This window comes from Comamonas sp. SY3 (assembly GCF_041730275.1).
GTDB lineage: Bacteria > Pseudomonadota > Gammaproteobacteria > Burkholderiales > Burkholderiaceae_C > Comamonas > Comamonas sediminis.
The window spans coordinates 57672-101861 of sequence record NZ_JBGTYN010000019.1 but is presented as its reverse complement, the minus strand read 5'-3'; the positions used below and the strand labels follow the sequence as shown (position 1 = coordinate 101861).

The following is a 44190-nucleotide window of genomic DNA, read 5'->3' as shown; positions in this document are numbered from 1 at the left end:
CACGATGTTGCGAGACGGAGAGAGTCACTTCAAGATGGGTTCACCGCGCGCTTACGACCCGCAGCAATAGAACCCAGAGCCGGACAGAGGGATCGCCGAATCGACATGCAGCGGACTCACCGAGCACAGTAATTCTCGCCGCACCTGGCTACCGACACATGCCCGTCCGGATATCTCCTGGCCTCACGGCGTGCCCAATGAAAGCCAGCCATGACCCCCATAGCGACGGAACACGCCAAGCTCAAGAAGAAATGTTTCCGCAGCTCGGAGCCCACACACCGCCAGCGCACTAGTAGCTTGCATTGCAAATCCTGCAAATATCCCCAGCATGCCAGGGCATATCAATGGCAGCAGCAGGTGCCCCAACTCAGATCAAAGACCACAGCATAGGAGCCATCGACCCGTGATAGTGCCAAAGTGGCGGAGTGGCGGAGTGGCGGAGTGGCGGAGTGGCGGAGTGGCGGAGTGGCGGAGTGGTACAAAATGCTGCACGGAAAAACCAGCCGCTACCTCCATAGTCCAAACTCCAACGAAACTTCTCTCGGCCCAGCCTCGCACGCCGGGCCGGTAGTGACTGTGAGGGGTCAGACAATGAAACAGGTGCCGCGCGGAAACGTCGCTAAGGAGATACAGCGCGTTTCATCACAGCATTCTTGCGCTAATATCCTCGCATTAGTTTTGCCGACGTCGTGCCCTCCCACAACCTCCCTCATTGAAATTGCACGGCATCCCTGCCCCACCAGGGTCGGCCTTCTTATCGACAGCCTTTGCCACCCTCACGGGTGGCTTTTCTTTATCACTACCCGACGAGAACGCGCACTAGCAGTCTTGACTTGGAGTACCAACTCCGTAGGCATCGATATACTCCACGCCTATACACTAAGCCCTCCCCCGCTTTCCTGTAATCCGGTATGGCGGCGCTTTCTCATTTGTACCCATCCGACCGACTTGTGAACAAATAGGCATCCATGAGCTCCACACCCTCCAGCACCGCTGAGACTCGCGTTGCTGTTCTTGTTGATTGTGACAACGTCCCACCAGACATACTCGAACATGCTCTCAGGATGATGGCGCAATTCGGGCGCGTGGTTCTTCGACGTGGCTACGGCAACCATGGCACCCTGGCCAATAAATGGCAAGATGCAATGGTTCGACTAGCTTTTACGCCCTGCCTTCAGTACCAGTACACATCTGGGAAGAACACTGCAGACATTGCATTGGCACTGGACGCACTAGAAGCATTGTTTGATCACCGCGCAGATACGTTCTGTCTCGTGACCAGCGATTCAGACTTCGCGTATCTATGCCGCAAGCTACGAGAGCGTGGTGCTACAGTCTGCATTGTTGGGGAACCCAAGACGCCGGAAGCTTTGAGGAACGCAAGCGACCAATTCTTCGAATGGACTCGCCCGGACATTCAGCCCGAGGAAGTCACCGATCCCGCATCCAAAAATTTGGCAAAAGCCGAACAAGTTAAAGTCGATCCCTTGAAGCAGGATATGCTCAAGCCGCTACCTAAGCGGCGCCCTCGATTTCTCGTCGATGCGGTATCACTCCTTGCTGGAGACACGTCTGAAGGGAAGGTTGGATTGGGACCATTAGGGCAGTATCTCAAACGGATGGACCCTGGCTTCTCTCCACAAACTTACGGGCATTCAGGTCTACTCAGTATGGTTAAGACATATGACCTTCTAGCACCAAGCAAAGACGAAAGCGGTCATTGGTCTGTCAGCCTGGTGACGAAAATCGAAAGCTCGTCTGAAGCAAGATAGATCGCCTATAAATGAGATGGTCGGCATTCGCATAGATACAATTTCGGCCCAGGAGGCACCCTTAACACCTAGGCATGCCTATATATTCGCGGATTTCACAATTCTCGCCAATGCAACACCCTATCAGGTATTACCCTCCAACAATACTTCGATGAGAGGTTGCATATGATTGAGGACTGCCATCCATGATGTCAGACATGCCCAATACTCAGACGTCAATATCCGAAACACCTATAGGCGACCAACTACCGCTTCGAGTGAAGACGATTCTCGAACGGAATGGCATCCATACAATTGAGGGAGTTCGTAGTGCCTATCCGAACGAACTGCTGAAGATGCGCGGGATGGGTATGTTCCGATTCAAGCAGATTGAGGCAGCTCTGTTTCCAGGCAAGTCCTTCACCCCATCGCGGATCTATTCGCCCGTACGCTACATTAAAGGCTCATCTCTTAACGGCGTCCTCGCCCCAGAAACGGTTCAAGTGTTGGCTCGTGGTGGGATCACTACCATTGAGCAACTGCTTGTGACGGAGAGCAAGGAACTGCTAAAAATTAGGGGCCTCGGCATTCATAAGCTGCGGGAAATCGAAAATTTCCACCATGAGATGAAAGAGCGTGAACAGAACACATCTCAGCTGGCACACACAACATAAGTTCTGAAAGTCTGCAGACGACTGTGGATTCAACCCATAGCCGTCCTTCGACGCAATGCTTTACAGCGGTCAGTCGGAGCTTAGGGTATAGTGTTTGTAACAATTGTGTATGTGATCGATCTTCCTAGCATGTAATAGGTGCCAAGCACTCCTCAAAGCTGGACTACGAGCACCTTTCGCGCGTATCGAATCCATCGTTTTAGATCGCAGGCGATATGGCCAGAGAATTGCTGCGGCCTTCCTTAGTCCAGGTTTACCAAACAACGTTGAGAAAAATATGAGTACCCTGATGGAGCGACTAGTTGCAGGCCTAATTGCAGGTGCAACTCTGATAGGTGTAGGCATGGCTTGCGTCGCTTATGGTCACAGCAACGGTAAAGACACAAACGATGGACTCGTTAACTACCTACGAGAGAAGAACCAGGAGTTTGAAAAGACAGAGGTCCAGCTCCGCTCGGAAGTGTCGTCACTGAAGCTGGAGCTTCAGGGGGCCAAAGGAGCCGCTCTGTGGGGTCATATGAACATCGAGCGCGGAATGACCGCCTTGAGGCGACGGGCGTGGAGGCTGATGCAGCGTTAAGCGCCCTCGATTGGACAGTCGAGGGTCCGTTTATCTTGCCTTTTTATCAGCTATCACATTGGCTGTTTGAGTGTCAGACAAGTTCTACATCTCCTTCTTCCAGCAACGATCTGAACGATAATCATCCTTAACGATTTCTTTATAGTGAAACGTCCACGAGTGGAAGGAGATACTGAGATGGCAAAGCAAAAGAGCGTGTTGGCCGCCAAGCAGGTGACCAAGCTTTCCTCGGAACAAGTTAAGCTTTTTAAGGTGGCGTATCTGTCCGGCGCCCGAGATGCATTTGAAGTCGGCAGAGCCACGCAACAGCTGAGCGATAAGCACACCGTGGATTCGCTGTTTCAGGCATTAGATACTGCTGTAGACAAATTCGAAAGTGAAGGGGTAGACCTTCTACATTCGCACGCTTGGTAGCTGACCTACTTACCCACTTGGGCCCGTATCACGTGGGGCCTTGTCACTTGTGGCACCAATAAGCAAACACCTCTCCGTGCGTCCCCCATTCAAAATTTAGGCAAGGTAGGCGCCGACCGCCTTCCGCGTGGCACTTCATAGCGTTGACCTGGAAAGTACACGCTCTCGATCTCCCGCAGCATCCCCACGCCCAGCCGTTCGATCTTTAGTAGCTCTGCCGGCTCTGCAGCTCTCAGTTGATCAACAGTAGTGATCCCGCCGCGCGCCAAGGCTCGCACAACGGCTGGGGATAGGGAGCCATTGAGAGAGGAGCCCTCGATATGGCGAATCGGCACATTGACCCGTGCTGGGGTGAACGACTTGCCCAGCAATGACGCTCTCTCAATCTCCCAAAGCTTGGTCGGTCCCAAAGCTTTCATGGCGAGGAGATCCTTGCGGCTAGCTGCACGCAGTTGAGCGACGGTCGTGATACCGCCCCGAGCGAGGGCTTGTACGGTGCCAGGCGATAGCAGGCCGTTAAGTGACGATCCCTGCGCATATGGGATCGGAGGGGGCGCCCGACGTAGTGTGAGGGTCTCACCAGGAAACAGAATCCGCTCCAATTGCCTAAACTTGCTTATGCCCATCCCTGGCAGCTTGAGCAACTGGTCGGGGTAGGCCCTGAACGCTGCCTCTACTGTGGAGATACCGTTCCGTTGAAGAAGGTTCTTGAGGCGCAGTGGAAGTATCTTGTCCAGGGGCAACTCAGGTGGAAGTGAGGGTTCATCCAACATGCCAACCATCATAGATGCCGGCGGAGGAGAACTCAAATGTTCGTTAGCAGATTGCCAGTGCTATCTGGAAGCGTCGGCGCCGACCGCCTGCCGCGCTGCACCTAATTGTGTTGGCCCGGGAAGAAAACGCGCTCGATCTCCCGCAACTTCAGCGCGCCAAGGCCTTTGATATTCATCAGGTCCTTTCGCTCCGCAGCAAGCAGTTGATCCACAGTAGTGATCCCTCCGCGCGCCAAGGCTCGGACAGCGGCCGGGGAAATGGTGCCGTTAAGAGATGAGCCTTTGATGTGTCGAATGGGAGAGCAGACCCTTGTGGGTGTGAATGACTGACCCGGGAAGAAAACTGCTTCGATCTGCTTGAACCGCAGCATCCCCATGCCCCACATCAGCTGATGCGGGTAGGCCTTGCGCACATCCTCTACCGTGTGGACTCCATGCCTTTGAAGAAGGGCTTTTACTCGGAGGGGGAGTAGGTCGCCCAATGGAGTTTCGAGTGATAGCGGCGGAGTGTCGTCTAGCATTTGACACGCATCATACGTGCGCCAGACCAAGGCTTCCTAAGCCTAATCCCTAAGTTTGATCGATTTCACGTCGTGTCTCCTCCTTTTCATGAGACCTAACAAAAGAGCAGATTTATTGCTCTTCTGGTGACCACTCGATGACTATCAATCGGTCTTCGACCTGGAATGCATTGTGGGTAGCAGCTTTGGCGAGAGGCAGGCCAAGGACCCTTTGGTCCCAGAAGTCCGGAATACTGGGCGTCCAGGATGCACCTAACGTTCGGTCGTTGATGAGGGCGGTCAGGTCTTGCTCAGTGAGGTGTAGCCTTGCGGGAATCTGACCACCTTTAACCAACTGAAGAAACGTCATCTCAATTGCTTCGTACAGGCTCATAGATGACACCTTAAACAAGCGTTAGCTTTTCTTGAATCAATGTTAACAGCCTCTCCTCTTGTGGTACAAACAGAACTTACAATCGAAAATGAGTTATCGATTGACGGGTATCAGAATTGCCTGAGCCAGTGTCAGACAGGTCGAGGTCCAAGGCCGCGCTGCTAGCGGCCTCCCAAACTAGGGATCACATGAAACATCGGGCGATCACTTCTTCTTCATCCAGATATGCATTCATGAGTCGCATTGCCGCGACTGTTATAGGCTTGGCTTGGTCTGCGGCTTGGACGGGACTCACGCTATCAGTTCTCTGGACATGGTTCGTAGTTCCGAATTTCCAGCTTCCTCACTTGTCCATTGCCGACGGGTATGGAATCGCCCTCATCTTGCGCGCCGGATTGGGCCTGCGTGATGGCGAGATAAAAGGCAGTGACAATTTTGCTGATGCATTCCAGAAGCTGATGTTGACTGCCCCATGCTCTTGTGGATTGTTTCTTTTACTGGGTTGGGTTGCCCGCGCTTGGGTATAGCCAGTATTTTCCCATCCCTGCAGTATCTGAGCTCAATCATCAATTATTAGTTGTAGTCAAACTGTTCGGAAATTTCGCGGTCTTTATCCTAGCCTCCTCTCCTAATGAATCAAAATTCTGTTTGAGTTCATCAATTTCGTGTGGCTCTAGCTCTTCAATAGATACCATGGTATTTTCCGCGCCTTCAACTGCCCGTATTAGTTCATCCAGCTTGATTTGCATGGCAGCTGTATCGCAGTTTTGGGTTGCCTGGATTAGGAAAACCATTAGAAATGTGATGATGGTTGTTCCAGTATTTATAACTAGCTGCCAGGTATTATTGAAGTGAAATATCGGGCCTGTTACTGCCCAAGCTATTACAAGGAAACATGCAAGTGCAAAACATTTTGGGTTTCCGGTGAACTTGGCGATAGATCTTGATATTTTGGAAAATTCAGATTGCCTGGACATGATTAGTTGTAAAATTTTGATGAGCTTATTTACCCACTTCGTAGCTCTATATTCAATCAAAATTTATCCATATTTTTTGTAGGATTGCCCTTTCATTTTGATTTGTTGTTTCAGAGTATGTTTTCGTGTTGTAAGATGTTTAATATGTACAAATATGACAACGTCTATCAGTGCTTATTTTTGATTGATCTTTTTAGTGGAGTAATTTCACACAAGCGGCGAGTGCATTGTCTGGCATTGGCAAAATTTTGAAGAGCGTAGGATCGAGTCTTCTACTTTTAGGAGACCGCAATGCCAGTTAAAACAGTTGCTGATTTATTTCTGCATGAGCTTTCTGACACTTACAGCGCAGAAAAACAGATGACACGATCGCTACCAAAAATGGCTCGCGCTGCTTCGGACCCTCAGTTGTCGCAAGCATTTCTCGATCATCTTGAAGAAACGCGGGGACAGGTTGAGCGCATTGACGAAGTTGTAGAACTGCTGAATCTCAAGCTGAAGCGCATCAAATGCGCAGCCATGGAAGGACTTGTCGAAGAGGGCAAAGACCTTATCGATAAAATTGATAAGGGTGCGGTCTTGGATGTTGCTCTCATTGGCGCCGCGCAGAAGGTCGAACACTATGAAATCGCTAGCTATAACACCCTAATTACCCTAGCTACCAAGCTTGGTTACAAACCAGTTTTGCCTTTGCTCAAAGCTTCGCTAGCGGAAGAACAAGCAACGGATGAGAAGTTGGGCAAGCTTGGCCAAGCTGCAGCCATTGAAAATGCAACTGACTCCGAAAGTTCTTCCTCTACTAAGCGAAAGTAGCATACTGAAAGAACCGTCTGCATCGCAGGGTCCCGGGGGGTACTTTTCAGTGAACTCTCTGGACATTCTGGTCCCTCGCTGTCGCATGCTCTAAATCGATCAAGCGACAGGATAGGACCGGGTTCCCCTGAATTTATGGTTCGAGTCCACTCTGGCCTACCAAATTTTCCTAATAATGCTCAAGTAAGCGGTTCCTGCGCTGGATTCAGCATGCAGTGGCGCCTTCCAGGGGAGAGCAGCCATACAAGGATGACTCACTGCAATGAGTGCTCTGTTCGTCACCAGTCATTGGCTCATTGAGTCGATAGACTGCAGTCAGCCTGCACCGGCCTTTGAAGTGAACTAAGGGGTTGACCGCTGTTGGCCGTCACCGGACAGCCCGCCCCACCCTAAACCCCTGCGGGGCCGAGCGGGGCGATCAATCTAAATGTCGCAATATATCCCGGAAGTGTAGGCCAGCCCCAGGGAGCCATCAAACGGCGATAGCCTCGAAGTTGAGCAGAGGGAGACCGAAGCGAGGCGAGGCGAGGCGAGAAAAGCCTAGCAGCCCCCTTTAGTCCAGGCACCTAGCAGACCTGCCAGCGGAATTCAAAGCAGGGAAAAAATCAATCCAGGCTGTGTCCATAAAGGGCGGTGCAGTACATTTACCCATAGTGAGCCCAAGCTCACGCCTTTTTCACAAATGTAGATTTGAGTTGCATGTTACCGATCCCATCGATCCGACAGTCAATATCATGGTCGCCGCCAGTGAGCCGGATATTACGAACCTTGGTTCCAACCTTCACTACCTGAGAAGATCCTTTGATCTTCAGATCTTTGATAACTGTTACGGAATCTCCATCTTGCAGGATGTTGCCAACCGCATCTTTGATGACCGTCGGAGCATCTTCAGTTTCTTGATCAATATCTTGTGACCATTCATGAGCGCACTCAGGACAGATTAGCAGATCATCGGCGGCGTAAACGAATTCAGAATTGCACTTGGGGCATGGTGGAACTGGTTGGATTGACATTATAAATTTTTATGAGCTATGAGAGATGTATTGTAGTTGCACCTCTATAGGCAATCGGCCACCAGGATGCCTCCTGAGCCAAGGGCCTCCAGATGGATATCAGGTATGACCTGCATAGTCACGGACTAAGCGCAAGAAGATATGAATCTGCAGGCTGGTGTATGCACACGGGCAGCACCCACCGAGGCCGCAGAATAGCCAATCGCAGTATTTATTACCACGATCCTAGACCCCTCACAGGCAGCGCACTCGAACCTCCTGGACTCGATACCCCCCCGCCCTCCCCCCTAAAAGGGGTGGGCGGGGGTATCGAGTGGGGTGGCAGCAACAAGGGGTTAGCGCATGCATCCTGGATGACCGGCCGACTGCAGGACCAAATACATAGCTGGTAAATATGCTCCAGTGCTGAACTGGAGGTCAAGCCAGGGAGCCATCAAACTACGATGGCCCCAAAGTTGCACGGAGAGGTACCGAGGCGATGCACGAAAAACCTAGCCGCTACCCCCATAGTCCAAGCACACAAGAAAATTGCCTAGGTATCACGTCGCATGCCGAAGCACTACAGCGAGCGGCCAGCCAATCCAACAACCCGGAACCGCAGACTCCAAACCCATGCCCGACACCCGCGCCCCGCCCGACAGCCCCCTACGGGGGTGTCGTGGCGGGCGGGGTGCAGGGGTGCCGGGTGCAGACCCATGGGATGGCTGGAAGCCAGCCAGCAGCGCATGGTATCAAGCTAAAACAGAAACATACCCAACCGAATTCCGGGGTAGCCGGGCTGGAGCGCGGGTATCTCTGCCGAGGAAGCAAGACCGAGTCAAGAGAGGATCTCAAATCGATCAGCGCCGCCCTATGCGTAGATCGACGGATACCATCCACACGAAGGCTTGACTTGAAGTGCCCTCATACCTTGAGCAATCTATCCAGTGCCAATCCTGGTCTGATCATGCAAATCTGGCACCAACGAGCGAACAAAATTACATCAACGTAATTTTCACCACGCTCAAGTTTGGAGACATAGGACTGCCCTACACCTAGCGCCACAGCCATATCAGTCTGCGTCAATCCTGCCTGCATGCGCATGTTACGAAGGGCTGCTCGCAGCGCCTCGTAATCAGCGTGATACAGGGATGTAGACATCCGTCTATCGTCTAGTCGAATATGGAATAGTCGTAACACGACTGAATGAGTTACGATCAGTCGACCGCACAAGCCTCACCCCGGATCGACATAACTCAGATAGACAACCGATGTACGACCTCTACCACGCAGACCAAAACGACCAATGGCGCTACACCCTGGGCACATCGGGCACACGTCCATTGATCACTATCGGCCTTAACCCGAGCACGGCAACACAGGAAAAATCAGACCCCACCGTAGCCAGGGTGCAGAAGGTCGCCGCGCTCAACGGATACGATGGATTCGTGATGCTCAACCTCTACCCCGTGCGAGCCACGGACTGGAGCGCCCTGCCCACCCGAGCTGATCCCGAAGCCTACGCCCGCAATCTCGATGAGATGGAGAAATTGATCGCGCAGTACGAGACCCCAACGCTATGGGCTGCGTGGGGTGAGACTGTGGTGCAGCGCTCGTATTTCCTGCGAGCCCGCGACGAGCTGCATGCCCGCCTCGCAAAGTACTCGCCGCAGTGGCGCATGTTCGGCGAGCCCACCGCCAGCGGCCATCCAAGACACCCCAGCCGCCTCAACTACGACTGGAAGTTCCAACCCTACGCGCTGGACTAGTCCGCGGCGCACGCCCTGCATCTCTGGTCGGCCTCGTACCGAATCCTCACAAGAAAACTCCTGCAGTGTCATCGTCCGCATAGGGCGCAGCACGCCCGGGGCTACCCCCTTCCGACCTCTGCAAACGCTGCTGAAAATTTTGTCCATCTACCCATCACAACACGCGAGAAGGACAAGAAGGACATGCCCATTGAGATTGCAAATACCCTATCCGGAGGTGGTACGTATGGCCGCTAAGGAACTAGGAGCCCAGCAAGTGGCCAACATCTGGCGGAGGGGATCGACACACGTCGGAGGCGTGCGCGGCCTGGTGCTGAACGTCACCATGTACGGATCGCGTAGCTGGCTGCTGCGCTACCAGGTAGGCGGCCGCCGCCGGGACCTGGGTCTGGGGTCCTATCCCTCGGTCACCCTCGCGCAAGCCAGGGACCTGGCACGCGAAGCTCGCCTCAAGCTGGCACGCGGTATCGATCCAGTAGCCGACGCACAGCGCCTGCGTACCCAACTGGCCCAGGAGATGCAGCGAGCCATCACGTTCGCAGACGCCGCTACCAAGTACATCGACGCCCACGAGAAAGGCTGGAAGAACGTCAAACATGTGGCGCAGTGGCGTTCATCCCTCGCTACCTACGCCAATCCTGTCCTGGGCAAGGTGCCAGTGGCAGCGGTCGACGTAGAGATGGTGCTGCGGGTGATCGAGCCCATGTGGGCCACTAAGACGGAAACAGCCAATCGAGTGCGGGGACGGATCGAATCGGTACTGGACTGGGCAGTGGCCCGGGGCTATCGCAAGGATGCCAACCCGGCGCGCTGGAAGGGACTCCTGGACAAGCTACTACCGGCACCAGCAAAGGTCACTAAGACCGTGCATCACCGTGCCATGCCCTATGCCGATCTACCTGCGTTCATGGTGCAGTTGCGAAGCCAGGAAGGCAATGGGGCGCTGGCGCTGCAGTTCCTGATCCTGACGGCAACCCGGTCAGGAGAAGTACGGGGAGCAAGGTGGGATGAGATCGATATTGCCAACCGCGTATGGACGATCCCAGCGGAGCGGATGAAAGCCCATAAGGAGCACCGCGTACCCCTGTCGGATGCAGCAATTGAGATCCTCAAGAACCAACGCGAGGTCGTACCTGCATCGTGCCTCTATGTTTTCCCGGGCTACCGGGCAAGTGCCGATCCAGAGACGGGAGCGCCGCTATCGAACATGACGCTAACTGCAGTCCTCCGCCGCCTGAATGTGGACGCCGTGCCGCATGGATTCCGCTCTACGTTCCGCGACTGGTGCGCAGAGAAAACACAGTACGCCAATGAGGTCGCGGAGATGGCCCTCGCACACACCGTCGCGAGCAAGGTGGAAGCCGCGTATCGACGCGGAGACATGCTGGAAAAGCGCCACGCACTCATGCAGGACTGGGGCAGCTACGCCATGACCGACGGTCATACCCGCGGGCAACCTGCGGCAATAAAGCATCCACAACGCGTACCCAACACCCAATAAGCAAACGGAGGAACCGAATATGCAAAATCAGAATTCAGTCGCTAAGTACAACACCATCAGAGCATGGCATGCTCGCACGTGGCAATCGGGCTCGATCGGGAAATTGAAGGTGGCAGGTTCATGGTGCCTGATAGCGCTGGCCATCGCAGTTCCAGTAGCAGCGCTGCAACCCGATGTCCAGCTTGAATTGCGCACCGATCTCAAGGAACCGGCACTGCTGTGCCTTCAACAGAAATCCATTGATACCATCATCAATGTACAGGACCCTACCAACGAAGCCCTCGTAAAGAAATACCGTAGTCAGCCGGAAATCTTGACCCGGATAATGACCAACGACGGCTACATGCAACGCAGCATGTGGGCATACCAGCAAGAGACCCTGCGTCAACTTGCACGGGGTAATTGCGTCCAGGTATCTCATTCCGACCCGGTAACCGCACGTTGGCTTGACTGGCCCCCACGAAAGGACGAAGGACTCGGTAGCGAACCCGAACGTATGCAGGTCACATATAAGGGGCAGAAATACTGGACATATGCTGGAGAGTGGCAGGAGGCAAACGGTACCGTCGTGCCCGTAGAAAGCCGTGCACCACTGCTGGTATCTCGCAAGTCCGGAGCAGATGCAGGCGCCCTTACGACTGTCGCTCCAGCAGCCCGGGAACCAGCCGTAGCGCACAAGAAGGGGCGCCCCATCCCACCGTTCAGTCGTAACGAAACCTATGCCGCAGTACGTACGGTACTAATGCGCGATGGATGGCAACCGGTGCTGTCAAAAGATGCAGACACATGCATGGATGGTGACAGCCGTTGCGAAGGTCGCCCTGAAATGCTGACATGCAGTGGATCGGGACTTGCGATGTGTAGATTTGGATGGCAACGCGATAGCGAACAGTTGACCATATGCACAGCGGGCGAAGAACAGGCGATGTTCCACAGCGTCTGCAACTAGGAAGGACCCGTGGCCATGAACTCAATAGCGAGAAATATCCTCCTAGCCCTCCCGTGTGCTGCCGCGCTATTGGCCATGGGGGAGGTCATGGCTGCATCCTCAGATTGCTACGCGATCAAAGATGGAGACAAACGGGCGCACTGCCTGGCGGTGGTCAAGCGGGACTATGGGTACTGCCATCGAATCAAGGATGGCGACAAGCGTAACCAGTGCATGGCAGAGATCAAGGGAACGCGCAGTAGCTGCTACGCGATCAAGGAGCAGGATGCGCGTAAGGAATGTCTCGCAAAAAATTTTATGAGTAAGTCCGCCACAGAAGGTACCATTGCAGCTGAAAACTAAAAAACTTTCACCGTAAATATGACACTGAAAAATGCCTGAATTACAAGACCCAACATTAGGTACACCATCAAGAAACAAAATCATGTATGCGATTCAGCAAACCGGATCACGATTGTTAGGAGATGGATTTATTGCAGGATATCTAATAGATTGCCTAAAGATGGCAGAGGGCTTAATCCCAATGCATAAATATATGATGTCTAAAGAGGCTATGCAAAGAGGCATAGCCACGGACATAATTACACAGCGAAACGCTCAAACTGACGATAATTTAAGATGGCTTAAGCAGATGGAATCGGAGGATTTCCATAGAGTGAACGTACTGTCATTTCTTAGCTTATGGGCGGCATATGAGTCAGGAAATGAAAATATAATCGCAGCTATTCTAGAGTCTCAGCAATCTGCTGCTGACTCCGCAGCAGGCAAATTTCCACCAACAAAATATGCAGCATTGCAATGGCCATGGACTGAAGATATCTGCCTAGATGTGGCAAGTAAGCTGGATCAAAAGGCCAAGAGCGCCACTCCCGATGGCGGTTGGGATATAGCTGCAAGATTGACGACATTGTTCTCGTGGCTGGGAGTGGACATCGAAATCCCAGCTAGATCAGCAGCATGCCTGAACGAAGCCTCTATGGTACGGAATGTCCTTCTACACAGGTACGGCAGATTAGGTCCTCGTGACATAGAAAGAGCGCCTCACCTAGACGAGAGAGGCAATAAAGCTATTAAGATCACGCGTTCACGTCTACGCCAATACTCCGATGCAGTCCGAGTTGTAAACGTATCAATAATGATTGGTGTAGAAAAGGCTGGGTGGGCATAATTCACTCCGGGGAACATAGAGCCGCGGCATGCCACGAAGGATGCAAAAGATAGCCTAGAAGGTAGCCCAGGACAGCGCAAAGCGCTGCGATATTAAGAGCAAATATCGCGAAGGCCATACCAGCACATACCGCTAACGCGGGGTATGTGCCCAGCGCCACAGTGGGTAAGCTGGAAGGTAGAAATGCAAAACGGGCCACATGGGCCCGTATTTCATAAATTCTTAACTAGGAGGGAGGGATTCGAACCCTCGGTACGTTTGCACGTACGCCTGATTTCGAGTCAGGTACATTCGACCACTCTGCCACCTCTCCGCAGCGCCGAAGCTGAAATTATAGCAGGCAATTTGAGGGTCTCGGGAAGAATCGCAGATTTCTGAAAAAAGGATGGCGGGGTGGTGATTGATCGGGGTGAGCACCTCGCCTGCTACCGACGGACCAACCTGGAACAGCGGGCAAGGGGCTGCACGTGGATAGGTAGACGAACAGTCTGAAGAAAGAGCGTATCCCCAAGCGGATCTAAAAGACCCGGGACATGACCCAGACCAATGCATTCGACCACAACGAGGCGTTCTCCAACTGATCAGGCTACCACCGTCCTCATAGACCGGGGCAGCCCGCAGGCGTTTGACCGCGCGCGGGCGTGAGGCTGGCATTTGTCCACCTGACCAAGGGCAGTCCAATGCAGGGCCCGTACCCCCTCAAAGATTCCTACCGACTATGGGGTATCGATGCCCATGGACACGAAACCAATAGCAATAGTGCGCGCGTCGTGGTTGTTTTTGTCCACCTTGTGCGGCGCAATGGGCGCCGGGGGGATGAAGGTGATGCGGTCGGCGTTCTCACCCTGCAGGTCGACGTCTAGTCGTATTTCTGAATCACCCGCAGTCAGTTGAATATCGTAAGCATGACTTCCGATTTTGACCTTTGTCGGTTTGCTGGCGTTGGAGGCAAACGCGTGAGCCTTTAGCACCAAGGTGAACCGCTGCGGCAGCGACTGGACGAACTCGAAGGTGGTCTTGCTCTGATCGGACCAGCGTCCCCACGGCTCGACGCCGGAAAGCCCGCTGATGCTCGCAATGAAGTCGGGCAGGCCGGGCTTGGAGAAGTCAATGCCGCTGGCCATGTCACCGGGGTAGCGCGGCCCGAATGCGTCCGCAAAATATTGGGCTTGTGCCATGATCTGCTTCGGCGTCAGACCAGAGATGGGCGGATGTGCACGGTCGTCGATCTTGAAAAACACGATCTCCTTGCTGGCATGCTCAAGTGTTGGCGGCATGTGCAGCAACTGCGTCAGCTCTTCGATCACGGCATGGCCGTTATCCTCATAGCCCCGGCGATCGATGTAGATACCATCAAATCCAAGCCGGCGAATGACCTCAAGCTGGTGCGACAGCGGCTCTTTGGCCAGGGAGCGATAGAACAGGTCCCCTGGGCGGCCTTTCATACCTCCGAAGCTCCAGTGCAGTGCCGAGGAATGGAGCACGCCGGTCATCATCTGATAATTGAGCAGCCGGTGCATGAATGGCACTTCCGGGAAGCCGATGTAGGGCAACTGGTAGATGGCGGCGCCTGCCGGCAGCGCCTTCTCGATGTTTTGGACAAACTGCTGGTCTTTTCCGAATGCGGCCTTCTGGTTGGCATTGCAGTCCTGGCACACAGAAGCGGTTTGGTCATACAGGCCAAACAGCACCAGCACAGAGGCAATGCCCACGCTATAGCGCGCATAGCGTGGGCGTTTGAGCAGCACCGACTGCAGGGCCACGAAGAAGAACAGTATCGACCCGCAGGCGATGAAGATGCTGATCCTGTTCCAGCCCCGGATCAACGGCGACACCACCAGCGCGAACAGCGAGCCCAACCCCCCAATGGTGGCAAACATGAACAGCACAAAGATGATGGCCGCGAGCAAACGCAGCCGTTCATCGATCTTCAGGCGTGCGGGGGCGAGCGCTACCAGCAGCAAGGAGAGCATGAATCCTGCTGAGCCAATCATGCCCAGGGAGGATGTGGAGTTTTCGTTGTTCAGTGGCGAGCTGCTGTAATCCCGGGCCACGTCTCGCAGCGTCGAAGAACGGTGGTCTCCCCTGGGCATCAGCAAGTGCATCAACTTCAGACCGTAAATTTCGGACTCCAGCGGCAAGCGTTGGGCAGTCTCCGGGTTGCGGCCTTCGGTGAAGTTACCGACCAAGTTCGGTGCAACGTTGAGCAGTACCCCCGCCACGGCAAAGGTGCACAGCAGCACGGCTTTCTTCGTGCCTTGAAGGTGTCCGGAGCGCACCGCGCTGAGGATGCCAGCGAGTGCCAGCATAATGATGCCGAACAGCGCGTAATAGACACCGAACGATGCCAGCACCACCATCCCGCAGGCTGCCAGAGCCAGCCTGCCCCATGTTGTGCGGGTGCCGGGAACCTTGGCGGGGGTCCGGTAGATGGTCAATGCCAGGTAGAAGAACAAAGGCGCAACGAAATACCAGGTATAAAAAAGATGCTGCAGGCGCAGGAAGTGAAACGGCACGAACGAGTAGAGTGCACCGGCCGCCATCGCAAAACTGCGGTTCAGTCCGAAACCTCGCGCCGTTACATAGGTGGCGATGAAACAGCTGACAAACCCGAGCAGGTAGAAGAGGTTGACGCCGCCCACCCAGCCTCCAGTGAGCAGGGCTGTCAACTTGATGATCAAGTGATCTCCGCCGTCGGAGCCTGGGAAGTCGAAGAAGTTGGAGCCGAACGGATAGCCGCTGCGAGCGTTCTCGAACAACCAGCCTTCATGAACGCGCTGGGCCATCCAAGCATGGAACAGTCCATCGCCGCCATAGCTGTATGGCGCCGAGAGATTGGGGACCAGCCCTTCGGGTATGCCGCTTGTCAGAATGCTGGCGAGGAAGAAAGAGGCCAGCGCACCCAGCACGATCAGCTTCCAGTCAGCTGCCACTATCTCGCGCAAGGTCAGTGGTGCTGCGAATTCCAGGGTCTCGTCTGAAGGTACCGGATTACGCGCGGTCATGGTGTTCATCTCCGCCCGGCTGGTCAAAGTTCAAGCGCTCGGCTTCCACCACCAACGGCATGTTGCGCATTTTCGTATGCACCGACCCCAGATATTCGCCCAACATGCCAAGAAACAGGATTTGCACCGAGCTGAAGAAGAACAGTGAGATCAGCAACGGCGCGATGCCCATTTGGAACGAGTTCCAGAACACCAGCTTGGCCAGCAGGAAGCCAAACGCGGCCAGCAGGCTCAGACCCGCCAGCAGGCCACCGCCCATCACCATCAGGCGCAGGGGCACCTTGGAGTGATTGGTGATGCCCAGCATGGCGATGTCGTACAGGGTGTAGAAGTTGTTCTTGGTGATGCCGCGCTGGCGGCGAGGCTGCTTGAACGGCACGGTCGCGATCGGGAAGCCGATCTCGCACAGCAGGCCACGGAAGTATGGGTACGGGTCGTCGATCTTCTGCAGGATATCCAACACCGCACGGTCAAACAGGCCGGCACCGGTAGCGTTCTGCACCAGAGGCACCTCCGAGATGCGCGTGACGAAGCGGTAGTAGGCGCGTCGCACCAGGAACATCATGCGCGACTCTTCGCTCTCCGGTTTAACCGCCATGACAGTCTTGAAGCCTTCTTCCCACTTCTTGACGAACTCTTCGATCATCTCGGGAGGGTCTTGGAGGTCGGAGGCGATCAGCACGGCACAGTCGCCATTGACCTGCAATAGGGCATGGTAAGGCGAGCGGATATGGCCGAAGTTGCGTGCGTTGAAGATCACCTTGACGCGTTTGTCCTGCGCCGCCAGGCCGCGCAGCTTGGCGTGGCTGCCATCGGTGGAGCAGTTGTCGATGAATACATGTTCGTAATCGTAATCAAGGCGTGCCATGACTTCGACGATGCGTTGGTATAGCTCATCGATGTTGGCTTCTTCGTTGTAGCAGGGAGTTACTATGCTGATCAGCTTACGCATCATTGAAAACGAACCTGTTATTGATGACAAAGGAGAGCAGGGCCATGGGCACGATCAATGCCATGCCGGCCAGGTAGGGCTCGACACCCAGCAGCTTGAGGGCTGCAATGCCGGCCACGTTGGCGCCATAAACCACGCCATAGCCGGCCACGAACCTGAAGATCAGTTTGTTGTTCTTCGAGCCGAACACCAGGGCCCCGGTGCTTTTGAAATTGAAGGCAACGCCCAGTACGGTGGCCAGCAGCAAGGCCGCACTGTAGTGCAGACCCAGATACAGGAAACCGGCAAAGCAGCCATACCCGAACGCCGCGTTCAGCACGCCCACCAGCAGGAAGCGGAGCAGCTTCACCTGCATCAGCTTGCGCATCCAGGGGAGCGAGGGCTTAGTCTCTTGCATCGAGTTGCTGCCTGATCTCGCGTACTACACCGCTGAGCGACGAGTCGCCCGGTACATAACCGAACAACTGCTCGGCTTTACGGTTGCGCGAGTAGTAATGGGCCTTGGGGCCGGTAGCGTTGACGCGCGCCTGGTCGCCGACGACGCTGTGCCGCAGGCCGAAGGTTTCACCCAGTGCTGCGAGCAATTCAAACTTGCCCACCGGCGACTGGCTGTAGCAGTCGATGACGGCATTGCACGGCGGCGCTTGCAGGATGCGGTCGATCAACTGCAGGAAGTCCGACGGCGTCAGGTAGTCCCGGATCATGTCATCAGCTGCCACTTCCAGCACACTGCCGTTGTGCAGCGCACGCAGAATGTCGCTGAGGAAGAAGCGCGCTTCGGGTGCCTGACGATGGCTGAAATAGCTGAATACTCGCACATCGACGATCGCCGCCTCGGGCAGTGCGCGGTGGCGACATTCGGCCTGGAACTTAGCCGCACCATACCAGTCCTGCGGGCTCAGGCCGTTGATCGGGAACACTGCGTGGGAGGCCTCCGTCACCGGTACCGCGAAATTGCTACCGTAGGCTGCGCCGCTGCTCAGGTAGATGTAGCGGCACGCAGGGTGGCTGCGCAGGTAGTCCAGCGCCAGGTTGTCGTATTGCTCAGTGACCGTGAAGATTGCCTTGCCCATCTGTACGGCGCGGGCCGGGTCTCCAACGCCGACGAAGTTGATGATCGCATCGAACTGGCTACTGGCGTCGAAGCCGGCATAGTCGCTGACGGCAAAGCCCTTGCGTGCTGCGATGGCTTGCAGCTCGGCGTCCAGCGCGCCAGGGGCGCGGACGAACAAGGTACAGGCGTAAGCGGTGTGCGCGGCTATGCTGGCAACCAAGTCCTTCGCAATGTGGCTGCTGGCCCCGAGAATTGCCAGCCTCATCGGCCCAGGTCCATCAGCGGCGACTGCTCATCAATCGGCCGGCCAAACTCCAGGCGCGGGCGGCATTCGCGGGCGTCTGGCATCAACACCTCGATCAACATCGGCTTGCCGTTAGCGAGGAATTCGGTCACTGCGGCGTTGAAGGCAGTCTGGTCGATGACGCTGTGAGAGGGGATGCCGTACGCCTCACCCAGGGCCTTGAACTGAGAGGTGTAGCCGTTCCAGTAGGTCGACGAGTTGCGCCCCTCGAAGTACATTTCCTGGAAGCCACGCACCATGCCCAATGAGTGGTTGTTCATCACAATGGTCAGTATGGGCAACTGGTCGCGGGCAATGATATCCAGTTCCTGAATGTTCAGCTGCGCACCACCGTCACCGGTGATGACGATGACCGGCTTGTCACCGGCGATGCTCACCCCGACTGCGGCAGGGATGGCGAAGCCCATGGTGCCCAGGCCACCCGAATGGTGCATGGCCTGGTTAGGGCCCAGGCGCAGGGTATGCGCTGCCCACATCTGGTTGTTGCCGACGTCTGCAACGTAGTCCAGCGCGCGGTCAGCGGTCAGTTCGTTGAGCGTGCTGAACAGGGCAAACGGGCTGATGCTCCAGCCCGCGTATTCATCAGTGAACGACTGCGCGAATACCTGGCCCAGGTGCGTGCGCCAGGCCGCTGGCGCCGTCGGCAGCGTGGCGGCATGGGTGATGAAGTCGGCGAATACGCTATCGAGTTCGGCCTGAATCGACTGATGTGCCTTGACCCGGTTGTCCAGCTGCGCGGCATCCAGGTCAAACTGGATGACCTGTGCATGGGCGGCGAAGGTATCGGTCTTTGCGCCGGTCTGGCGCACGTCCATGCGGCTGCCGAACACCACCAGCAGGTCACAGTTTTGCACTGCATGGTTCGCGGCGCGGGTGCCATAGGCCCCGAGCATGCCCAGGTAATGCTCGCTGGCGGTGAGCTTTTCAGCGCCTTTGAGGCTGGCGACGTGAGGGATACCCAGTTTGCCAACCTGGTTCAGCCAACGGCTGAAGTGAGGGCAGTTGACCGCGCCTCCGCCGATCAGGAACAACGGCTTTTGTGCCTTGGCCAGCGCGGCCCAGACCTCGCTGTACGAGCCCTGGGACTGAGCCACGGGGACGGCCAGGCTGGCTTTGATCAATTGGTCCAGCACCCTGTCATCGATTTCGGCCCGCTGGATATCCATGGGGATGTCCAGCAGGACCGGGCCCGGACGGCCTTCTCGCGCGATACGCAGCGCTTTGAGCAGGCTTGGAATGAGGTCGTCGACGTGGGTGACCTGGTGCGCATACTTGGTGATGCTGCTCACCAGGGCCACGCTGTCGAGTTCCTGGAAGCCTTGCTGGCGGATAGCGCGGTCGCCCTTGAGCTCATGGGTGTTCACTTGTCCAGTGAGAAACACGCACGGATGGCTGTCCAGCCAGCAATCAGCAATGCCGGTGATCAGGTTGGTGGCGCCTGGGCCGCTCGTGCCCAGTGCCACGCCCATGACCTTGTGGTGGGTCGCGCGGGCGACCCCAGATGCAGCGAAGGCCGCCCCTTGCTCATGGTGCATGGATACCAACTTGGTCTTGCCGAGCAAGTTAATACTGTCCACCAGATGGGCGATCATTCCACCGATAAGCTCAAAACCATGGAGGACGTTGTGGTCCGCCAGAACTTTTGCTACTGCATCTGAAGCTTTCATAAGTTAGAAACCGATCCCGAAGAATTCTTCCAGTTTTTCACCGACGAAGTCAAAGTGTTCCTGCCCCAGCGAAGGCTGCACGCCTAGCCAGAAAGTCTGGTTCATGGTTCGGTCGGTGTTGGTCAGCTCGCCGACCACCCGGTATTCCACGTTGTGGAAGTACGGCTGTCGGGTCAGGTTGCCAGCGAACAGCAGGCGGGTACCGATCTTATGCTGGTCGAGGAATTTCAGCAGGTCGACACGCTTGACCCCGGCGCTTTCCTTCAGCGTGACCGGGAAGCCGAACCAGGACGGTTCGCTGTTCGGTGTTGGTTCGGCGATTTCCAGGAAGTCGCTCAGGCTCGACAGACGTTCTTTGAGCAGCTTGAAGTTGCGCTTGCGGGTTTCGATGAACTCCGGCGCACGGTCCAACTGGGCCAGGCCACAGGCGGCCTGCATGTCGGTGATCTTCAGGTTGTAGCCCAGGTGGGCGTACACATACTTGTGGTCGTAACCGTGCGGCAGGCTGCCGAACTGCTGGCCGAAGCGTTTGCCGCAGGTGTCATCACAACCCGGTGCGCAGTAGCAGTCACGACCCCAGTCGCGGAACGACTCGGCGATCAGCTTGAGCTGGGCGTTGTTGGTGAACACCGCGCCGCCTTCACCCATCGTGATGTGGTGGGCCGGGTAGAAGCTCAGGGTGGCGATGTCTCCGAAGGTGCCGACCATCTTGCCGTCGTAAGTGGCGCCCAGGGCGTCACAGCAGTCTTCGACCAGCCACAGGTTGTACTTCTCGCAAATCGCCTTGACCTTGGCCAGGTTGAACGGGTTGCCCAGGGTGTGGGCAAGCATGATGGCCTTGGTTTTCGGTGTAATGGCGGCCTCGATCAGGTCGGCATTGATGTTGTGGGTGGCCATGTCGACGTCGACGAACACCGGGATGGCACCGAATTGCACGATCGGGTTGACGGTCGTCGGGAAGCCGGCAGCCACCCCGATCACTTCGTCACCTTTCTGGATGGCGCGCGCACCCAGCTTGGGCGAAGTCAGCGTGCTGAAGGCCACCAGGTTGGCTGACGAGCCGGAGTTGACGGTGATCAGGTGTTTTACGCCGAGGAATTCCGCCAGTTTTTTCTCGAATTGGGCGTTGAAACGGCCGGTGGTCAGCCAGCCGTCCAGTGACGCCTCGACCATCAACTGCAGTTCACGGGCGCCGATCACCTTGCCCGAAGGAGGGATGACGGATTCGCCCCCAACAAAAGGTTTGGGGGCCAGGGCCATCTGAGCGTAGCGCTCGACGAGCTGGCTGATTTCCTGACGGAGCATATCGGGGGTCATAGTAATTCCTGCTCAAGCTGATATTTGTTTAGGCGCCAGAAGCCATGGCAGCCATGTAGTTGTTGATTTCGTCCACGCAGCGGGAGCGCATGTCGGCGCCTTCAAGCCAGGCGCGGTGCCAGTTGACGATGTGGGTCAAGGTGGTTTCAAGGTCCCAGGTCGGTTCCCACTTCAGGTGGGTGCGTGCCTTGGAAATGTCCAGTTTCAGATAACGGGCTTCGTGCGGCTGCGGGTCGTTGTCCAGCCGCCAGCTAGCTCCATCACCCCAAGCCTGGACCATGTGGTCAAGGATCCATTCGACGGGGCGGGCATCCTCGTCGCGCGGGCCGAAGTTCCAGCCCTGCGCAACGTCGTGGCCTTGCTCCCATAGCTGCTGGGCCAGAACCAGGTAACCGCTCAGCGGTTCCAGCACATGCTGCCAGGGACGTGTAGCCTTGGGGTTGCGCACCACCACTGGCTCGCCCTGCGCCACAGCGCGCAGGATGTCGGGAATCAGCCGGTCAGCAGCCCAGTCGCCGCCACCGATCACGTTGCCAGCGCGAGCCGAGGCCAGGGCCGCAGCATGCTCGGTGTTGAAGAACGAGCTGCGGTAGGCACTGGTGATCAGCTCGACGCAACCCTTGCTGTTGCTGTAGGGGTCGTGGCCACCCATGGGTTCATTTTCACGGTAGCCCCATTCCCATTCCTGGTTTTCGTAGCACTTGTCGGTGGTGACATTGACGATCGCACGCAGGCTTGGGCACTGGCGCGCGGCTTCCAGCACGTGAACGGTACCCATTACATTGGTGGCGTAGGTGTCTACCGGCTCACGGTAAGACAGGCGCACCAGTGGCTGCGCCGCCATGTGGATCAGGATGTCAGGGTCGAACGCCGTCATGCTCTGGGTGATGGCCGCCAAGTCGCGGATGTCGCCGATCTGCGAAGCGTGCATACCGCGCTCGACCTGCGCCTGTTCGAACAGCGAAGGGGAAGTCGGTGGTGCTAGGGCGAAGCCCTTTACCTGCGCCCCCATGCCCTGCAACCACAGTGCCATCCAGCTGCCCTTGAACCCGGTGTGGCCGGTAAGAAAGACCTTCTTGCCTTGCCAGAAGGCGGGAGAGACGGAAGCTTTCATGTTCGCGTTATTCCCAGGATTTCCATGGAGCGGCGCCATTCTGCCACAGCTTTTCCAGCAGGTTCTTGTCGTGCAGGGTGTCCATCGGCTGCCAGAAACCGGCATGCTCGAAGGCCATCAGCTGACCGTCGTTGGCCAGGCCCATCAGCGGATCCTGCTCCCACACGGTGCTGTCGGCACTCAGGCGGTCAAGCACCTTGGGCGAAAGCACGAAGAAGCCGCCGTTGATCATGGCACCGTCGCCCTTGGGCTTTTCCTTGAAGTTCAGGACTTGGCCGTTGCTGATGTCCAGCGCACCGAAACGCCCTGGAGGGTAAGTGGCGGTCAGGGTCGCGTCCTTGCCATGGCGCTTGTGGAAGGCGATGGTGGCGCTGATGTCCATGTCGCCGACACCATCACCGTAGGTGAAGCAGAAGGCTTCTTCGTGCCGCACATAGTCGGCCACGCGGCGCAGACGGCCGCCGGTCATCGACGTTTCGCCGGTGTCGACCAGGGTCACGTTCCAGTCTTCGGCACGCTTGTCGTGCACTTGCATGCTGTTGTCACGCATGTTGAAGGTGACGTCCGAAGTGTGCAGGAAGTAATTGGCAAAGTATTCCTTGATCATGTAGCCCTTGTAGCCACAGCAGATGATGAAGTCATTGATGCCGTGGGAGGAGTACATCTTCATGATGTGCCAGAGGATCGGTTTACCGCCGATTTCGACCATAGGCTTGGGACGAGTACCGGTCTCTTCGCTCAACCGCGTGCCCAGGCCACCTGCCAAAATAACTGCTTTCATGTCTTCCCTTGTTAGTTTGAGCTTACAAAAGCATCGGAGAAAAAGTGTTTCGCCGGCAAGCCGGCAGCGGTCAGTGCAGTGCGGGCGGAATGGATCATATCCTCCGAGCCGCAGGCATAGATGACCGCATCGGAAAGCTCGATGCCATCATCGAGCAGCGCCTTTTGTACGTAGCCGGTGCGCCCTGGCCAGTCGGCAGGGGCGCGCGACAGTACCGGTATGAATTCGGCGTTGAGCCCTTGGAGCTGAGGTGTCCAATAGATATCTCCGGGATGGCGCCCACCCCAGTAGACATAGATTTTCTTGCCAGCGGCCAGTTCCGGGTTGCCCAGCAATTGCTCAAGCATGGCTTTGACGGGTGCAATACCGGTGCCGGTGGCAAGGAAGACGATAGAGGCTGCGTCTTTCTCGCGCAGGCAAAACGTGCCCAGTGGGCCCTCCAGGCGCAACAGGTCATTGTGCTTAGCGCTGCGGAACCAGTACTGCGACATTATGCCTTGCTCGACTTCGCGAATCTGCAGCTCCAGCTTGCCGTCTTCGCGCTGGGCGTTGGCGATGGAGTAGCTGCGGCGCAGTCCGCCTTCGCCGATCACGTCCAGGTACTGGCCGGGCAAGTAGTTAAGCTTGCCAGTGGGTGGCACGCGCAGCACCACCTCGACCACGTTGTCTGCCAAGCGGGTGAGACTGTCGATACGACAAGGAACGGTCTTGACCACGATGTTGCTGAGGGCGCCGAGGTCTTCAGCGTCGATTTCCAAGTCACCGACGGCGTGACGGCAGCAGGTCAGGATCATCCCGGCAGCCCGCTCTTCGGCGGTCAGCGAGGTCTCTCCACGGAATGCTTCAGTCTTGCCGCAGACGACGGTGGTTTTGCAAACACCGCAACGGCCGGTGCGGCAGCTGTATTCCAGGGTGATACCCACGGCCTTGGCACTGTCGAGCAGTGAGGTGCCAAATTCGGAACTGAATGTCTTACCGTTTTGAAGTTTTACTAAAGCCATTTATCGCGCTGAACTGCTTGCCTATGCTGAATACGGTAAGTCGCCAGGCCGCAGGCGACGCGCTGTCAGTTGCGGACATGGTGACTGACGCGCGGGGTTCCTGAACTCCTGGATATGTAGTTTGCAACCTGCGAGGTGATAATGGCACCAGGTCGCAGCAGGGAGTTCATTCTATAAACATAAATTATATGCTGCGGGGCATCACCTTTTCTGCATGCTTTCGCCATCTGGCGCATCCTTGCCCCCGCAGGCGACCCGCAGAACGCATCGGCGGTGTTGTATAAATGCCAGTTTAAGGTGGAGAAACCTCCAGGTAGACAAATGCCAACATCGCCTCTGGGCACGCTCAAATGGCTCAGGGCGAACTCCGCCCAGGAAACTGGGGCGGCCTGACCGCTTGTAGAAAACCTCGATGCAGTCATCTATCGGCCCGTGCTATGTCCCGGGTCTTTTTAGATCCGCTCGCAGATACGCTCTTTCTTCAGACTGCTGAAGAGCGATTCCGTGACGTCATTGGCCTAGCGATTGCCCCTGCAACTCCTGCCTCCAGTCCCTCTTGGAAATGCTGCGCAGATTGACCAGGAGAGCCTGTCTTCAACCACTTATACAAGCTGTGTGTCGATATGCCCAGACGGGCTGCGGCCTCGGCCACCCAATAGCCGCGCTCGATTGCTTGCCTGACTGACTGACTCCTCCTTGAGTTTTGGCGTCACGCTCAGTCCGCTCATGATGACCTCCCATGCTTAAAAGCCAGGCTGTCTTCGTCCACCTGACCAGGATCGCTCCAAGGTGGTAGTCATTGCGTCACCGAAACTGAGGCCAAACTTAAAGGAAGGCATGGCTTGGCTGAAAAAGCGCCTGGCGGACGCCCGGCCGTCAACGGCGCCCGCACCATTGCGTTGTGCAGACATGCGGTGGGTGGTGCAGCGACTGGTATGCACAGAGCCCCTTGGAACCACCGCCGCCCTTCAGGAGAGCACCATGTTCCATGCCGTTGACCGTCTCGACCCCGTTCATTCATCCGTCTTGCCGCCGCGTTTGTTGGCCGCTGGCTTCCGGACCGGGCTGGTGGCGCTGGCCGCAGCACTGGCCTTGGCGGGATGCAACGATGATGGCGATGCCCACAAGGCTGCCAGTGCCTCTGCCGAGAACGCTGCTGCCAACCCAGCGCCGGCCGCGCAGCCCGCCGAGGTGCAAGCTGCCTACACGCCGCCATCGGCAGACATCCTCTACCAGATGGTGGCCCCCATCGCGCTGTACCCGGACAAGCTGGTCGCGCAAATCCTGGCAGGCTCCACCTATCCCGATCAGGTCAGCGCGGCGGAAGCCTGGCTGGCACAGAACCCCGGCCTCAAGGCGGGTGCGCTGAGCAATGCAGCCCATACCCAGCCTTGGGATCCATCGATCAAATCGCTCACGCTTTTTCCTAACGTACTGGGGCAAATGGCATCGAACCTGCCCTGGACGACCGCGCTCGGCAAGGCCTATTACAACGATCCGGCCGATGTGATGAACGCCATCCAGGTGATGCGTGGCCGCGCCTACAAGGCAGGCTCACTCAAGGACTCCAGCCATCTGAAGGTCAAGCTGGTGACCGACGCCGCGCCCCCCAAAAGCTATACCCCCAGCGATGCAGCGCCTGAAGTGCTGGTGAGTACGCCGGTCATCGAGCCACCACAGCAATTCATCGAAATCGCCCCTGCTGAGCCCTCTACCGTCTACGTCCCGCAGTACAACCCCAGCGTGGTCTACGGCACATCGGTGCCGGTCTACAGTGGCTACAGCTATGCCGTGGCTCCGCCTCCCCCACCACCCGCCGTAGTGGGAGGTTTCGCGACGCCAGCGGTCAGCGGGCTCATGGGCTTTGGCGTCGGCGTTGCCGTGACCGAGGTCATCAGCCGCCCATGGGGCTGGAATGCATGGCACGTCCATTGGGGCGAGCCTGGTCAGCCTGGCAACTGGGTCCGAGGTAACCGACCACCCCCACCGTTGGCGCGGCCAGCCGTTGTTTACAACAACCAAACCTACATCTCCAACTCCCGCACCGTTGTGGAAAATATCCACAACACCACCCATGTGCATGTCGTCAACAATGCGCCAGCGGCCGAGTCAGCCCGACCCGCGATGACCACGGGCGTGTTCCCCGGCAGCCACGGACCTGCCTTGGCTGCCGGCGCAGCGACGGCAGCGGCAGCAGCAGGCGCCTACGCATTCAGCCAGCGCCAGGCGGGCGACACACCCAAGACGCTGAGCAGCGCGGGCATGCAGCCTATGGTGCGCCCCAGCGCCGTGGCATCCATGCAGCCGCTTCCAGCCCCCCATGTCCAGAGGGCCCCGGCAGCAGCCCATCAACAGCCCGGCGGGTTGACCATCGCCCAACCGCCAGCACACGGCCAACCCATGCAAGCACAGCAAGCGCAAACACGCCAGCAACAGATGGCACAGCAGCGCGCGCAGCAAGACCCGATGCACCAACAGCAGATGGCGCAGCAGCATGCGCAACAGGAGCAAGCACGCCAGCAGCAGATGGCGCTACAGCGCGCACAGCAAGACCCGATGCACCAACAGCAGATCGCACAGCAGCACGCCCAACAAGAGCAAGCACGCCAGCAGCAGATGGCGCAACAGCGCGCACAGCAAGACCAGGCGCACCAGCAGCAGATCGCACAGCAGCACGCGCAACAGGAGCAAGCACGCCAGCAGCAGATGGCGCAGCGGGCCCAGCAAGACCAGGCGCACCAGCAGCAGATCGCACAGCAGCAGATCGCACAGCAGCGCGCGCAACAAGAGCAAGCACGCCAGCAGCAGATGGCGCAACAGCGCGCCCAGCAAGACCAGGTGCACCAACAGCAGATGGCGCAGCAGCATGCCCAGCAGGAGCAAGCACGCCAGCAGCAAATGGCACAGCAGCATGCCCAGCAGGATCAAGCACGCCAACAACAGATGGCCCAGCAGCGCGCACAGCAAGAACAGATGCACCAACAGCAAATGGCGCAACAGCATGCCCAAGCAGAGCAAATGCGCCAGCGGCAGATGCAGCAGCAGTCAGACGCCCACCGGCAACCGCGTGAAGGCCAACATGGCGAACGCCGCGACCGCCAGTGAGTCCGCGTAGCCTCGTCTGGCGCAGCAGTGAGGGGGACTTGAGCGGGCGGTACCGCATGGCTTGATTACCCTTCTGGGCGCCATCTGCTGCGCGCAGCCGAACGGGAAGCCGACGAGACAGGCGCCCGTCGAATCACGCTGTGATCCCTCAGCGGCATGACGATGCGAACGAGGGCGAGGCGCGCCTTCGTTGCCCGAATCGGGCCTTCTGCTTACGACTCAGGTGAAGGAAGTTGTCCGCACCCCAGGACAGCTACGCGATCAAAGCAGTGAACGCGTGAACCTGTCGCCGGGCCTTGGTGCCGCAGGACCATGGGTTGCCATCGCTGCAGCAGCAAGGTCGGCGCGTGCACGGTGCTGGCGCGGCCCCGGATGGACCGGTGCGAGACAGGGCGGGCTAAGGCCGCAGCGCTTGTCTCAGCCGTGACCGCCTTGGCGGGGTGCGGTTCTTATGCTTGCATCCGTCGCATGACAATCCCGTGACGCTTTCAGGGATCCCCTCCCACCCAATGACTACTATGAAAAAAACCTTGCTGGCCATTGCCGCTGCTGCGGCCCTTTCCTTGACCGTATCGGGCTGCTCCGACAGCAGCGCCTCTTCGCTGCATTACAACGCCGTGCTCGACCAGGCTTCGCAGGCCGAGAAAGCGGCAGTGCTGCAGACGCTGCAGGAGTTGGTCAACATCGAGACAGGCACCAATGACGCCATCGGCATTCCGCAGATGGGCAACTACCTGGAAGCCCGCCTGCAGGCGTTGGGCGCCACCGTGGTGCGCCACAAGGCCGAGGCCGGTGTCGTGGGCGACAACATTGTCGGCACCTTCCAGGGCAGCGGCACCAAGAGCCTGCTGCTGATGGCGCACATGGATACCGTCTACACCCGAGGCATTCTGGCCTCGGCGCCATTCAAGGTAGAGGGCGACAAGGCCTATGGCGCAGGCATTGCCGATGCCAAGGGCGGCATCGCGGTGATTCTCCACAGCCTGGGCTTGCTCAAGGCACAGAACTTCAGCAAGTTCAAGACCATCACGGTGATGTTCAACACCGATGAGGAAAAGGGCTCCTTCGGCTCGCGCGATCTGATCCAGCAGCTGGCCGCGTCCCATGACTATGTGCTGTCCTACGAGCCCTCGGGCCTGGAAGAAGGCTTTGGCACCGCCACCTCGGGCATTGCCTATGTGCAGGCCGTGGTGCACGGCAAGGCATCGCATGCGGGCGTGGCGCCAGAGGCGGGCATCAATGCGCTGACCGAGGCCTCGGCGCTGGTGCTGCGCACGCAGGACATCCAGGACAAAGCCAAGGAACGCGGCTTCAACTGGACAACGATGACCGCCGGCGGCACCGCCACCAACATCATCCCGGACAAGGCGGTGGTCAACGCCGATGTGCGCTATGGCAAGAATGAAGATCTGGATCTGATGAAGGGCATGCTGGACAAGGCCGCATCGGTGCCCCATGTGCACGGCGCCACCATCGACATCAACCTCACCCGTGGCCGCCCCGCTTTCAACGCCACCGATGAGGGCGTCAAGCTGATCCAGAAGGCCATCACCATCTATGCCGATGTGGGCGGCAAATCGCAGATGTACACCACGCGCGGGGGCGGTGGATCCGATGCGGCCTACGCCGCGCTGTCGGGCAAGCCGGTCATCGAAGGCCTGGGCCTGCCCGGCGCCAACTACCACTCCAACCTGGCCGAGTATGTGCTGACCGAGCCCATCGCCCGGCGCCTGTACCTGTCGGCGCAGCTGATCTCCGATCTGGGCCAGGGCATGTAAGCGGCCCAGCCCCCTCCCCCCTTCCGGGCGCCAGCACACACTGGCGCCTTTTTTGTCCATGGGCTTGCCGCGTGCAAGCACCGGCCCGCTGCGCCAGCGCAACTAGCGGCAAAAGACGACGATGTGCGAGCCTGCCAGCGTACGCGGCCACAGCGCGCCGGGCGGCCGCTGCGGACTATCATTGCCCAGTCAGCGGGCACATCCGGCATGTGTGCAGGCGCCGCCCGCCCCCCCCGTTTGCGAGGAGTGATGCCATGTTCTCTATGAGTGTTCCGTGGTGGGAGTTTGTCGTTCGCGGCTTTGTCGTCTACGCGTTCTTGCTGGTGTTTTTGCGGCTGACGGGCCGGCGCCAGATCGGACAGTACGACCCCTTCGATCTGATCTTGCTGCTGATCCTGTCGAACGCGGTACAGAACTCGATGAACGCGGGCGACAACTCGCTGATCGGCGGACTGATATCGGCTACGACCTTGGTTGCTTGCCACTCCATCATGGCGCAACTGAGCTACCGCAGCCGGCGGGTGTCGCGCTGGGTCGATGGCATTCCCAAGCGGCTGATCTCCAACGGACAGGTCAACCAGAAAGTGATGGATGCCGAACTCATCACCGGCGACGACCTGAAGGCCGCGCTGCGCGGAGCAGGCTGCCTGCACACCTATGAGGTGGAACAGGCCACGATAGAGACCAACGGCCAGATCACCATCGTGCTGCGCAACCGCGACAGCTCCTCGGGCGCATCGGACGCGGTCTAGCTATGAAGGGAGGCCTTGAGCTGCTCGCGCAGCTTGAACTTCTGGATCTTGCCTGACGGCGTAGCCGGCATTTCTGGCAGCACCACCAGACGCTCGGGCAGGTAATGGGGCGCCAGCTTCTGCGCCCGCAAGAAGCCGGTCAGGTCGGCCAGCACCGGCTCGGCGGCGCCGGGCTTGAGCACGATCACTGCGCAGGCCCGCTCGCCCAGGCGCTCGTCCGCATAGGCCACCACCGCTGCCTGCGCCACCGCCGGGTGCTTGTAGAGCAGGGATTCCACCTCCACCACCGGAATGTTCTCACCGCCGCGGATGATCACATCCTTGCTGCGGCCGGTGATGCGGATATAGCCCTGCGCATCCATGCGCGCCTGGTCCCCGGTGTCGAACCAACCGTCCTGCGTGGTGGCATTGAGGTGGGGGCGCTTCAGATAGCCGCCAAAGTTGGAAGGGGCACGCACCCACAGCTGACCGGTCTCGCCGCGTGGGCACTCCTGACCCAGGTCATCCACTACCTTGACCTGGGCACCGGGCAACGGAAGGCCATCGGTCTCGACTGCGCGCTGCGCGCCATCGCCAGGCAAGGTCGTGGTCACAGCGCCGTTCTCCGACATCCCCCATGCCGAGATGATCTGCGCACCCAACGCCGTCTGCGCCTGCTCCACCAAGGGCCCGGGGATGGGCGCGCCAGCGCACAGAAAGGTGCGCAGGCTGGGCACGGCCCCGCTGGTCGCCACCTCACGCGACAGATCCGCCAAAAATGGCGTCGATGCCATCGTGAAGGTACAGCGCCACTGCCGGATCAGCTGCGCGGCCGTGGCGGCGTTCCACACATCCAGCAACACCGCCGCCGCGCCCAGCATCACCGGCATCATCAGCCCGTACATGAAGCCGGTCTGGTGCGCCATCGGCGAGGCCATCAGCACCACCTCGTCGCGGCCCAGGGCCAGGCGCTCGGCGTACGCATGGATGTTGGCCATCAAGGTGTTGGAAGAGTGCATCACCCCCTTGGGCTCGCCCGTGGTGCCGCTGGTGTAGATGAGCTGGGTGATGGCATCGGGCGGGATCCGGTGGCACCCCAGGATCTGCGCGGCGTCGGCATCGCGCTCCCATGCGGGCTCGGCAAGCAGCGCCTCAAAGCTGTCTGCACCGGCACCCCCGATGGCGACCACGTGCTGAAGCTGGGGCAATTGGGGCTGAATGCCCTTGAGCATCGCCTCGTAGTCCACACTGCGAAAGTCCTTGAGCACCACAATCAGCTTGGCCTCCCCATGGCCGAGCATGAACAGCAGCTCACGCTCCCGAAAGATCGGCATCAAGGGATTGAGCACTGCGCCAATGCGTGCGCATGCCAGGTACAGCACCGTGAACTGCCAGACATTGGGCAACTGGCAGGCCACCACATCGGCAGGACGCACACCGAGCCGCCACAAACCGATGGCCACGCGGTCGGCCATGCGCGCCAGCTGCGCGTAGTTGAAGGACTGCGCAGCACCCTCGCCTGCGCGCTGCGCCACCAGCGCCAAGCGGTCGGGCCACTGCTGCGCCGCCTGGTCCAGCGCTTCGTTGATGGTGGTGTCGCGCCACCAGCCCTGGCTGCGCATCTGCGCGCGGCGCGGCGCCAGCAATACGGCATCAAATTCCATGCTTGTCTCCTCTGGGTTGGGGCTCCGCGCTTGTGGCTGCGCTTGAGAGCACATCACGATGGCTATGCGGGCACCGACTGCCTGCCGGCCCGGTCGCGGGCAATGATGGTTTTCATGATCTGGGCCGTACCGTCACCGATCTGAAAGCCCAGCACATCGCGCAGGCGCTGCTCCATCACACCCCGCTCGTAGCCGCCATGGCCAAACATCAAGAGGCACTGGTGGATGCAGTCATAGGCGAGCTTGGGCGCCCACCATTTGCACATGGCCGCCTCGGCACTGTGGGGCTTGCCCTGGTCCTTGAGCCACAGCGCCTGCAGGCACAAAAGGCGTGCGGCGCCGACCTGCGTATCAAAATCCGCCAGCGGGTGCGACACGCCCTGGAAGGCCGACAAGGGCTTGCCAAAGGCCTGGCGCTGGGTGACGTACTGCCAGGCATCATCGAGCGCTGCACGTGCCACGGCCAGCACCTGCAAGCCAATCAGCGCGCGCGAATAGTCAAAGCCCTGCATCACCTGCACAAAGCCCTGGTTCTCGTCACCGAGGCGATGCGACAGCGGCACACGCACGTTGTCGAAAAACAGCGAGCCCCGGCCAATGGCACGCTGGCCATGGCAGTCGAAACGGCTGCGTGTGATGCCGGGCAAGTCCATCGGCACCAGCACGGCCGTTACACCATGCGCGCCCGATTCCACCGTGCCGGTACGGCCAAACACCACGGCGATATCGCACTGGTCTGCGGCGGAGATGGAGGTTTTCTCACCGTTGAGCACATAGCCTTCTGCATCGCGTTCAATGCGCAGGCGCAGGCTGGCGGCGTCGGAGCCGCCGCGGGGCTCGGTCAGCGCAATGGCGCACAGTGCCTCGCCCGCCACCATTTTCTGCAACCAGGGCCGTGCCACATCGGGTTGGCCATGGGTCGCCAGAATCTGCGCATTGAGCGATGCCAGCAGCGGTACATAGGACATGCTCAGGTCGGCACGCGCCAGCTCCTCATGCACCACGCCGGCAGCCAGGCAACCCAGGCCCTGCCCGCCCAGTTGCTCGGGCAGCTCGGGGACAATCAGGCCCATCGCGCCCATCTCGCGCATCAGGCTGCGGTCCAGCACACGCGTCCGGTCGCGCTCCAGAAGGCCCGGCGCCACGCGCGCGTCAGCAAACCGGCGCACCGATGCGGCCAGGCTCATCAAGTCATCGTTCAGGTACGGATTCATGGACACCTCTTGCGGCAGGCTGCGTTACTTGGCGTGTTTGCGAAAATCGGGCTTGCGCTTTTCCTTGAGCGCAGCCACGCCTTCGCGCGACTCGTCGGTGTCGTAATACAGCTTGAGCGCGTACATGCCCATGCCGGCAATGCCCGCCTGGTGCGCGGTGTCCATGTTGAAGCTGCGCTTGGCAATGGCAATCGCGGTGGGGCTGCGCTCGCAGATGGTCTCGGCCCATTCCTGCACCGTGGCGTCGAGCTGCTCTGGCGCCACGCAGAGATTGGCCAGGCCCATCGCAACGGCCTCTTCGCCGGAATAGCGCTTGTTCAGGTACCAGATCTCGCGCGCCTTTTTCTCGCCCACCACGCGCGCCAGGAACGCCGTGCCATAGCCGGGGTCGACCGAGCCCATCTTGGGCCCTACCTGGCCAAAGATGGCCTTGTCGGAGCAGATCGTCAGATCGCAGATGGTGCACAGCACATTGCCGCCGCCAATCGCATAGCCCTGCACGCGGGCAATCACCGGCTTGGGCACATTGCGGATGGCATCGTGCAGCTCTTCCATCGGCAGGCCGATGGTGCCACGGCCATCGTAGTTGCCGTCGTGCGCCGATTGGTCGCCACCGGTGCAAAATGCCTTGTCGCCCGCGCCGGCCAGCACGATGCAGCCCACACTCCGGTCGTAGCCGGCCTTGTTCAGTGCGCGGATCAGCTCGTCACAGGTGGTGCCGCGAAAGGCATTCATCTTCTCGGGCCGGTTGATGGTGATCCAGGCCACGTGGTTGCGCACTTCGTAGAGGATGTCTTCGAATTCCATGTCAGTCTCCTTGTGATTGGGGGGCCTTCAACCGGCCATCGTGAGGCCGCCCGATACGCTGATGACCTGACCGGTCACATACGCCGCATCGCTGGAGGCAAAGAACAGGATGGCGCCGGGCAAGTCCTCGGGCTGGCCGATGCGGCCCAGCGGGATCGCGCGGGTAAAGGCGTCGAGCAGCTTGTCGGGGTTGCCCGCGCCCTCCTTGTAGCTGGCAAACAAGGCGGTATCCGTCGGGCCGGGGCAGACCACGTTCACGGTGATGTTGTGGCGTGCATGCTCGCGCGCCAGGGTTTTGGACAGCGCCACCAGCCCGCCCTTGCAGGCGGCATAGACGGCCTCGCCCGAAGAGCCCACGCGCGCCGCATCAGACGCGATGTTGACGACCCGGCCCGCCTTGCGCTCTGCCATGCGCGGCAGCACCGCGTGGTGCATGTGCAAGGCGCCCACCAGGTTGATGGCAATGAGCTGCTGCCATTCCCGTTCATGGGTCTTGGTAAAAGGTTTGAACACATCCCAGCCCGCGTTGTTGACCAGTACATCGATGGCCGCCCACTGCTCGGCCTGCTGCACGGCCGCATCCACACTGGCGCGATCCGTGATGTCGCAGGCCACCGCCTGCGCCAGGCCGCCGGCAGCTGCAATCGCATCGGCCACCGCCTGCGCGGCGCCCAGCTGCTTGTCGAGCACGGTCACCCGGGCGCCTTCACCAGCAAAGCGTTTGCAGGTCGCACCCCCAATGCCGCCACCGCCACCCGTTACTACAACATGTTGCCCATCAAAACGTGCCATGATTCCACCTTTCTTGCGCGCTGCACCGTTTAATTAGACAATATATTTACACAAATGCCGTGCCATGGCAATATCCGAATCATGAGCAAAACCGCCAAAACTCCTAGAGAAAACCCGAACCAGCTGCGCACCGACCTGGCCAACCGGCTGTACTTCAAGCTCTACCAATGCGCCAACATGTTGCATAAAACAGGCACCAAGGCGGTGGAAGCCCAGGGGCTGACCACACAGCAATGGGCGGTGATGGGGGCCCTGTCACGGCCAGAAACCGCAGAAGGCATGGGTATGGGGGAGTTGGCGCGCTATCTGTTGGTGAGCCGCCAGAACCTGACCGGTCTGCTGTCGCGCATGGAGGCCGCAGGCTATGTACACAGCGTGCCCGACCCGGCGGACAAACGCTCGCGCCTGGTGCAGCTCACCGCTGCCGGGCAGCAGGTGTGGCAGCACGATGCGGCCGAGTCGATTGGCCGCTATTACGAGCAAGCGCTGCAGGGTTTCTCGAGCAATGACATGGTGCACACCCTGCACTACCTGCTCAAGCTGCTGGACAACATGAAAGCGATCGATGCGCAGCAGAATGCGGGCAAGGAGGAGAGTTGAACGGAAAACGGATACGGCTGAACCAGCGCAATCGCGAGTTAGAGGATAGGCTTCATCGTGCAGATCATCTCGACTGCATGGCTCATTCGAGACTTCAATAATCAACTGTGATTACAGCCACTTCTTCCCGCAGCCGGCTCTGGAAATCGCGCGCGGGGCAATAAACAATCAGTAACCATAGCAACGAGCAATAACTGTCATCGCCTCCCAACCCCATGCCACACTCTCGGGTTTTGAAAATTGATGAGAGATGGAATAAATGCTCGGAAAAATAGAAAGTGCGCTGCTGTACCTGATGCGGCTGGTGATGGTGGTACTCGTGTTGTTCACCTTGTTCAACTTTGCGCTGTGGAGCTGGGGAGCTGCCCACAAACCCTCCCCCGATACCGCCGCAGAAGACATGCACAAAGGCCGCGACTGGGCCGCGCTCAAAATCAGCGACGAAGAGCTGAAGAAGATCACCTATTCCGACTTTGGCTATGGTGACTCCAGCCAGGTCGTACACGATGACAAGCTGGCAGCAGACACTGCCGCAGTGGCAGCATTTGCAGAAGTCGATGCACTGGTACGTGCGGCCATTGAACGCAATCCGGTACAGCGCAAGAAACTTGAAGACGACAACAGCGAAAGAGGCCTGGCGCCCGCGCAGCCGCTGCCCGCACTGGTAGAGGCCATGCATGCCAAGGAGCGGGCCGGCAACGACATCGCCGCGATGGACGCGGCCACTGCGGCATCTGCCGCTGCCGAGGCAGCCGATGGCGATGGCTGGGAGCCCCAGCCCACCAGCATTGGCGAGGTGCTGCTGAATCAGACCCGCAGCATCATCAGCAGCTACAACTATGACGCAGGCCGCGCCTTCGTGCTGGGCGCGCCTGCGGCGCTCAAGACCCTGCTGGCGGACCCTCAGGTGCAGGCTGGCATCAGCAAGCAGACCGCATCCATTGCCGTCAGCAATCTGCTGCTCAACTACAACATGGTGTTCAGCGCCAAGGCGGGGGAGAGCGATGTGCAGACGGCGACGTCCGGCTGGCTGCAGCGTCTGATTGAACCCAGCAACCTGCTGGTGTTCACCGTGCTGCTGTGGTCATTCGTTTTCTTGATGATGATCGTGGTTTTCCTGCGTGTGGAGCGCCATCTGCGTGCGATGTCGCAGGACGGTAAGGCGCTGGCTCAGCGCTAGCCTTAGATCCATGGGCCTGCATGTTTGCACCCAGTCAGTGAAAACTGGCGGCAAAAGTGCATACCCATGGCAGCGTACAAAGACAAGATGCAATAACAACTATTTAACCGGCTTGAGGCTATTTTAAAAATAGAGCGTCATCTAAAAATATGCGCCACCCATAGCCAAAATATTAACAAAGGGATACATAAAACTGGTAATTTAGTGCGCATGAACTATTTGCCCATATCTGTACGAGTTCCTTTTCACTGGGGACTCAAGGCTTTTGTAGCAACAGCATATGGAGCATTTGCGCTGCCCTTGACCAGCTGGGCCGCATGCTCACCGCCCTCGCCCATGGGCACCGCAGGGGGCTCGGTTTTGTGCAGCGGCACAACGACAGGCCAGTACCAGATCAATGCGGCAAACGTTCAACTCACCAACGACGCCACAGGTGATATGACGCTGAATGGCGCCAGTGTTGGATTGATCTATGCGGTTGAGACAGCGGCGAACGGTGTGTTGGTTATCAATCAAGGCAAGATGACCTGGGATAATGCGCTCTATCTAATACCGGCGGGAGGCGGCAGAGCACTGGCCAATATTGGCTACCTGACCAACAACAATTTCAGCGCCGCCCGCTTCCGCAATGAAGCGGGCGCCAGCCTCGTCATGACTACCGCTAGCCCTGCGCTGACCGATAGTGGATTGGATGTGGTGGCGGTAGCAGCAAGCGCCGCAAATAGCCAAGCGACGGTGACCAACGCTGGCAGTATTACTTTTACCAATACGGCGACCGGCGCGAGTGTTTCGAACAATGTGATAGAGGTGCTGGCGCAAAATTTCACCGTAACCAATACGGGCTTGGTGAATTCCCAGTCTTCGGCAGACGCTTTTACCAACGGCTTTCAGCCGCGCATGTGGGCCCCTGCAAGCGGTGGCAGTGGCAGCACCATCAATGCCGGGCAAATCCATGTCACCAACACCCATCCAACACGTACATTAGGCAGTACCGGAATTTACCAGCGCGCAACGGCCAGTTCCCTGGTACAAAATAGCGGCAGTGTCAGCGTGGTCAATACCAGTGCTGGGGCCACGTCGGCGATAGGGGGCATAGCCGTCATTGGTTACGCCAATAGCACCGGTCTCTCTCGCATCAACAACACCGGCAGCGTGATCGTCGACAGCCCCAGCAATTATGTGTATGCCGCCCAATCGGGTGCTGCCAGTAACACCAATCCAGCCACGATTGACAACAGCGGACTGTTGGAGATCAAGTCCAGCACTGCCGTTCCTGACCCTGCGTTCAGAGCTACGGTGATGGTGCTTCCTTCCGCAGCCGGCTTGACGGCCTTGCAAACCATCAACAACAGCGCCAGTGGCATCATTCGCTCGGATCCACAAAGTTACGCCGTACTGGCCTATCAGGACGTGCCCGTGCATCTGAACAACGCAGGAACAGTGAGCGGACCCGTGTTTTTAAGTGGCGGCGCCGATACGCTGGTCCACACCGGCGGCTCGATAACCGGCAGCATCCATATGGGCGCAGGCAATGACAGCATGCAAGCGAGCGGGGGGACACTCGTCGGCATCACGGCCATGGACGAAGGCGACGACGCCCTCACCTTGCTTGCAGGCGTGGATGTGTCGCAAGCTCCCCAGTTTGATGGCAGTGCGGGTAACGACATCTTGACCTTGGATGGTGTAGCCATGCGCGGTTTCACCGGCAGCAATAATCTTGCCAACGGAAGCAACCTGACCCTTTGGGAAACGATCCACCTCGCCAATGCGGCAAACTTGCAGCTCAGCGGCTCGCTGTTCGAAAGTGGCGCAGCGGCCCAGCTCAATATCGATGGTGCAGCCACACTCAATGCCAGCGCTGCCCAAGGTACCTTCAGCGTGCATGGCAGCATCGCGAGTGCGGGCACCATCAGCCTTGCGGATGCCAGCGCGGCTGCGGATGATCGCCTGACGCTCACAGGCAACTTCAGTGGCACAGCCAGCAATGTGGTGGTCCTCGACACGGTACTCGGCGACAGCAACTCTGCGTCTGATGTGCTGGAAGTCAACGGCAGCACCAGCGGAGCCAGCACCTTGCGCATCGTGAATGCCAACGGATTGGGCTCCGTCACCAGCGGCAATGGCATTCTGGTGGTCAAGGTCGATGGCGCATCCGATGCCGTGTTTAGCTTGGAGGGCGGCAGCATCAGTGCTGGTGGCTTCAGCTATACCTTGAACAAGGTAGGCAATAACTGGTATCTGCAATCCACGTTGCTGGCCCCTCTCGTCAGCGTTGCCTGCACGCCTGCCGAGCTGTTTGATTCTGTCAACCAGGTCAGCACCTGCACATTGACGCTCTCGCAAGCGGCTCCGGCGCAAGGGCTCAGCGTGAACTTGAATCTTCCCGCCGCCAATCCACGCTACAGCACCTCCTGCCCTCAGAGCATCACCATACCAGCGGGCGCTTCGACCGCGACTTGCACCATCGTGGCAACCCCCAATACCGACCCGAATGACGGCGACGTCCTTGCAGAGCTGTCAATCGCGCCAGCCACTGCTGCGGGCAGCTATGAGCCAGCAGGCACTCCCGCACAGGTGCTGGTCAGAGACGACGACAACGGGGGGGCCGCCGTCAAGGCAGTTCCTTCCTCTGGGTACGGCAGCTTGCTACTGCTGTCTCTCAGCCTCAGTGGGGCAGGCATGCTGCTGGCTCGCCGCCAACAACAGCAGGCAGTAGCGCACCAGAAAACGCATTAGGGATCCACAAAACGCGGTCACATTGCCGGTATCGCCCTCCCCGCAAAGGCCACCCTTTCGGCAAAACCTGAATCGGTCCGGAAGACTGAAAAAGCTCGCCGCATGCTGGAGTCCAAGCCACCTGGTACGGCATTGCGCCCCCGCCATACGATGCACGGGCGCACAGCCGCTTCAAAAACTGAAGGGCATCATTGATCCACCATGCAAACGGATCTTTTGGTGATTGGGAAGATGCTTGGCATGGTATCTCCCGGGTCATTGCGCTGTTTCGCGGTGCCAGCGCAGGCTTAAAAATCCTAGCACCAGTGCGAACACTGTCAGCAAGACGAGCACCAACCCACCCAGCTTCGGAGTGGGCCTGGACCAAACGCCGACCGCTTGCTCGCTCACCGCACCCATGCTGTGTCGTACACGGTGGAAAACCGTCTCGTCATCTTGCGCACTGCCAAGCGGAGGGGCATGCGCATCGGTGCCAGGCAAAGCCACACCGTGCGCCCAGGCACTGGCCAGACGGCTTGCATGGGGTCCAGGGCCAACAGCCGACACTTGCTGCAAGCGCAGCAGGTTGTAGTTCTCTGGCGCATCTCTGGTCGATGCAGCAGCAGGCAGGGCATGCATCAGCACGCAGCCCAAAGCCAGCAACCACCCCAAGATCGAAAGCCTGTACAACCTCATTTCAGCAGCCATATACAGAAATTAACAATATGGCTAACTATCGGACTGCGCCTACCAACGGTCAATCCCCAAAAATAGTGAATATGTACTACGTTCCCTCGGAGCGCTACAGGCCGTTCGCCGTGATATCTGCATGCCATCAACGGAGAGAATGACCAATAGCTGACTGGTCCAACCAGCCCCTGGTCCAGTCCGCTTGGTTCAACGGACCAAAAAAATCTGTAAATGGTTCAAAATTGCGTGCTACAATCGACGGCTTAGCGGCTGTAGCTCAGCTGGATAGAGTACTTGGCTACGAACCAAGGGGTCGTGGGTTCGATTCCTGCCAGCCGCACCAAACGTCAAGCCTCAGAGTAGCAATGCTCTGAGGCTTTTTCGTTGCTGGGGCGGGCCCCTCCTTCGATCCAACCGCCCCATGAAAAAAGCCGATCTCCATCCAGGAGACCGGCTTGAGACCCGCACAGCGACAGTGCGCGGACGGTTTATTTGGTCGGGCGAATCAGCACATACTGCGTCCACTCACCCCGGCGGAACAGCACATTGACGGGCTTGGACTTGTCAGCCTTGGCAACAGCCGCGTCGAACTGCTTGACGTCATTGATTTCCGTATTGGCAATACCCAGGATCACATCGCCCTGCTTCAGACCCGCGCGGGCAGCGGCCTCATCAGCCGAGACAATCTGCACACCGCCCTTGAGATGCATGGACTTGCGCTGTGCATCGGTCAGGTCGGTAACCACCAGACCCAGCTGCTGCGCTGCAGTCGAAGGCTTGGCCTTCTCTGGCTCCTTGCTCGAAGCAGCAGCATCTGCATTGGCGTCCGACGGAATTTCGATGATGGTGATCGGCAGGTCCAAGGTCTTGCCCCGGCGGAACACGGTGACCGTGCTCTTGGAGCCTGGCTTGGTGTTACCCACCCAACGCGGCAGATCGGCCAGCTTCTCCAGCGGCTTGCCATCGAACTTGGTGATGATGTCACCCGCTTCCACACCAGCCTTCTCGGCAGGCGAGCCACTTTCCACGCCGGTCACCATCGCGCCTTGGGCCTTGCCCAGGCCAATCGATTCGGCCACATCCTTGCTGACAGTGGAAATCTGCACCCCAATCTTGCCGCGCACCACGCGGCCGGTGGCGCGCAACTGGTCGCTCACGCGCACCGCTTCATCGATGGGAATCGAGAACGAGATGCCCATAAAGCCGCCCGAGCGTGAGTAGATCTGGCTGTTGATACCCACGACCTCGCCACGCATGTTCAGCAACGGGCCGCCGGAGTTACCGGGATTGATGGCCACATCGGTCTGGATAAAGGGCAGGTAATCACCAGTGTCGCGCTGCTTGGCGGACACAATGCCGGCGGTCACCGAGTTCTCCAGCCCAAACGGCGAGCCGATCGCCATGACCCACTCACCCACCCGCAGGCGGTTCACGTCACCAATCTTGACGGCAGGCAGGCCCGTGGCCTCGATCTTCACCACCGCCACATCGGTGCGCTTGTCGGCGCCGACGATCTTGGCCTTGAACTCGCGCTTGTCGGTCAGGGTCACGATGACTTCATCGGCGCCATCGACCACATGCGCATTGGTCATCACATAGCCGTCTGCCGTCAGGATGAAGCCGGAGCCCAGGCCGCTGGGCACCTCATCGCCATCCGCGCCTGGGCGCTGCGGGCGTTGTTGCTTGGGGATGCTGGGGACAGGCAGGCCAAAGCGCTTGAAAAACTCCAGCATCTCGGGATCGAGACCACTTTGCGCTTGGCGGCTGGAGACCTTTTCCATCGTGCGAATATTGACCACCGATGGCCCGACCTGGTCGACCAGGTCAGTGAAATCAGGCAGGCCACGCACGACCGCAGGCGCGGGGGTTTGGGCTGCCGCTGGCAGCATCATCGCGCTGCTGACGGACAGGATGGCCGCCAGTGCGCTGATCTGAAAAGGCTTCCAACGCTTTAGAGACATATCACTCCTCAATTTGTCAATGGGGGCGGCGCAGCATCTGCAGGGACCCAAGCCACTTGCAATGGCGCCGTGCCGCAATTGGAGGGGCCATCTGCCTCAAGGTTCCAAGCGTGCATCACTATCAGATAGGCAGCAAACCGCAGGTTTCAAGCCTCTGGCGCTGAAAGTCATAAAAAAACACCTGCACAGCAGGTGTTTTTGGAGGAACTCAGCGCCTGATCAGCACAGGCGCGAGGCCTTGTCGGCACAGCCATCACTGCGCTTTTCTGCATTGAAGGTGGCGTTACGCAAGAAGCCCGCTGGCATTTGCAGGTTGGCAGTAACGCCAATCTGACCGCGTGCCGCCAGCAACTCGTCAAGGCGCGGATCACGCAGCATGATCGTGGAGTTCTGGCCGACCGTCACTTGCTGCTGGACCAGCCCCTGGGCATTAGACCCCGGTACAGGCCGGCCAGAAGCTGCTGAAGCGACCACCTGGGGAGCAGCGGCTGACGCGATCTGCTGGCGTGCATCATTGCCCGAGCCGTTCGACAGCAGGCCCACACTGTTCCAGCCCACCATGGCGACAGCAGCCACCGTGGCAAAGCCGGCCACCATCTTCCAGCGGAAGACCGAATGGTTGGCAGCATCCTGCACGGCGGCAGGTTTGACAGCCTGCGCAGCGGCCGTGGCCACTGCGGGCACGGCCACATCCCCTGGTGCGGGCTGTCCCTGGGCCACCAACGGTGGCTCCAGCGCAATCTTGGCATTCAATGCATTCAGGAATGCCAGGCTGTCAGAGCACGGCGCATGCGCCGTGCGCATCAGGTCGCCAATGACCTGGTAGGACTGCACCGAGGCGTAGCAATCCGCATCGTCTGCCAGATCCGGCAACGCGGCCAGCAGCTGGCTCAGCGTCTGGTCATCCAATTCACCGTCGATCCAGGCGGACAGCTGCTCACAGGCAGCCTGTGTGCTCTTGTTCAATGCTTGGTTTTCGAGATTCATAGCCATATTCCTAGCGGGCCCCAGGCCCTTGCAGCCAGTCATCACACTCATATCAGCTACCAACGCTTGCCAGACTGGCGTTCAAGCATGGGCTTTACCTTGGCGGAAATCGCCTCGCGGGCACGAAAGATTCGCGACCGCACGGTACCGATGGGGCAATCCATCGCAGCGGCGATGTCTTCGTAAGACATGCCTTCAATCTCACGCAGCACGATCGCCTGGCGCAGGTCCTCGGGCAACGCATCCATCGCGGTATTGACCGCCTCGGCAATTTCCTGGGCAGCAATGACCGTTTCCGGCGTTTCATCTGTGGTTAGTTCGCGCCCGGGCACATAAGTTTCATCGTCATCGTCTTTTCCGCGCAGCGCGCTTTCGGTCATCACCGGATTGCGGCTGAGTTCGACCATCGCCTTCTTGGCGGTATTGACGGCAATCCGGTACAGCCAGGTGTAGAACTGCGCGTCTCCCCGAAACTGCGGGAGTGCACGATAGGCACGCAAGAAAGTCTCCTGGGCCAGGTCAGGCACCAGATCCACATCGCGCACCATGCGCCCGATGAGGCGTTCAATGCGCCGCTGGTACTTGAGTACCAGCAGGCCATAGGCTTTTTGATCTCCTGCCACCGTGCGCTGCACCAGGTGCAGATCGCTGTCATTTGCATTCGGGGTACTGGCCGTTGGCGTTCCCGTCATAAAAGAGGCCCTCTTGGCTACAAGCTTGCAGCTATTGTTGTGGTTGTTCAGCTGTAGGCTTACACCTGATGGATGTTCTGCGGTTCAGCGGCAAGGGACGAGTATAAAACCCGACGAATATCCGGCCAACGCTCTGGATTAGAGGCTTTCACCACCAGCAGCCAATGACTGCGTCCATCGTTTTGCAGCGGCCGGGCCTGCAGCAAAATCCAGCTTTGCCCATCCATCAGCACGGCCAACTGTGCCAGCGCTTGGCGGTGTGCCGATGCCAGCGGGCCTTGCCCGAGGCACCACTGAGAGCCTGCCCAGCACAAACAAGTTCCCTGCCGCCACAGCGGCATACGACAGGCGATCGCCATGGCGAGTACCAACACAGCCACGGCCAGGGCACGCTGCCAGGCAGAAGGGGCGGCCACATGCATCCAGACGAAACCCAGCACAGTCGTGAGCCCCACCCAGCACGCCAATAGCAGACGGATGCGCGAAGGACACGCCAGCACCCAAGTCTGCGGCGCCATCATTGCGCGGGAGCCGTGATGCTGTCCCATGAGGGGGCGCTGAATAGAGACATCACCCCATTGTGCAATACGGCGCTCCGGCATGGCGCAGGGCAAACCCCTGCGGGGAGCACGCGACGCCCTTGCGTTGCCCATGCCCGCCAAAAACGACAAAGGCCTCTGCAGCAGAGGCCTTATCGAGGCATATCAGAAGTGGCGCCGAGTCGGCCGCCTCATCAGACCCGTTTGAACACCAGCGTACCGTTGGTGCCGCCAAAACCGAAGTTGTTCTTGACGGCGATGTCCAGCTTGGCGTCACGCGCCGTG

General features: G+C 58.6%; 40 protein-coding genes, 2 tRNA genes and 2 pseudogenes (1 of these 44 cut by a window edge). 16 read left to right on the top strand and 28 right to left on the bottom strand.

The genetic code is table 11. The annotated features are described in order from the left end of the window. Positions 1 to 968: 968 nt before the first annotated feature. From ACCQ08_RS20015 to ACCQ08_RS20005, 3 genes are all read left to right on the top strand, one after another. Positions 969 to 1772: an NYN domain-containing protein gene (locus ACCQ08_RS20015; RefSeq protein WP_373450787.1), complete on the top strand. Its 804-nt coding sequence runs from the start codon at positions 969 to 971 to the stop codon at positions 1770 to 1772. Between the two features lie 197 nt (positions 1773 to 1969). Beyond that, on the top strand, positions 1970 to 2425 hold the full coding sequence (locus ACCQ08_RS20010; protein WP_373450786.1) for a hypothetical protein: 456 nt from the start codon (positions 1970 to 1972) through the stop codon (positions 2423 to 2425). Positions 2426 to 3182: 757 nt separating this feature from the next. After that, positions 3183 to 3419, top strand: coding sequence for a hypothetical protein (locus tag ACCQ08_RS20005; RefSeq protein ID WP_373450785.1), 237 nt, complete (start codon positions 3183 to 3185; stop codon positions 3417 to 3419). A gap of 89 nt (positions 3420 to 3508) precedes the next feature. Here the strand turns inward: ACCQ08_RS20005 and ACCQ08_RS20000 are convergent, their stop codons facing one another. The 4 genes from ACCQ08_RS20000 to ACCQ08_RS19985 form a co-directional block, all read right to left on the bottom strand. After that, positions 3509 to 4045: a helix-hairpin-helix domain-containing protein gene (locus ACCQ08_RS20000; RefSeq protein ID WP_373450789.1), complete on the bottom strand. Its 537-nt coding sequence runs from the start codon at positions 4043 to 4045 to the stop codon at positions 3509 to 3511. A gap of 248 nt (positions 4046 to 4293) precedes the next feature. Further along, the gene (locus tag ACCQ08_RS19995) at positions 4294 to 4605 is read right to left on the bottom strand and encodes a helix-hairpin-helix domain-containing protein (RefSeq protein WP_373450784.1); all 312 of its coding nucleotides are present in this window, start codon (positions 4603 to 4605) and stop codon (positions 4294 to 4296) included. A gap of 220 nt (positions 4606 to 4825) precedes the next feature. Beyond that, entirely contained in the window at positions 4826 to 5086 is a 261-nt protein-coding gene (locus ACCQ08_RS19990; RefSeq protein WP_373450783.1) for a hypothetical protein, read from the bottom strand. Between the two features lie 566 nt (positions 5087 to 5652). Continuing rightward, positions 5653 to 6063, bottom strand: a complete 411-nt coding sequence (locus ACCQ08_RS19985) for a low affinity iron permease family protein (protein ID WP_373450782.1) — start codon at positions 6061 to 6063, stop codon at positions 5653 to 5655. Between the two features lie 291 nt (positions 6064 to 6354). Here ACCQ08_RS19985 and ACCQ08_RS19980 point away from each other — a divergent pair, with 291 nt between their 5' ends. Beyond that, on the top strand, positions 6355 to 6876 hold the full coding sequence (locus tag ACCQ08_RS19980; RefSeq protein ID WP_373450781.1) for a ferritin-like domain-containing protein: 522 nt from the start codon (positions 6355 to 6357) through the stop codon (positions 6874 to 6876). Between the two features lie 665 nt (positions 6877 to 7541). Here the strand turns inward: ACCQ08_RS19980 and ACCQ08_RS19975 are convergent. Together ACCQ08_RS19975 and ACCQ08_RS19970 are read right to left on the bottom strand one after the other, a co-directional pair. Further along, positions 7542 to 7883: a zinc ribbon domain-containing protein YjdM gene (locus ACCQ08_RS19975; RefSeq protein ID WP_373450788.1), complete on the bottom strand. Its 342-nt coding sequence runs from the start codon at positions 7881 to 7883 to the stop codon at positions 7542 to 7544. A 909-nt stretch (positions 7884 to 8792) separates the two neighbouring features. Then, positions 8793 to 9029, bottom strand: a complete 237-nt coding sequence (locus tag ACCQ08_RS19970; protein ID WP_373450780.1) for a helix-turn-helix domain-containing protein — start codon at positions 9027 to 9029, stop codon at positions 8793 to 8795. A gap of 110 nt (positions 9030 to 9139) precedes the next feature. Between ACCQ08_RS19970 and ACCQ08_RS19965 the strand changes: the two genes are divergently transcribed. The 5 genes from ACCQ08_RS19965 (at position 9140) to ACCQ08_RS19945 (ending at position 13255) form a co-directional block, all read left to right on the top strand. Then, positions 9140 to 9637, top strand: coding sequence for a DUF1643 domain-containing protein (locus ACCQ08_RS19965; protein ID WP_373450779.1), 498 nt, complete (start codon positions 9140 to 9142; stop codon positions 9635 to 9637). Between the two features lie 256 nt (positions 9638 to 9893). After that, positions 9894 to 11138 (top strand): tyrosine-type recombinase/integrase, encoded by a 1245-nt coding sequence (locus ACCQ08_RS19960; RefSeq protein ID WP_373450778.1) that lies wholly within the window; start codon positions 9894 to 9896, stop codon positions 11136 to 11138. 19 nt (positions 11139 to 11157) lie between these two features. Next, entirely contained in the window at positions 11158 to 12087 is a 930-nt protein-coding gene (locus tag ACCQ08_RS19955; protein WP_373450777.1) for a hypothetical protein, read from the top strand. Between the two features lie 15 nt (positions 12088 to 12102). Then, positions 12103 to 12429: a hypothetical protein gene (locus tag ACCQ08_RS19950; protein ID WP_373450776.1), complete on the top strand. Its 327-nt coding sequence runs from the start codon at positions 12103 to 12105 to the stop codon at positions 12427 to 12429. 31 nt (positions 12430 to 12460) lie between these two features. After that, complete coding sequence (locus ACCQ08_RS19945; RefSeq protein WP_373450775.1) at positions 12461 to 13255, top strand: hypothetical protein; 795 nt, start codon at positions 12461 to 12463, stop codon at positions 13253 to 13255. Positions 13256 to 13483: 228 nt separating this feature from the next. Here ACCQ08_RS19945 and ACCQ08_RS19940 read toward each other — a convergent pair. From ACCQ08_RS19940 to ACCQ08_RS19885, 12 genes and pseudogenes are all read right to left on the bottom strand, one after another. Further along, positions 13484 to 13568 (bottom strand) — tRNA-Ser (locus ACCQ08_RS19940). Positions 13569 to 13971: 403 nt separating this feature from the next. Then, positions 13972 to 16269, bottom strand: coding sequence for a sugar translocase (locus ACCQ08_RS19935; protein ID WP_373450774.1), 2298 nt, complete (start codon positions 16267 to 16269; stop codon positions 13972 to 13974). Beyond that, the gene (locus tag ACCQ08_RS19930) at positions 16247 to 17212 is read right to left on the bottom strand and encodes a glycosyltransferase family 2 protein (RefSeq protein ID WP_373450773.1); all 966 of its coding nucleotides are present in this window, start codon (positions 17210 to 17212) and stop codon (positions 16247 to 16249) included. The genes ACCQ08_RS19935 and ACCQ08_RS19930 overlap by 23 nt, the downstream gene beginning before the upstream one ends. Further along, positions 17205 to 17609 (bottom strand): GtrA family protein, encoded by a 405-nt coding sequence (locus tag ACCQ08_RS19925; protein WP_373450772.1) that lies wholly within the window; start codon positions 17607 to 17609, stop codon positions 17205 to 17207. The genes ACCQ08_RS19930 and ACCQ08_RS19925 overlap by 8 nt, the downstream gene beginning before the upstream one ends. Then, a complete protein-coding gene (locus ACCQ08_RS19920) occupies positions 17596 to 18531 on the bottom strand; it encodes an NAD-dependent epimerase/dehydratase family protein (RefSeq protein WP_373450771.1) in 936 nt (311 codons plus the stop codon). The genes ACCQ08_RS19925 and ACCQ08_RS19920 overlap by 14 nt, the downstream gene beginning before the upstream one ends. Next, entirely contained in the window at positions 18528 to 20237 is a 1710-nt protein-coding gene (locus tag ACCQ08_RS19915) for a thiamine pyrophosphate-binding protein (RefSeq protein WP_373450770.1), read from the bottom strand. The genes ACCQ08_RS19920 and ACCQ08_RS19915 overlap by 4 nt, the downstream gene beginning before the upstream one ends. Positions 20238 to 20240: 3 nt before the next feature. After that, entirely contained in the window at positions 20241 to 21554 is a 1314-nt protein-coding gene (gene rfbH, locus ACCQ08_RS19910) for a lipopolysaccharide biosynthesis protein RfbH (RefSeq protein ID WP_312417340.1), read from the bottom strand. A 28-nt stretch (positions 21555 to 21582) separates the two neighbouring features. Further along, entirely contained in the window at positions 21583 to 22668 is a 1086-nt protein-coding gene (rfbG, locus tag ACCQ08_RS19905; protein WP_312417338.1) for a CDP-glucose 4,6-dehydratase, read from the bottom strand. Positions 22669 to 22675: 7 nt separating this feature from the next. After that, positions 22676 to 23449, bottom strand: a complete 774-nt coding sequence (gene rfbF / locus ACCQ08_RS19900) for a glucose-1-phosphate cytidylyltransferase (RefSeq protein WP_239810983.1) — start codon at positions 23447 to 23449, stop codon at positions 22676 to 22678. A gap of 11 nt (positions 23450 to 23460) precedes the next feature. Then, positions 23461 to 24450: an FAD-binding oxidoreductase gene (locus tag ACCQ08_RS19895; RefSeq protein ID WP_373450769.1), complete on the bottom strand. Its 990-nt coding sequence runs from the start codon at positions 24448 to 24450 to the stop codon at positions 23461 to 23463. A 339-nt stretch (positions 24451 to 24789) separates the two neighbouring features. Beyond that, a pseudogene (locus tag ACCQ08_RS19890) lies at positions 24790 to 24965 on the bottom strand (IS3 family transposase); the annotation flags it as partial. Then, positions 24932 to 25129, bottom strand: a pseudogene (locus tag ACCQ08_RS19885) (transposase); the annotation flags it as partial. The pseudogenes ACCQ08_RS19890 and ACCQ08_RS19885, both read right to left, overlap by 34 nt. Before the next feature lie 302 nt (positions 25130 to 25431). Between ACCQ08_RS19885 and ACCQ08_RS19880 the strand changes: the two are divergent. The 3 genes from ACCQ08_RS19880 (at position 25432) to ACCQ08_RS19870 (ending at position 30085) form a co-directional block, all read left to right on the top strand. Beyond that, entirely contained in the window at positions 25432 to 27555 is a 2124-nt protein-coding gene (locus ACCQ08_RS19880) for a DUF3300 domain-containing protein (RefSeq protein ID WP_373450768.1), read from the top strand. A 518-nt stretch (positions 27556 to 28073) separates the two neighbouring features. Next, on the top strand, positions 28074 to 29333 hold the full coding sequence (locus ACCQ08_RS19875) for a glutamate carboxypeptidase (protein ID WP_373450767.1): 1260 nt from the start codon (positions 28074 to 28076) through the stop codon (positions 29331 to 29333). Between the two features lie 254 nt (positions 29334 to 29587). Then, positions 29588 to 30085 (top strand): DUF421 domain-containing protein, encoded by a 498-nt coding sequence (locus ACCQ08_RS19870; protein WP_373450766.1) that lies wholly within the window; start codon positions 29588 to 29590, stop codon positions 30083 to 30085. On the opposite strand, the gene aliA is transcribed toward ACCQ08_RS19870, so the two are convergent. The 4 genes from aliA to ACCQ08_RS19850 form a co-directional block, all read right to left on the bottom strand. Beyond that, the gene (gene aliA, locus ACCQ08_RS19865) at positions 30082 to 31728 is read right to left on the bottom strand and encodes a cyclohexanecarboxylate-CoA ligase (RefSeq protein ID WP_373450765.1); all 1647 of its coding nucleotides are present in this window, start codon (positions 31726 to 31728) and stop codon (positions 30082 to 30084) included. The genes ACCQ08_RS19870 and aliA overlap by 4 nt on opposite strands. 62 nt (positions 31729 to 31790) lie before the next feature. Beyond that, positions 31791 to 32942 (bottom strand): cyclohexanecarboxyl-CoA dehydrogenase, encoded by a 1152-nt coding sequence (gene aliB, locus ACCQ08_RS19860; RefSeq protein WP_373450764.1) that lies wholly within the window; start codon positions 32940 to 32942, stop codon positions 31791 to 31793. 24 nt (positions 32943 to 32966) lie between these two features. Then, the gene (badI, locus tag ACCQ08_RS19855; protein WP_239810977.1) at positions 32967 to 33749 is read right to left on the bottom strand and encodes a 2-ketocyclohexanecarboxyl-CoA hydrolase; all 783 of its coding nucleotides are present in this window, start codon (positions 33747 to 33749) and stop codon (positions 32967 to 32969) included. 27 nt (positions 33750 to 33776) lie between these two features. Further along, on the bottom strand, positions 33777 to 34541 hold the full coding sequence (locus ACCQ08_RS19850) for a glucose 1-dehydrogenase (protein WP_239810976.1): 765 nt from the start codon (positions 34539 to 34541) through the stop codon (positions 33777 to 33779). An 81-nt stretch (positions 34542 to 34622) separates the two neighbouring features. On the opposite strand from ACCQ08_RS19850, the gene ACCQ08_RS19845 reads away from it, so the two are divergent. The 3 genes from ACCQ08_RS19845 to ACCQ08_RS19835 all read left to right on the top strand — a co-directional run bounded on the left by ACCQ08_RS19845 (position 34623) and on the right by ACCQ08_RS19835 (position 39057). Next, positions 34623 to 35141: a MarR family winged helix-turn-helix transcriptional regulator gene (locus ACCQ08_RS19845; protein WP_373450763.1), complete on the top strand. Its 519-nt coding sequence runs from the start codon at positions 34623 to 34625 to the stop codon at positions 35139 to 35141. A gap of 259 nt (positions 35142 to 35400) precedes the next feature. Next, positions 35401 to 36321 (top strand): hypothetical protein, encoded by a 921-nt coding sequence (locus ACCQ08_RS19840; protein ID WP_373450762.1) that lies wholly within the window; start codon positions 35401 to 35403, stop codon positions 36319 to 36321. Between the two features lie 210 nt (positions 36322 to 36531). Then, positions 36532 to 39057 carry an autotransporter outer membrane beta-barrel domain-containing protein gene (locus ACCQ08_RS19835; protein ID WP_373450761.1) on the top strand — a complete coding sequence of 842 codons (2526 nt, stop codon included), beginning with the start codon at positions 36532 to 36534 and terminating at the stop codon, positions 39055 to 39057. Positions 39058 to 39312: 255 nt separating this feature from the next. Here the strand turns inward: ACCQ08_RS19835 and ACCQ08_RS19830 are convergent, their stop codons facing one another. Beyond that, positions 39313 to 39744: a hypothetical protein gene (locus ACCQ08_RS19830; RefSeq protein WP_373450760.1), complete on the bottom strand. Its 432-nt coding sequence runs from the start codon at positions 39742 to 39744 to the stop codon at positions 39313 to 39315. 248 nt (positions 39745 to 39992) lie between these two features. Between ACCQ08_RS19830 and ACCQ08_RS19825 the strand changes: the two genes are divergently transcribed. Beyond that, positions 39993 to 40069, top strand: a tRNA-Arg gene (locus ACCQ08_RS19825). Between the two features lie 145 nt (positions 40070 to 40214). Here the strand turns inward: ACCQ08_RS19825 and ACCQ08_RS19820 are convergent. The 5 genes from ACCQ08_RS19820 to fabF all read right to left on the bottom strand — a co-directional run. Next, entirely contained in the window at positions 40215 to 41687 is a 1473-nt protein-coding gene (locus ACCQ08_RS19820; RefSeq protein WP_373450759.1) for a DegQ family serine endoprotease, read from the bottom strand. A 219-nt stretch (positions 41688 to 41906) separates the two neighbouring features. Then, positions 41907 to 42674, bottom strand: coding sequence for a sigma-E factor negative regulatory protein (locus ACCQ08_RS19815; RefSeq protein WP_373450758.1), 768 nt, complete (start codon positions 42672 to 42674; stop codon positions 41907 to 41909). A 56-nt stretch (positions 42675 to 42730) separates the two neighbouring features. Further along, positions 42731 to 43366, bottom strand: a complete 636-nt coding sequence (gene rpoE / locus ACCQ08_RS19810) for an RNA polymerase sigma factor RpoE (protein ID WP_373450757.1) — start codon at positions 43364 to 43366, stop codon at positions 42731 to 42733. A gap of 59 nt (positions 43367 to 43425) precedes the next feature. Continuing rightward, positions 43426 to 43968 carry a hypothetical protein gene (locus tag ACCQ08_RS19805; RefSeq protein ID WP_373450756.1) on the bottom strand — a complete coding sequence of 181 codons (543 nt, stop codon included), beginning with the start codon at positions 43966 to 43968 and terminating at the stop codon, positions 43426 to 43428. 131 nt (positions 43969 to 44099) lie between these two features. Next, positions 44100 to 44190, bottom strand: the final stretch of a protein-coding gene (gene fabF / locus ACCQ08_RS19800; protein ID WP_373450755.1) for a beta-ketoacyl-ACP synthase II. The gene runs 1154 nt beyond the window's last position; the window shows 91 of its 1245 coding nt (coding positions 1155-1245); its start codon lies off the right edge, out of view; it ends in the stop codon at positions 44100 to 44102.

What these genes read in the sequence shown, in the direction of transcription:
- ACCQ08_RS20015 (WP_373450787.1), top strand. Translation starts at nt 969, where the DNA reads ATGAGCTCCACACCCTCCAGCACCGCTGAGACTCGCGTTGCTGTTCTT.
- ACCQ08_RS20010 (WP_373450786.1), top strand. Translation starts at nt 1,970, where the DNA reads ATGCCCAATACTCAGACGTCAATATCCGAAACACCTATAGGCGACCAA.
- ACCQ08_RS20005 (WP_373450785.1), top strand. Translation starts at nt 3,183, where the DNA reads ATGGCAAAGCAAAAGAGCGTGTTGGCCGCCAAGCAGGTGACCAAGCTT.
- ACCQ08_RS20000 (WP_373450789.1), bottom strand. Translation starts at nt 4,045, where the DNA reads ATGGGCATAAGCAAGTTTAGGCAATTGGAGCGGATTCTGTTTCCTGGT.
- ACCQ08_RS19990 (WP_373450783.1), bottom strand. Translation starts at nt 5,086, where the DNA reads ATGAGCCTGTACGAAGCAATTGAGATGACGTTTCTTCAGTTGGTTAAA.
- ACCQ08_RS19985 (WP_373450782.1), bottom strand. Translation starts at nt 6,063, where the DNA reads ATGTCCAGGCAATCTGAATTTTCCAAAATATCAAGATCTATCGCCAAG.
- ACCQ08_RS19980 (WP_373450781.1), top strand. Translation starts at nt 6,355, where the DNA reads ATGCCAGTTAAAACAGTTGCTGATTTATTTCTGCATGAGCTTTCTGAC.
- ACCQ08_RS19970 (WP_373450780.1), bottom strand. Translation starts at nt 9,029, where the DNA reads ATGTCTACATCCCTGTATCACGCTGATTACGAGGCGCTGCGAGCAGCC.
- ACCQ08_RS19965 (WP_373450779.1), top strand. Translation starts at nt 9,140, where the DNA reads ATGTACGACCTCTACCACGCAGACCAAAACGACCAATGGCGCTACACC.
- ACCQ08_RS19955 (WP_373450777.1), top strand. Translation starts at nt 11,158, where the DNA reads ATGCAAAATCAGAATTCAGTCGCTAAGTACAACACCATCAGAGCATGG.
- ACCQ08_RS19950 (WP_373450776.1), top strand. Translation starts at nt 12,103, where the DNA reads ATGAACTCAATAGCGAGAAATATCCTCCTAGCCCTCCCGTGTGCTGCC.
- ACCQ08_RS19945 (WP_373450775.1), top strand. Translation starts at nt 12,461, where the DNA reads ATGCCTGAATTACAAGACCCAACATTAGGTACACCATCAAGAAACAAA.
- ACCQ08_RS19935 (WP_373450774.1), bottom strand. Translation starts at nt 16,269, where the DNA reads ATGAACACCATGACCGCGCGTAATCCGGTACCTTCAGACGAGACCCTG.
- ACCQ08_RS19930 (WP_373450773.1), bottom strand. Translation starts at nt 17,212, where the DNA reads ATGCGTAAGCTGATCAGCATAGTAACTCCCTGCTACAACGAAGAAGCC.
- ACCQ08_RS19925 (WP_373450772.1), bottom strand. Translation starts at nt 17,609, where the DNA reads ATGCAAGAGACTAAGCCCTCGCTCCCCTGGATGCGCAAGCTGATGCAG.
- ACCQ08_RS19920 (WP_373450771.1), bottom strand. Translation starts at nt 18,531, where the DNA reads ATGAGGCTGGCAATTCTCGGGGCCAGCAGCCACATTGCGAAGGACTTG.
- ACCQ08_RS19915 (WP_373450770.1), bottom strand. Translation starts at nt 20,237, where the DNA reads ATGAAAGCTTCAGATGCAGTAGCAAAAGTTCTGGCGGACCACAACGTC.
- rfbH (WP_312417340.1), bottom strand. Translation starts at nt 21,554, where the DNA reads ATGACCCCCGATATGCTCCGTCAGGAAATCAGCCAGCTCGTCGAGCGC.
- rfbG (WP_312417338.1), bottom strand. Translation starts at nt 22,668, where the DNA reads ATGAAAGCTTCCGTCTCTCCCGCCTTCTGGCAAGGCAAGAAGGTCTTT.
- rfbF (WP_239810983.1), bottom strand. Translation starts at nt 23,449, where the DNA reads ATGAAAGCAGTTATTTTGGCAGGTGGCCTGGGCACGCGGTTGAGCGAA.
- ACCQ08_RS19895 (WP_373450769.1), bottom strand. Translation starts at nt 24,450, where the DNA reads ATGGCTTTAGTAAAACTTCAAAACGGTAAGACATTCAGTTCCGAATTT.
- ACCQ08_RS19880 (WP_373450768.1), top strand. Translation starts at nt 25,432, where the DNA reads ATGTTCCATGCCGTTGACCGTCTCGACCCCGTTCATTCATCCGTCTTG.
- ACCQ08_RS19875 (WP_373450767.1), top strand. Translation starts at nt 28,074, where the DNA reads ATGAAAAAAACCTTGCTGGCCATTGCCGCTGCTGCGGCCCTTTCCTTG.
- ACCQ08_RS19870 (WP_373450766.1), top strand. Translation starts at nt 29,588, where the DNA reads ATGTTCTCTATGAGTGTTCCGTGGTGGGAGTTTGTCGTTCGCGGCTTT.
- aliA (WP_373450765.1), bottom strand. Translation starts at nt 31,728, where the DNA reads ATGGAATTTGATGCCGTATTGCTGGCGCCGCGCCGCGCGCAGATGCGC.
- aliB (WP_373450764.1), bottom strand. Translation starts at nt 32,942, where the DNA reads ATGAATCCGTACCTGAACGATGACTTGATGAGCCTGGCCGCATCGGTG.
- badI (WP_239810977.1), bottom strand. Translation starts at nt 33,749, where the DNA reads ATGGAATTCGAAGACATCCTCTACGAAGTGCGCAACCACGTGGCCTGG.
- ACCQ08_RS19850 (WP_239810976.1), bottom strand. Translation starts at nt 34,541, where the DNA reads ATGGCACGTTTTGATGGGCAACATGTTGTAGTAACGGGTGGCGGTGGC.
- ACCQ08_RS19845 (WP_373450763.1), top strand. Translation starts at nt 34,623, where the DNA reads ATGAGCAAAACCGCCAAAACTCCTAGAGAAAACCCGAACCAGCTGCGC.
- ACCQ08_RS19840 (WP_373450762.1), top strand. Translation starts at nt 35,401, where the DNA reads ATGCTCGGAAAAATAGAAAGTGCGCTGCTGTACCTGATGCGGCTGGTG.
- ACCQ08_RS19835 (WP_373450761.1), top strand. Translation starts at nt 36,532, where the DNA reads ATGAACTATTTGCCCATATCTGTACGAGTTCCTTTTCACTGGGGACTC.
- ACCQ08_RS19830 (WP_373450760.1), bottom strand. Translation starts at nt 39,744, where the DNA reads ATGGCTGCTGAAATGAGGTTGTACAGGCTTTCGATCTTGGGGTGGTTG.
- ACCQ08_RS19820 (WP_373450759.1), bottom strand. Translation starts at nt 41,687, where the DNA reads ATGTCTCTAAAGCGTTGGAAGCCTTTTCAGATCAGCGCACTGGCGGCC.
- ACCQ08_RS19815 (WP_373450758.1), bottom strand. Translation starts at nt 42,674, where the DNA reads ATGAATCTCGAAAACCAAGCATTGAACAAGAGCACACAGGCTGCCTGT.
- rpoE (WP_373450757.1), bottom strand. Translation starts at nt 43,366, where the DNA reads ATGACGGGAACGCCAACGGCCAGTACCCCGAATGCAAATGACAGCGAT.
- ACCQ08_RS19805 (WP_373450756.1), bottom strand. Translation starts at nt 43,968, where the DNA reads ATGCCGGAGCGCCGTATTGCACAATGGGGTGATGTCTCTATTCAGCGC.